Origin of the sequence: Acrocarpospora sp. B8E8 (assembly GCF_039871605.1) — a bacterium.
In the GTDB taxonomy this organism is placed as follows: domain Bacteria; phylum Actinomycetota; class Actinomycetes; order Streptosporangiales; family Streptosporangiaceae; genus Acrocarpospora; species Acrocarpospora macrocephala.
Window position 1 is genome coordinate 1 of record NZ_JBDPLV010000010.1, and the last position, 55199, is coordinate 55199.

General features: G+C 67.9%; 54 protein-coding genes, 2 tRNA genes, 1 pseudogene and 1 riboswitch (1 of these 58 running past the window's edge). Of the genes and pseudogenes, 31 read left to right on the forward strand and 26 right to left on the reverse strand.

Translation table 11 applies throughout. The annotated features are described in order from the left end of the window. Positions 1–614: 614 nt before the first annotated feature. A tRNA-Ser gene (locus tag ABGB08_RS11395) sits at positions 615–703 on the reverse strand. A gap of 110 nt (positions 704–813) precedes the next feature. Further along, positions 814–3378 carry an AAA family ATPase gene (locus ABGB08_RS11400; RefSeq protein WP_347589201.1) on the reverse strand — a complete coding sequence of 855 codons (2565 nt, stop codon included), beginning with the start codon at positions 3376–3378 and terminating at the stop codon, positions 814–816. A 115-nt stretch (positions 3379–3493) separates the two neighbouring features. On the opposite strand from ABGB08_RS11400, the gene ABGB08_RS11405 reads away from it, so the two are divergent. Both ABGB08_RS11405 and ABGB08_RS11410 read left to right on the forward strand, forming a co-directional pair. Then, complete coding sequence (locus tag ABGB08_RS11405) at positions 3494–4441, forward strand: NAD(P)H-quinone oxidoreductase (protein ID WP_347589203.1); 948 nt, start codon at positions 3494–3496, stop codon at positions 4439–4441. 5 nt (positions 4442–4446) lie between these two features. Then, positions 4447–4971, forward strand: a complete 525-nt coding sequence (locus ABGB08_RS11410; protein ID WP_347589205.1) for a bacterial proteasome activator family protein — start codon at positions 4447–4449, stop codon at positions 4969–4971. 38 nt (positions 4972–5009) lie between these two features. Here the strand turns inward: ABGB08_RS11410 and ABGB08_RS11415 are convergent, their stop codons facing one another. Continuing rightward, positions 5010–5840, reverse strand: coding sequence for a Cof-type HAD-IIB family hydrolase (locus ABGB08_RS11415; RefSeq protein WP_347589206.1), 831 nt, complete (start codon positions 5838–5840; stop codon positions 5010–5012). A gap of 241 nt (positions 5841–6081) precedes the next feature. Between ABGB08_RS11415 and ABGB08_RS11420 the strand changes: the two genes are divergently transcribed. Then, complete coding sequence (locus tag ABGB08_RS11420) at positions 6082–6285, forward strand: cold-shock protein (RefSeq protein ID WP_155350042.1); 204 nt, start codon at positions 6082–6084, stop codon at positions 6283–6285. Positions 6286–6449: 164 nt separating this feature from the next. Here ABGB08_RS11420 and serS read toward each other — a convergent pair whose 3' ends face one another. Continuing rightward, positions 6450–7712, reverse strand: coding sequence for a serine--tRNA ligase (gene serS / locus ABGB08_RS11425; RefSeq protein ID WP_347589207.1), 1263 nt, complete (start codon positions 7710–7712; stop codon positions 6450–6452). A 627-nt stretch (positions 7713–8339) separates the two neighbouring features. On the opposite strand from serS, the gene ABGB08_RS11430 reads away from it, so the two are divergent. Then, the gene (locus ABGB08_RS11430) at positions 8340–8801 is read left to right on the forward strand and encodes a hypothetical protein (RefSeq protein WP_347589208.1); all 462 of its coding nucleotides are present in this window, start codon (positions 8340–8342) and stop codon (positions 8799–8801) included. Positions 8802–9009: 208 nt separating this feature from the next. On the opposite strand, the gene pheA is transcribed toward ABGB08_RS11430, so the two are convergent. The 4 genes from pheA to ABGB08_RS11450 all read right to left on the reverse strand — a co-directional run bounded on the left by pheA (position 9010) and on the right by ABGB08_RS11450 (position 12631). Beyond that, positions 9010–9930: a prephenate dehydratase gene (pheA, locus tag ABGB08_RS11435; protein ID WP_155353258.1), complete on the reverse strand. Its 921-nt coding sequence runs from the start codon at positions 9928–9930 to the stop codon at positions 9010–9012. A gap of 42 nt (positions 9931–9972) precedes the next feature. Beyond that, positions 9973–10527 carry a hypothetical protein gene (locus ABGB08_RS11440; RefSeq protein ID WP_347589570.1) on the reverse strand — a complete coding sequence of 185 codons (555 nt, stop codon included), beginning with the start codon at positions 10525–10527 and terminating at the stop codon, positions 9973–9975. A 19-nt stretch (positions 10528–10546) separates the two neighbouring features. Then, positions 10547–10993 (reverse strand): DUF4446 family protein, encoded by a 447-nt coding sequence (locus tag ABGB08_RS11445; protein WP_347589209.1) that lies wholly within the window; start codon positions 10991–10993, stop codon positions 10547–10549. Positions 10994–11371: 378 nt separating this feature from the next. Next, positions 11372–12631, reverse strand: coding sequence for a glycosyltransferase 87 family protein (locus tag ABGB08_RS11450; RefSeq protein WP_347589210.1), 1260 nt, complete (start codon positions 12629–12631; stop codon positions 11372–11374). Between the two features lie 266 nt (positions 12632–12897). On the opposite strand from ABGB08_RS11450, the gene ABGB08_RS11455 reads away from it, so the two are divergent. Further along, the gene (locus ABGB08_RS11455; protein ID WP_347589211.1) at positions 12898–15156 is read left to right on the forward strand and encodes a hypothetical protein; all 2259 of its coding nucleotides are present in this window, start codon (positions 12898–12900) and stop codon (positions 15154–15156) included. A 178-nt stretch (positions 15157–15334) separates the two neighbouring features. Here the strand turns inward: ABGB08_RS11455 and ABGB08_RS11460 are convergent. The 3 genes and pseudogenes from ABGB08_RS11460 to ABGB08_RS11470 form a co-directional block, all read right to left on the reverse strand. Then, positions 15335–16345 (reverse strand): annotated as a pseudogene (locus ABGB08_RS11460) (glycosyltransferase 87 family protein); the annotation flags it as partial. A 71-nt stretch (positions 16346–16416) separates the two neighbouring features. Continuing rightward, entirely contained in the window at positions 16417–17178 is a 762-nt protein-coding gene (locus tag ABGB08_RS11465; RefSeq protein WP_347589212.1) for a glycosyltransferase, read from the reverse strand. Further along, the gene (locus ABGB08_RS11470; protein WP_155350036.1) at positions 17175–17522 is read right to left on the reverse strand and encodes an STAS domain-containing protein; all 348 of its coding nucleotides are present in this window, start codon (positions 17520–17522) and stop codon (positions 17175–17177) included. Before ABGB08_RS11470 ends, ABGB08_RS11465 begins: the two co-directional genes overlap by 4 nt. A gap of 183 nt (positions 17523–17705) precedes the next feature. Between ABGB08_RS11470 and ABGB08_RS11475 the strand changes: the two genes are divergently transcribed. Then, positions 17706–18071: a hypothetical protein gene (locus ABGB08_RS11475; protein ID WP_347589214.1), complete on the forward strand. Its 366-nt coding sequence runs from the start codon at positions 17706–17708 to the stop codon at positions 18069–18071. Between the two features lie 3 nt (positions 18072–18074). On the opposite strand, the gene ABGB08_RS11480 is transcribed toward ABGB08_RS11475, so the two are convergent. Then, entirely contained in the window at positions 18075–19190 is a 1116-nt protein-coding gene (locus ABGB08_RS11480; RefSeq protein WP_347589216.1) for an ATP-binding protein, read from the reverse strand. Then, a complete protein-coding gene (locus tag ABGB08_RS11485) occupies positions 19187–19888 on the reverse strand; it encodes a response regulator transcription factor (protein ID WP_347589218.1) in 702 nt (233 codons plus the stop codon). The genes ABGB08_RS11480 and ABGB08_RS11485 overlap by 4 nt, the downstream gene beginning before the upstream one ends. A gap of 233 nt (positions 19889–20121) precedes the next feature. Between ABGB08_RS11485 and ABGB08_RS11490 the strand changes: the two genes are divergently transcribed. From ABGB08_RS11490 to yidC, 3 genes are read left to right on the forward strand one after another with little or no spacing between them, the layout of a single operon-like run. Beyond that, positions 20122–20289 carry a hypothetical protein gene (locus ABGB08_RS11490; protein WP_170317242.1) on the forward strand — a complete coding sequence of 56 codons (168 nt, stop codon included), beginning with the start codon at positions 20122–20124 and terminating at the stop codon, positions 20287–20289. After that, a complete protein-coding gene (locus ABGB08_RS11495; RefSeq protein ID WP_347589220.1) occupies positions 20286–20519 on the forward strand; it encodes a DUF6412 domain-containing protein in 234 nt (77 codons plus the stop codon). The genes ABGB08_RS11490 and ABGB08_RS11495 overlap by 4 nt, the downstream gene beginning before the upstream one ends. A gap of 49 nt (positions 20520–20568) precedes the next feature. Further along, positions 20569–21228: a membrane protein insertase YidC gene (gene yidC / locus ABGB08_RS11500; RefSeq protein ID WP_347589222.1), complete on the forward strand. Its 660-nt coding sequence runs from the start codon at positions 20569–20571 to the stop codon at positions 21226–21228. On the opposite strand, the gene ABGB08_RS11505 is transcribed toward yidC, so the two are convergent. Both ABGB08_RS11505 and ABGB08_RS11510 read right to left on the reverse strand, forming a co-directional pair. Continuing rightward, the gene (locus ABGB08_RS11505) at positions 21225–21677 is read right to left on the reverse strand and encodes an ATP-binding protein (RefSeq protein ID WP_347589224.1); all 453 of its coding nucleotides are present in this window, start codon (positions 21675–21677) and stop codon (positions 21225–21227) included. The genes yidC and ABGB08_RS11505 overlap by 4 nt on opposite strands. A 136-nt stretch (positions 21678–21813) precedes the next feature. Beyond that, positions 21814–23724 carry a PAS domain S-box protein gene (locus tag ABGB08_RS11510; protein ID WP_347589226.1) on the reverse strand — a complete coding sequence of 637 codons (1911 nt, stop codon included), beginning with the start codon at positions 23722–23724 and terminating at the stop codon, positions 21814–21816. A gap of 88 nt (positions 23725–23812) precedes the next feature. Here ABGB08_RS11510 and ABGB08_RS11515 point away from each other — a divergent pair, with 88 nt between their 5' ends. From ABGB08_RS11515 to ABGB08_RS11525, 3 genes are all read left to right on the forward strand, one after another. Continuing rightward, a complete protein-coding gene (locus ABGB08_RS11515) occupies positions 23813–24388 on the forward strand; it encodes a methylated-DNA--[protein]-cysteine S-methyltransferase (RefSeq protein ID WP_347589228.1) in 576 nt (191 codons plus the stop codon). A gap of 78 nt (positions 24389–24466) precedes the next feature. Beyond that, the gene (locus ABGB08_RS11520; RefSeq protein ID WP_347589230.1) at positions 24467–25234 is read left to right on the forward strand and encodes a hypothetical protein; all 768 of its coding nucleotides are present in this window, start codon (positions 24467–24469) and stop codon (positions 25232–25234) included. Position 25235: 1 nt separating this feature from the next. Continuing rightward, positions 25236–25772 carry a hypothetical protein gene (locus tag ABGB08_RS11525; RefSeq protein WP_347589232.1) on the forward strand — a complete coding sequence of 179 codons (537 nt, stop codon included), beginning with the start codon at positions 25236–25238 and terminating at the stop codon, positions 25770–25772. A gap of 24 nt (positions 25773–25796) precedes the next feature. Here ABGB08_RS11525 and ABGB08_RS11530 read toward each other — a convergent pair whose 3' ends face one another. After that, positions 25797–27122, reverse strand: a complete 1326-nt coding sequence (locus ABGB08_RS11530) for a cytosine permease (RefSeq protein WP_347589234.1) — start codon at positions 27120–27122, stop codon at positions 25797–25799. Beyond that, positions 27115–27226, reverse strand: a riboswitch (TPP riboswitch). Its footprint overlaps the gene before it by 8 nt. Before the next feature lie 382 nt (positions 27227–27608). Between ABGB08_RS11530 and ABGB08_RS11535 the strand changes: the two genes are divergently transcribed. Further along, positions 27609–29096 (forward strand): hypothetical protein, encoded by a 1488-nt coding sequence (locus ABGB08_RS11535; RefSeq protein ID WP_347589236.1) that lies wholly within the window; start codon positions 27609–27611, stop codon positions 29094–29096. 136 nt (positions 29097–29232) lie between these two features. Here ABGB08_RS11535 and ABGB08_RS11540 read toward each other — a convergent pair whose 3' ends face one another. Genes ABGB08_RS11540 through ABGB08_RS11550 form a run of 3 tightly spaced genes read right to left on the reverse strand, consistent with a single transcriptional unit; the run spans position 29233 to position 33089 of the window. Continuing rightward, the gene (locus ABGB08_RS11540; RefSeq protein WP_347589238.1) at positions 29233–31620 is read right to left on the reverse strand and encodes an ABC transporter permease; all 2388 of its coding nucleotides are present in this window, start codon (positions 31618–31620) and stop codon (positions 29233–29235) included. Further along, on the reverse strand, positions 31614–32435 hold the full coding sequence (locus tag ABGB08_RS11545; protein WP_347589240.1) for an ABC transporter ATP-binding protein: 822 nt from the start codon (positions 32433–32435) through the stop codon (positions 31614–31616). Before ABGB08_RS11545 ends, ABGB08_RS11540 begins: the two co-directional genes overlap by 7 nt. Before the next feature lie 51 nt (positions 32436–32486). Next, positions 32487–33089, reverse strand: coding sequence for a class I SAM-dependent methyltransferase (locus ABGB08_RS11550; RefSeq protein ID WP_347589242.1), 603 nt, complete (start codon positions 33087–33089; stop codon positions 32487–32489). Between the two features lie 152 nt (positions 33090–33241). Between ABGB08_RS11550 and ABGB08_RS11555 the strand changes: the two genes are divergently transcribed. After that, positions 33242–33823, forward strand: coding sequence for a TetR/AcrR family transcriptional regulator (locus ABGB08_RS11555; RefSeq protein ID WP_347589244.1), 582 nt, complete (start codon positions 33242–33244; stop codon positions 33821–33823). 359 nt (positions 33824–34182) lie between these two features. Here ABGB08_RS11555 and ABGB08_RS11560 read toward each other — a convergent pair whose 3' ends face one another. Beyond that, positions 34183–34377 carry a hypothetical protein gene (locus ABGB08_RS11560; RefSeq protein ID WP_347589246.1) on the reverse strand — a complete coding sequence of 65 codons (195 nt, stop codon included), beginning with the start codon at positions 34375–34377 and terminating at the stop codon, positions 34183–34185. A 68-nt stretch (positions 34378–34445) separates the two neighbouring features. Between ABGB08_RS11560 and ABGB08_RS11565 the strand changes: the two genes are divergently transcribed. From ABGB08_RS11565 to ABGB08_RS11585, 5 genes are all read left to right on the forward strand, one after another. Next, positions 34446–35063: a hypothetical protein gene (locus ABGB08_RS11565; protein WP_347589248.1), complete on the forward strand. Its 618-nt coding sequence runs from the start codon at positions 34446–34448 to the stop codon at positions 35061–35063. A gap of 118 nt (positions 35064–35181) precedes the next feature. Further along, positions 35182–35352, forward strand: a complete 171-nt coding sequence (locus tag ABGB08_RS11570) for a hypothetical protein (protein WP_347589250.1) — start codon at positions 35182–35184, stop codon at positions 35350–35352. Next, positions 35349–35474 (forward strand): hypothetical protein, encoded by a 126-nt coding sequence (locus ABGB08_RS11575; protein WP_347589252.1) that lies wholly within the window; start codon positions 35349–35351, stop codon positions 35472–35474. The genes ABGB08_RS11570 and ABGB08_RS11575 overlap by 4 nt, the downstream gene beginning before the upstream one ends. Before the next feature lie 219 nt (positions 35475–35693). Then, on the forward strand, positions 35694–36605 hold the full coding sequence (locus ABGB08_RS11580) for a hypothetical protein (RefSeq protein WP_347589254.1): 912 nt from the start codon (positions 35694–35696) through the stop codon (positions 36603–36605). Between the two features lie 56 nt (positions 36606–36661). Then, positions 36662–37216, forward strand: a complete 555-nt coding sequence (locus ABGB08_RS11585) for an alkyl sulfatase C-terminal domain-containing protein (protein ID WP_347589256.1) — start codon at positions 36662–36664, stop codon at positions 37214–37216. Positions 37217–37242: 26 nt separating this feature from the next. On the opposite strand, the gene ABGB08_RS11590 is transcribed toward ABGB08_RS11585, so the two are convergent. After that, positions 37243–37566, reverse strand: coding sequence for a rhodanese-like domain-containing protein (locus ABGB08_RS11590; RefSeq protein WP_155353276.1), 324 nt, complete (start codon positions 37564–37566; stop codon positions 37243–37245). Positions 37567–37675: 109 nt separating this feature from the next. Next, positions 37676–38143 (reverse strand): MarR family winged helix-turn-helix transcriptional regulator, encoded by a 468-nt coding sequence (locus ABGB08_RS11595; protein ID WP_347589258.1) that lies wholly within the window; start codon positions 38141–38143, stop codon positions 37676–37678. Between the two features lie 55 nt (positions 38144–38198). On the opposite strand from ABGB08_RS11595, the gene ABGB08_RS11600 reads away from it, so the two are divergent. After that, a complete protein-coding gene (locus ABGB08_RS11600; RefSeq protein WP_347589260.1) occupies positions 38199–38573 on the forward strand; it encodes a cupin domain-containing protein in 375 nt (124 codons plus the stop codon). A gap of 248 nt (positions 38574–38821) precedes the next feature. On the opposite strand, the gene ABGB08_RS11605 is transcribed toward ABGB08_RS11600, so the two are convergent. Further along, positions 38822–39700 (reverse strand): DNA-formamidopyrimidine glycosylase family protein, encoded by an 879-nt coding sequence (locus ABGB08_RS11605; RefSeq protein WP_347589262.1) that lies wholly within the window; start codon positions 39698–39700, stop codon positions 38822–38824. Between the two features lie 67 nt (positions 39701–39767). Here ABGB08_RS11605 and ABGB08_RS11610 point away from each other — a divergent pair, with 67 nt between their 5' ends. Then, complete coding sequence (locus ABGB08_RS11610) at positions 39768–40370, forward strand: TenA family protein (protein ID WP_347589264.1); 603 nt, start codon at positions 39768–39770, stop codon at positions 40368–40370. Here ABGB08_RS11610 and ABGB08_RS11615 read toward each other — a convergent pair whose 3' ends face one another. Beyond that, on the reverse strand, positions 40371–40928 hold the full coding sequence (locus ABGB08_RS11615; RefSeq protein WP_347589266.1) for a DM13 domain-containing protein: 558 nt from the start codon (positions 40926–40928) through the stop codon (positions 40371–40373). 104 nt (positions 40929–41032) lie between these two features. Here ABGB08_RS11615 and ABGB08_RS11620 point away from each other — a divergent pair, with 104 nt between their 5' ends. Beyond that, positions 41033–41683: a GPP34 family phosphoprotein gene (locus tag ABGB08_RS11620; RefSeq protein WP_347589268.1), complete on the forward strand. Its 651-nt coding sequence runs from the start codon at positions 41033–41035 to the stop codon at positions 41681–41683. Between the two features lie 5 nt (positions 41684–41688). On the opposite strand, the gene ABGB08_RS11625 is transcribed toward ABGB08_RS11620, so the two are convergent. Further along, positions 41689–42783 carry an LCP family protein gene (locus ABGB08_RS11625; protein WP_347589270.1) on the reverse strand — a complete coding sequence of 365 codons (1095 nt, stop codon included), beginning with the start codon at positions 42781–42783 and terminating at the stop codon, positions 41689–41691. A gap of 342 nt (positions 42784–43125) precedes the next feature. Here ABGB08_RS11625 and ABGB08_RS11630 point away from each other — a divergent pair, with 342 nt between their 5' ends. Next, the gene (locus ABGB08_RS11630; protein ID WP_347589272.1) at positions 43126–44541 is read left to right on the forward strand and encodes a hemolysin family protein; all 1416 of its coding nucleotides are present in this window, start codon (positions 43126–43128) and stop codon (positions 44539–44541) included. Positions 44542–44686: 145 nt separating this feature from the next. Beyond that, the gene (locus tag ABGB08_RS11635; protein ID WP_344447750.1) at positions 44687–45685 is read left to right on the forward strand and encodes a hemolysin family protein; all 999 of its coding nucleotides are present in this window, start codon (positions 44687–44689) and stop codon (positions 45683–45685) included. Positions 45686–46973: 1288 nt separating this feature from the next. Here the strand turns inward: ABGB08_RS11635 and ABGB08_RS11640 are convergent. Next, positions 46974–47056, reverse strand: a tRNA-Leu gene (locus ABGB08_RS11640). Positions 47057–47164: 108 nt separating this feature from the next. On the opposite strand from ABGB08_RS11640, the gene ABGB08_RS11645 reads away from it, so the two are divergent. The 7 genes from ABGB08_RS11645 to pknB form a co-directional block, all read left to right on the forward strand. Further along, positions 47165–47905, forward strand: a complete 741-nt coding sequence (locus ABGB08_RS11645; protein ID WP_155340534.1) for a DUF3662 and FHA domain-containing protein — start codon at positions 47165–47167, stop codon at positions 47903–47905. Positions 47906–47922: 17 nt separating this feature from the next. Continuing rightward, the gene (locus ABGB08_RS11650) at positions 47923–48387 is read left to right on the forward strand and encodes an FHA domain-containing protein (RefSeq protein ID WP_155348488.1); all 465 of its coding nucleotides are present in this window, start codon (positions 47923–47925) and stop codon (positions 48385–48387) included. Next, positions 48384–49649, forward strand: coding sequence for a Stp1/IreP family PP2C-type Ser/Thr phosphatase (locus ABGB08_RS11655; RefSeq protein WP_347589276.1), 1266 nt, complete (start codon positions 48384–48386; stop codon positions 49647–49649). The genes ABGB08_RS11650 and ABGB08_RS11655 overlap by 4 nt, the downstream gene beginning before the upstream one ends. A gap of 32 nt (positions 49650–49681) precedes the next feature. After that, positions 49682–51031, forward strand: a complete 1350-nt coding sequence (locus ABGB08_RS11660) for an FtsW/RodA/SpoVE family cell cycle protein (RefSeq protein ID WP_347589559.1) — start codon at positions 49682–49684, stop codon at positions 51029–51031. After that, a complete protein-coding gene (locus tag ABGB08_RS11665; protein WP_347589278.1) occupies positions 51028–52488 on the forward strand; it encodes a penicillin-binding protein 2 in 1461 nt (486 codons plus the stop codon). The genes ABGB08_RS11660 and ABGB08_RS11665 overlap by 4 nt, the downstream gene beginning before the upstream one ends. Continuing rightward, positions 52485–53837: a protein kinase gene (locus tag ABGB08_RS11670; protein ID WP_347589280.1), complete on the forward strand. Its 1353-nt coding sequence runs from the start codon at positions 52485–52487 to the stop codon at positions 53835–53837. The genes ABGB08_RS11665 and ABGB08_RS11670 overlap by 4 nt, the downstream gene beginning before the upstream one ends. Before the next feature lie 64 nt (positions 53838–53901). Then, positions 53902–55199, forward strand: the 5' portion of a protein-coding gene (gene pknB, locus ABGB08_RS11675; RefSeq protein WP_347589282.1) for a Stk1 family PASTA domain-containing Ser/Thr kinase. 541 nt of this gene lie beyond the right edge of the window; the window shows 1298 of its 1839 coding nt (coding positions 1–1298); its start codon is at positions 53902–53904; the stop codon falls past the right edge of the window.

Here is a 55199-nt window from a genome sequence, read left to right on the forward strand (position 1 = left end):
CGTGGCGGCCACCCATGCCCACCGCCGTCCCCTGACACCCGTCGCCGTCCCGGGTCCGCCTCGCACGGCACCCGGCGATAGCGCATGCCCGCCGCCATCACTCACCGTGAGCTACGTGGTTGTTTACAATCACGGTAACGCGCACACTGAGCTGTACCGACCTACAGCAGTTTTCACATGTCAGAGAAATCGGACTGAATTCTTGCTGGCCAGTCCTACCGCTTTACCCCGCGCCGTTGTCAGCCTGTCCCAACTCCATGTCGCCGAACGCGTCGGCTACACCAGCAACGCCCAGTAGAGCCTTCCAAACAAACCTGAGCTCAGGATCCTGTGCTATGCCAGCCTGCCGGCACCAGACGTCCGATGGACCTGGGCGAAGCCCTGGGCCTCCGATCGCCCCTAACCTGAGCGGGACACCAGCCACCGCAAGGCGATCGTAGGGCGATGAGGCTACGGCCTCTGAGCAGCCCAAATAAGCCCAAGATCATTGCGCATATACTGCGCGACCACTGACATGAGCCCGCTCACGCCGACTCACGGCTGCACATCAAGAAAATGATCAACAGGGCCAGGAACGGTATCAGCCCTGCTCAGACCACGTTTCCCAAGCTAGGCGGAGAGCGTGGGATTCGAACCCACGAGGAACGTCACCGCCCCTAGCGGTTTTCAAGACCGCCGCCATCGTCCACTAGGCGAGCTCTCCTGGTTGTGTGTCTGGAGTGCACTTTAGTGGGTTGGTGGGTGGGGGCGCGACTGAGTAGACGATCTCTCCCGCTTCGGAGGGGTTCGGGGGGAAGCGGGAGAGGGGGGCGGCTAGAGCTGGTCGGGGATTTCGGAGTAGCGGCGTTCGGTGAAGGCCTGGGGGCCGGCGAAGCCGTCGCCGACGGAGGCGGCTAGTTTGAGGAAGGCTTGTTGGGTGGGTTCTTGCATGCGGTCGAGGTCGATTTCGGCGCCTTCTTCTAGGTGCGGGTCGTACGGCACGCGGATGACGGCGCGGCAGCGGGCCGCGAAGTGGGCTTCGAGGCGGTTGAGGTCGACTGTGGATTTGGAGCGGGGGCGGACGCTGCACAGGACGACTGAGGCTGCTTTGACCAGGTCCGCGTAGTGGTGGGCTTCGAGCCAGTCGAGGGTGGCTGAGGCGGCTCGGGCGCCGTCTACGGAGGGGGAGCTGACCAGGACGAGTTGGTCGGCCAAGCCGAGGACGCCGGACATGGCGGAGTGGAGGAGACCGGTGCCGCAGTCGGTTATGCAGATGGAGTAGAAGTTTTCCAGGACCTGCGAGACCGCCTGGTAGTCGGCGGCGGAGAACGCTTCGGAGACCGAGGGGTCGCGGTCGGAGCCGAGGATTTCCAGGCGGGACTGGGTCTGGGAGGTGAAGGCGCGGATGTCGACGTAGCGGCGGATCTGAGCGCGTTCGTTGAGAAGGTCGCGGATGGTGGCGGAAGTCTCTAGTTCGACCTTGTCGGAGAGCGTTCCACGATCGGGGTTGGCGTCCACGGCTATGACCCGGTCGCCGCGTACGTGGGCGAGGGTGGCGCCCAGGCCGACGGTGGTGGTGGTCTTGCCGACGCCGCCCTTGAGGCTGAGTACGGCTACCCGGTGGTGGCCGGCGGCGACGGGGGTGCGGGCGCGGGCGATCAGATCGCGGCGGCGGCGTACTTCGGAGGATTCGCCGGGTTTGATGATGCCTGCGGAGGCCTTGTAGATCAGGCGGCGCCAGCCGTTTTCGGGGGCGTTTCTGCGGCCTTTGAGAAGGCTGAGGGGGTCGAGGCTGTCCGCGGAGGGTTTGCCGCCCGAGCGGGAGGACGAGGTTCGGGACGGGGAGCCGAACGCGGCGGCCGGTGCCGGGGTGGCCTGGCGGCGACGAGCCTGGTACGGCTCGCGGTCCTTGTCGGCGGGGTCACGGTCACGATCGAACGCCGAGCGGTCCGCGAGGTCCTCGCGGAGGGAACCGCCGAAGCGGTTCTCGTCTCTTGCCGGAAGGCCGAAGGGACCGCTGTCGTTGCGGGAGTCACGTAAGTCGCGAAATTCCTGTATTTCGCCGGTGTCGCGGCCGTCGCGCAGATCTCCTGATTCGCGATGGTCGCGGCCCTCGCGGAGATCACGCGGATCGGGGAAGTTGCCAGTGTTGCCCGAATCGCGAAGGTCGCGCGGGTCAGGGAAGTTGCCGGTGCTGCTCGAGTCGCGAGAGCCGCGGGTGTCCTCTCGGCCACCGAAGGCGTCATCCCGGGTGCCAAAGCGATCACTGAGGGTGCTGGACGAGCCACCTTTGGACCCGAACGGGCCGCCCTTGGCGCCGAATGAGTCGTCCTTCGCGCCGAAAGCGTCCTCTTGTGTGCTGAACGATCCGTCCTTTGCCCCGAAAGCGGTCTCCGCGGCGCCGAAGGAGTTCTCTCTGGACCCGAATGGAGTGTCCCTGACGCCGAAGGGGTTGTCCTTTGCGCCGAAAGGATCGTCTTTGGTGTCGAATGAGCTGTCCTGCCCGTCCTTCGACCCGAACGCGCCGCTCCTCCCGAACGAGCTCTCCTTGGAGGCAGCCGGACCCTCGGCACCGTCCTGTCCGAAGGAGCCATCCTGACCGAACTTGCCGTCCTTCGTGCCGAATGAACTGTCCTGCCGGAACGAACCGGAAGATGAGCCGTCCTGACCGGTTGAACTGTCCTTCCGGAACGGACCATCCTCCGCTCCGAACGGGTTGTCCTTCGCGAAGGGGCGCTCCGTTCCTCCGAAGCCGCCCTCCTGCGTCCCAAATGAACTGTCCTGGCCGGAGACGCCGTCCCGCGTGCCGTACCCGCCGAAGCGCTCGGTGGTGTGCTCGTCCCGCCCAGCGGCCCCTAAGCGCTCGATCGGGATCGGTCCAGTGAAACGTTCGGCCTCGCCGGGGTCGGAGTCGGCGACCGGGCGTGCCGGTTCCAGCCAGCCGCGGACCGGCTCGTCGGCGGCGTCCTGATCGCCCGCGTGCGAGACCCGGGCGTCCGAACCGCCGAATGCCCCGACGTTGTACGAATCCGTATCAACCGGCGACTCGCCGAACGCGCCTCGACCACCAACGAAGAGGCCTGGCTCTGCGGGTGGGTTGGTTGGGGCGTCGTCGTCCGAAGCGGGAGGAGCGTCGGTGCCGTACCCGGAATCGACCGAAGAGCGGAACAGCTGGCCGGAGGACGGTTCGGACGGAACCGACAGCCATGGGTCTTTGGGGTAGGGCGAAGCCTCCTCCGGGGGCGCCGGCGGGGGGCCTACGGGGGCAGAGGACGCCAAAGAGGACGCGGTGACAGCGCTTACCGCGATGTCCACCTCGTCCGGCATTTCCTTGATCGCGTCTAGCCAGGCCAACTGGTCTTCGAGAGAATGGGGATCCTCACGATCGTGTCTTGCCACCGTGTTTCCCCCTCGGGATGGGCTAAAGGGGCAGCAACCACATTGAAGGTTAGCGCCCCGTAACACAACGAACGTGACCAACCGTCGAGTTCGCCTCTCCGTTACTTTAGGTGACATGCGAGCCATCATGATTTCGGCCCCCGGCGGGCCGGACGTACTCACCTGGCAGGAAGTCCCCGATCCGGTGCCCGGGCCGGGTGAAGTGGTCGTTGACGTGGCCGCTTCCGCGGTGAACCGGGCGGACCTGCTGCAGCGGCAGGGCTTCTACCCGCCGCCGGAGGGCGCCTCCGAAATCCCCGGACTGGAATGTTCCGGCGTCATCTCTGAAATCGGGTCCGGTGTGGACGGACTGCGCGTCGGCGATGAGGTGACTGCTCTGCTGGCGGGCGGTGGGTACGCGGAGCGCGTCGCCGTACCGTGGCAGCAGGTGATGCCCGCGCCGACGGCGCTCGTCGACGCGGCTTCGCTGCCCGAAGTCGCCTGCACGGTCTGGGCCAACGTTTTCATGAGCGCGCGGCTGCGCAAGGGCGAGACGCTGCTGATCCACGGCGGCGCGAGCGGCATCGGCACGATGGCCATCCAGCTCGCGAAGGCGTTCGGCTCGCGGGTGATCGTCACCGCGGGGTCGGCGGAGAAGGTCGCGCGCTGTCTGGAGCTCGGAGCGGATGAAGGAATCAACTACCGAGAGGGGGACTTTTCTACCAGGCGAGCCGACGTGATCCTCGACATCATCGGTGCGAAATACCTCAAACAGAACGTGGATGCACTCAACACTGGCGGGCGGCTTGTGGTGATCGGGTTGCAGGGCGGCGCGGTCGGGGAGCTCGATCTCGGCAAGCTACTCGGCAAGCGGGGGTCGGTCATGGCGGCGGGGTTGCGGAGCCGTCCGGCGGACGAGAAGGGGGTGATCTGCCGGGGTGTGGCGGAGAATGTCTGGCCGCTGGTGAGCGCGGGCGCGATCAAGCCGGTGATCCACGCCCGGATCCCGATGGAGCACGCGGCGGAGGCGCATCGGCTGCTCGAACGCGGGGACCACGTCGGGAAGATCCTGCTAGTAAGTTGAGAGCTATGAACGCTGAGGAAAGCACCCCGCACGTGGTGGTCGTGGGTCCTGAGGGACTTTCGCTCGGTGGGGACAAGGGGGAACCCGAAGAGCGCTCCATCGCCGACCTGGTCGAACAGCCGGCGAAGGTGATGCGTATTGGCAGCATGATCCGCCAGCTGCTGGAAGAGGTTCGCGCGGCGCCGCTGGACGTGCCGAGCCGCAAACGGCTCAAAGAGATCCATTCCAGCTCCATCAAGGAGCTGGAGGACGGTCTCGCGCCAGAGCTCGTGGACGAACTGGAGCGGCTCTCGCTGCCGTTCACCGATGACGAGAAGGGCGAGCCGCCGAGCGAGGCCGAGCTACGGGTCGCGCATGCCCAGCTGGTCGGCTGGCTGGAAGGCCTGTTCCACGGCATCCAGACCACCCTGTTCGCGCAGCAAATGGCCGCTCGCGCTCAACTTGAACAAATGCGGCGTGCCCTGCCCGGTGGCCTCAACCAGGGCCAACCCGACGATCACGGGCATCGCGCATCCGGCCCGTACCTCTAAATCCGCCCAGATCGGCCGCAGTCGCGGCCGTATCTGGTTTAGTTTCGGTACAGGAGTTCCAGCACCTGGGCCACTCCGTCGTCGTTGTTCGTGCTGGTCACGTGGTCCACGGCCGCCAGGACGTCGGGATGGGCGTTGGCGACGGCATAGGAGATTCCGGCCCAGGTCAGCATCGGCAGGTCGTTGGGCATGTCCCCGAATGCCACCACCTCTTCGGCTTTGATCTGGTTGCGTACGGCGAGCCCGGCCAATGCGGAGGCCTTTGTGATGCCGTGGGCACTCATCTCCATCAACGCGCGCCCGCTCGAATGGGTCGCAGTTACCAAATCCCCCACAAGCGCATGAACACGCCGATAAAGCTCGTCGGGTCCCATCGATGGATGGAGTGCGAGCAATTTCGCGCAGGGGCGGGAGATCAGCGTGGGCGCGCGTACGCTCGTGACGCCGATGCGGTCCGCGTCCCAGCTGCCCAATCGAAAGGCTGATTCGTGCGCGAATCCGCCCTCGTACTCCACGGCGAACGTTAATTCGGGTATCTCGAATCGCAGCCGCCGTACCGTTTCGGCGAGGGTCGGCTGGTCGATCAGGTGGGACTCGACGATGGTCTCGGTGTGCAGGTCGTAGACGAGTGCGCCGTTCGCGCAGATGGCCAGGCCACGGTGGTGGAGCACGTCGGCGACGGTGTGCATCCAGCGGGGCGGGCGGCCGGTGACGAAGACGAGGGTGGAACCGGCTTGTTCGACGGCGGCGAAGGCGGCGGCGGTGCGCGGGGAGATGGTTCCGTCGGAGCGCAGGGCGGTGCCGTCCAGGTCTGTCGCGATCAGACGAGGAAGCTGGGATGGGCGGTGATGGAGATGCGGGCTAGCCATAACACGTTCCAGTTTGCACTGTGATGCGTCCGCGCCGTACAAGGGGATGTCAGGAGAAGAATTCTCCCCCGGACATGGAACACCCCGGGTCCGCCATAGTGTTAGATGGCATGGCGTTGTATTAGCTGTTCCCGCAAGCGCGAAACCAGTTCGACTGATATGAGCCACCCGGGGAGCTGTGCGACACACCGGGGTGCGCGAGGTGTGTACCCCAAGATTCACTTCCTTAGGGAGAGCGTTAATGGCTCAGGGAACCGTCAAGTGGTTCAACGCGGAAAAGGGCTTCGGCTTCATCGCCCCGGACGGCGGCGCGCCGGACGTGTTCGTCCACTTCTCCGCGATCTCGGGTAACGGCTACCGGAACCTGGAAGACGGCCAGCGCGTGGAGTTCGAGGTCACCGAGGGCCCCAAGGGCCCGCAGGCGTCGCAGGTACGCGCCCTCTAGAAGCCGATATTTCGTGCATTCCGGGGTTTTATCGGACGCGACCGGGTGACGCTCGGTCGCCACGACCAGGCCGCGGGGTCGCGAAATAGCGATCTAGACCACTGACACACCGAAGGCGGGCCCCCACAAGGAGCCCGCCTTCGGCGTCTAGATCGGGTACGGCCCTACTTGAGCGGTTCCAGCACATCCAGCCCCACATACGGCCGTAGCGCCTTGGGCACGACGACCGAACCGTCCGCCTGCTGGTGGTTCTCCAGGATCGCCACGATCCAGCGTGTGGTCGCCAGCGTGCCGTTCAGCGTCGCCACATGCTGCGGACGGCCGTCATCGTCGCGAAAGCGCACTTTCAGGCGGCGTGCCTGGAACTGCGTGCAGTTGGACGTCGACGTGAGCTCCCGGTACCGCCCCTGGGTCGGAATCCACGCCTCGCAGTCGAACTTCCTGGCCGCCGACATCCCCAGATCACCGGCCGCGGTGTCGATCACCCGGTACGGGAGTTCGACCTTGTCCAGCATCTCCTTCTCCCACGCCAGCAGCCGCCGATGTTCCTCGGACGCCTCCTCGGGACGGCAGAAGGAGAACATCTCCACCTTGTCGAACTGGTGGACGCGGATGATGCCACGGGTGTCCTTGCCGTACGACCCGGCCTCGCGGCGGAAGCAGGACGACCAGCCCGCATAGCGCGACGGAAGGGAGGTCTGGTCCAGGATCTCGTCCGCGTGGTAGGCGGCGAGCGGGACCTCGGAAGTGCCGACCAGGTAGAGATCGTCCTCGGGCAGCCGGTAGATCTCGCTGTCGTGGGCGATCGTGAATCCGGTGCCCTGCATCGACTCCGGCTTGACCAGCACCGGCGTGATCATCGGCGTGAAGCCCACCTCGATGGCCTGCTGCATCGCCATGTTGAGCAGCCCGAGCTGCAGCCGAGCGCCGGCCCCGCGCAGGAAGAAGAAGCGCGATCCAGAGACCTTGGCGCCGCGCTCCATGTCGATGGCGCCCAGCATCTCGCCGAGCTCCAGGTGGTCGCGCGGGGTGAAATCGAACACGCGTGGCGTGCCGACCTCCTCCAGGACCACATAGTCGTCCTCGCCGCCGTGCGGGGCGCCGTCCTCGACGAGGTTGGGCACCTGCATGACCAGTTCGTCGAGCTCGCCACCGAGCTGCTCGGAGGCCACCTCGGCGGCCTTCACCTGCGCCGCCAGCTCCTTGGCCCGATCGAGCAGCGCCTGCCGCTCATCCCCCGACGCCTTGGACACCGACTTGCCGATGCTCTTCTGCTCTGCGCGCAGGGATTCGAACGAGGTCAGCGCGGCACGTCGGCGCTCGTCGAGCGAGAGCAGCGCGTCCACGATCGAGTCATCCTCGCCACGGGCACGCTGCGACGCTCGGAGCCGGTCCGGATCATCACGGAGGGTTCGCAGGTCAATCACAATCAAAGGCTACCGAGATACGACTACCGCTCGCGCGCCATATAGACACCGCAGGCGATCTCCAAACCCGGTCCATGCTGCTCACCGTTATCCGGCGCCGTCTGCCTCGGTTCTCGCCGCGGCTGCGCCAGACCAGCAGCCTTGGTCGTCGCAGCGGCGAACCTTGGGTGGCTATCCGAGTCTGCGGCGCCGTCGGATGGCGGCGACCGGTTCGGCGTCTACGGGGTTGATGAGGTCGGCGTTGGCTTCGAAGGCGTGGAGGAGGAGGTCGACCATGCGGAAGGTGTGGGAGTCGGGCCAGTGAGGGGCGCCAGGCGGGGTCGCAGATCATGGAGTGGTGGCTGGCTTCAATGGAGCGGTGGAAGACGTCGGCCACGATACGGGCGCCGACGCCGTCGAGGAGGCCGTCGTTGAGTTCTGATTCGCGGAAGATGTAGAACCACAGCGGGGTGGCGGAGAGCAGGTTGTCGCGTTCTGTGCTGATGCGCGTGCCGGGGGTGAGCACGACTCAGGTACGCCCCTGGCACGCCCGCATACGCCAGCTGGCCCACCACCCGGTTGTGGAGCCGGATGAACGCCAGATGCAGTTGCCCGACGGCGAGGTTCTCGTCGTTGCGGTGGTCGGGGATGAGCGCGCTGCCCGTCCGGCGCGAAAGGGCGGCGCGGGAGGTCGAAACCGTCACGGCCGTCGAAGCCGGGGACGGGCGCGGTCCTGCCCATCGGGAGGCATACGCCGTCGGGCTCGGAGAAGCGCGGGCCGCGGCCGTACAGGGAGTCGAGGTCGAGGGCCGGGGAGCGGCCCTGGATGAGCTCGGGGAGGGTGATGTCATCGCCGAGGGCGGTCGCGGTGCGGTCCATGGTGAGGTCGTGGTCGACGAACTGGCCGAGGTAGGTGAAACCCGCGCCAATCCGGCCATCCTGCTGTACGGCCTCCGGCGCGGTCATCGCTCTGGCCAGTTTGGCGCACAACGCGGGATCGACGACGGACCCCACCAGGCGAGCCGGGAGAAATGGAAGCGGCGGACCTCCTCGGTGGTGGAGGGCCGCCGCAGGGCGGACTTCTCGTGGATGCCTTCGCCGACGATGTAGAAATCCCGCTTGTGCCTGTGCATCGAAGTCATTCCCCGAATCCGCGCCGATGACCACAGCGACGAATCAGGCAATAGCCCCAAAGACCCGAGAAATCCAAGGAAATCCGGGTAATCGAATACCCACCATCTTTGCCTTACAAGGCGACGATAAGGATGTTCAACGGCATGCCAGGTGAACGCGTGTTCACCGTAATTACAAAACTAATCTAGACTTGTCCGGCGCGCATTCGCGTCAGCCAGTCGGCGGCCTCGGCGAATTCGGCGTCGCCGGTGCCGGTCCTGATCTGTGTGGGGACTTGGTCGGCCCGAGGGTAGCTGCCCAGGAAGCGCAGATCCCCGCAAATCCGATGCAATCCGGAAAGGGCCTCTCCGACTCGTGCGTCCGCGACATGTCCTTCACAGTCGAAATGGAAGAAATAACGGCCGATACCATCACCGGTCGGGCGGGATTCGATCCGGCTCAGGTTGACTCCGCGCACCGCGAACTCGCTCAACATTTCCAACAGCGCTCCGGCGTGGTCATCCTTCAGAAAAGCGACCATCGACGTGCGATCCGCACCGGTCGGCTCAGGCAGTGGCCCACACGGAGAGACCTGCACGAAACGGGTGACCGTATCCGTACGGTCCCCCACCCCCGAGGCGACCTCGGAGAGCCCGTAAAGCTCACCGGCGATGGCCGGGCTGATCGCCGCGTCGTACGGAGATTCGGGGTTGGACACCTCCTGCGCGGCGGCGGCGGTCGACGAGGCGTGGATGACCACCGCTCCCGGCAGCTCGCGCTCGATGAAGTTGCGGCACTGGGTGTGCGCGGCCGGATGGGTGACCAGGCGCTTGATCTGCCGCATCTCCGTGCCCGGCCGGACCAGCAGGGAGAACTCGACCGGCAGAAGCAATTCGGCGATGATCAGCAGCGGTTCGCCCCACGCGAACTCGTCGAGGGTCTGCGTGATGGCGCCCTCCAGCGAGTTCTCCAGCGGCACGACCGCGCCATCGGCCTCCCCCCGGCGGACGGCGTCAAGTGCGGCGCCGACGTTGGCGCACGGCAGGCGCTCGGCGTCGGGCGCCAGGATTCGCAGGGCGGCCTCACAGAAGGTGCCCTCTGGGCCCAGGTACGCGAGCTTCGACATACGACCAGGTTAGCGACTCACGCGAGTGGTGTATGTGAATACTTACCGAGTCCCGCGAAAAGCCTCACCCGTGTCGTGAGCCACCACCGATGCCGATGCCTGACACCCCGCCGCTCCCGCCTCGGCGGACGGTGCCGGAAGGCCGGTCGGTCCGCACGAACCGCATCGCGGCCGTGGTCTGGGGGCCAGCAGCGAATGGCCGCCCGCTACCGCGCGCACCGCACCGCACCGCACCGCACCGCACCGCACCGCACCGCACCGCACCGCACCGACCAGGACCCAACCGTGGATCTGCTTGAGCACGTAACCGGAAACGCCGGCCATGACCCCGTCGAACAGCGGCGACGTCATACGAACCGCGCGCTCCGGCGGACAGGGCCGGGGCCGGGCCACCCAGTTCGGCGTCCAGGTCCCGGCGGCGTCGTGGCCGGCCGCTGTGGCGGCGAGGTGGGCGCGGAGGGTGGCCAGCGCTGGGTGGGGGTTGTCGCGATGCCACAGGAGCGAGTGCGGGTAGACGGGCGTCGGGTCGGTCACCGGGATGCGGCGCAGGCCGTGGCCAGCGGGCCAGACCAGGCGGGTCTGCGCGCCCATGAGCATCCGCAGAGCGTTCGGCGCGTCAGCGACTTCCTGGGCGTAACCAGGACCCTCCGGACGCGAGGCTGGCTTCAATCTCTGGGCCTAAGCCCAGGCGGGCCGCCCGCACGGCCTGTTCCTCTTCGGGGGACAGTTGTTGCTGGCCTTTGCCGCCGCGAACCGGCCGGACATAGGTCCGCGTCTCGGTCCGCCCGTTGATCGAGGTCAGCACGATGCCGTCGCCCAGGCTGTTGATCAGCGCGACCGAAAACGACAGCCGCCCGGTCATCTCCTCCAGAGCGTCATAGCGGTAGACCGCGACATCGCGGATGGCCTTGGTGTCGACGACCCCCTCGACCGCCGACCGCCGGGCCAGCACGTCGAGGCACTCCTCGACCGCACCGCGCGCGTTCCGCAACGCCAGCAGGCCGATCGCCACCCCGGTGACCCCGGCGACGACCCCGACAACGACCAGAACGGTAACCAGCACGCCACTGAGCGTAACGGCACGGTCAAGCCTTCGCCAACTTTCCCGCCTTCCGGTACGCAAGCACCCAGACGAGCGGACATGGTCAGGCCTTCACCGACTTCCCGGGATTCCACTGCGCGAGCACCCAGACGAGCGGGCATGGTCAGTCCTTCGCCGACTTCCCGGATTCCACTGCGCGACGCCCTGACGAGCGGACATGGTCAGGCCTTCACCGACTTCCCGGGATTCCACTGTGCGAGCACCCAGACGAGCGGGCATGGTCAGTCCTTCGCCGACTTCCCGGATTCCGATGCGCGACGCTCTGACGAGCAGGCATGGTCAGGCCCTCGCGGACTTACCCGGACTCCGCTGCGCGAGCAGCCAGACGAGCGGGGACAGTCAAACCTCCGCCGACTTTCCCGATTTCCGCTCCGCGAGCACCCAGACGAGCGCAATCGCCCCCAGACCGAACGCGTTCTGGACGATCTTCCCCAGCGTAGGGCTGAGCACCGGGATCTCCCAGAGCTTGATGTAGGCCCCCCACCAGGGGATCGGGAGTACGTAGTACGCCCATACCCCCGCCGCCAAGAGTGGTCTGCGGATAGCGAGCGCGGCGATGACGACGATGATCCAGGCGAGGTGGTGGATCCAGGCGACCGGGGAGAGCAGCACCGCCATCAGTCCGGTCAGCGCGACCGCTGTCAGGGTGTCGCCGTCGCGGTGGGCGCGGTAGGCGGCGCGGAAGCCGTACCAGCCGATGAGGGCGACGGCGGCGAGCCAGAGGATGGTGGTGAGGGTGTCTGGCCAGTACAGGCGTAGGAGCATGCCGCGGATGGACTGGTTTGTGGTGGCGGTGTTGGCGCCGAGGCGTTCGGAGTCGAGCAGGGCGGAAAACCAGAAGTCGGTGGCGTCCGACGGGATCACGATGAATGGCAGCAAAGTAAGGATGGCCGTGGTGCCTGCCGCCGTGAAGAAGGGCTTGCGCTGCGTGGGGTCGCGCCAGGCGGTGATAGCGAGATAAATCAGGAAAACGCCGGGGGTGAGTTTCACGGCTGTGGCGATGCCGATCAGCATGCCCCGAGGCCACCACGGCCGCCGGACCACGCAGTCGAGCAGGCAGAGCGCCACCAGGAAAAGATCTACCTGGCCGAACCTGATCTGATCCCGGATCGGCATCAGATACAGGCAGGCGACAGTGACGACCCCGAACATGATCGGCACGAAAACGGCGGACATCCAAGGTGATAGAGGCGAGCCACCCCCCGATCGCACCGGAATGCCTGGTACGCGACCGAGCGAGTCCCGAAAGGCGTACCAGACGGTGACCCCGAGCGTGAGGATGATCGCGACAATCCACACCCACTGCACGGTCTCCCAGGAGATCAGCGCCAGCGGCACGGCCAGCATCGCCGCGACCGGCGGATACGTGAACGGCAACAACTGCGGCGCAGGCGTGATCACGTCATAGACCGGAAGCCCCTGCAGCAGCGCCCAGCCCCCGGTCCGATACACATCAAGATCGACCAAACGTTGATCTTCCGGATTGCCCAGCCAGTACGCCACCAGCGGCCACGCGGCGACCACAATGATCAGCAGCGACAACGCCCAACCCCACCAGGGCCGCCGCACGCTCAGCGTTACCGGTTCGCCAGTGCTCACGACCAGGCAGGCTACCGTGGACGCTGTTCATCCGGCCCGCCCCACCAGAAGAGGATCCGGCCCTCGTGCCATCACCCCAGGTCACCCGAGCCCTCACCCGGCTCGCCCTCGTGGTCGCCTTCCTCCTGCTCGGTACGGCCCCCGCCACCGCCTCCACCGAACGAAGCCCAACACCCACCTCGACATCCACGACACCTATCGGTGCCCTCAACAGCGCACATACCTCAGCCTCAACCGGACGAGGTTCGACTCCCACCTCAAGCTCCATGGCACCCATCGGCGCCCTCAGCAGCGCACGTGCCGCAGCCTCCACCGAGCACGCAACCCTCACCCCCACAGGTCAGGCCACGATTTCCACCGGAGAGGCGGGTCTCACCAGCTCGCGGATCGCTGTCGACGGCGGAGTTGATACCACGCCGCTCGCTGGACGAGCAGTTTCCGGCGGAAGGGCCGCTCCCACGGGACGTGTTGTCCTTATCGGAGTTCCCGGGCTGGAGTGGAGCGACCTGGACGAAACGCGAACACCGCGTTTGTGGGACCTGGTCGGACGTGGCGCGTCCGCCTCCCTGTCCACCCGCACGATCTCCCCGGAGGGCCGGGGAATCACCTGCTCCGTCGCCGGATGGCTCACCGTCTCCGCCGGCCAGCGCGCCGGATCGGACAACTGCGGCCTCCCGGAACCACCGACCATCGCACCCGACGGCTCCGCGAAAATCCCCGCCTGGGATGAATACCGAGCATTCCAACAAGCAAGCTCATTCCAAGCGGAGATCGGCCTGCTCGCCCAAACAATCACCGACGCCGGCGGAAAGGTCGCCGCGATCGGCCCAGGAGCCGCCCTAGCCGCCGCCGACAAATCCGGAAATATCCAGAAATATGCGCCAACACCCGCAGACCTTCCCGACCTAACCCCCTACTCCCTCATCACCGCAGAAGCCAACGAACTATCCCGCGCCTGGACCCAATCCCAAACCACCACAACCCCCGAAATATCAGGCGACCTCGACGACAACACCCGCCAAACAGCCGCCACCGAAGCCGACAGAACAATCGGCACCATCCTCGACCGAGTCCCCCCAGACTCCACGGTCCTCATTGTCGGCCTAGCCGACGCCAGCACCACCGCCCACCTCCACGTCGCCCTCGCGCAAGGCCCGAAATTTCGTCACAAATTCCTAACCGCCACCTCCACCCGCCAAAACGCCCTAGTAACGATCACCGACACCACCGCCACCATCCTCAGCGAACTCACCCTCCCCACTCCCAAAATCGGCCGTACCTGGACCAATAACGGCGACACCCCGGACACCATCCCCCAAACCATTGCCCAACTCTCCGACGCCGACCTCGCCAGCCAAGTCCTCCGCGACGTCCGAGAACCCTTCTTCCTCACCCTCGTCGCCCTCCAACTGATCTTCTACGCCCTAGCCGCCATCGCCATCCGCCGCCAATCCACCCCCCACCGCCGCCGCACCCTGATCGCCACCCAAGCCGTCGCCGTCCTCAGCGGCGCTATCCCGATCTCCACCTTCCTGGCCCAGCTCATCCCATGGTGGAGCGCGAGCAACCCCATGCCCGCCCTCATCACCACAATCCTCGCCACCGCCGCCCTGATCACCGCCGCCGCCTTCGCCGGCCCCTGGCGCAGGGACGTGCTCGGCCCCCTCACGATCGTCGCCGCCGTCTCCTCCCTCGCGTTGCTCATCGACGTCATGACCGGCTCCCACCTCCAGGTCAACGCCGTCACCGGCTACGAACCCGTCACCGGCGGCCGCTTCTACGGCTTCGGCAACATGGCCTTCGCCATCTACTCCACCGGCACGATCCTGGCCCTCGCCGGCCTGGCCCACGCCCTGCGCCGCCGCCCACGCCTGGCGATCATCCTCTGCCTCGCCTACGGCCTCCTCGCGATCTTCGCTGACGGCTGGCCCAGCTGGGGCGCCGACTTCGGCGGCGTGCCCTCGTTCGTGCTCGGTTTCGCCATCTTCATGCTGATGCTCTCCGGCCACCGCGTCTCGATCACCAGGCTGGCCGTCATCACCGCCGCCGGAGCCGCCCTGATCGCCGCGATCGCGACCGCCGACTGGCTCCGCCCGCCCAACCAGCGCACCCACCTCGGCGCTTTCGTCCAGCAGGTCATGGACGGCGAAGGCGGCTCGGTCATCGGCCGCAAACTGGGCGCGATGCTGAGCACCCTCGGCAACCTCCCGCTGACCCTGCTCTCCCTGGTCGCGCTGGCGTTCCTCTACCTGGTCCTGGCTCGCCCGTCCAGGGTGGGCGCGGCGGCGCTCAGCCTTGCGTACGGCTATGCCCCGGCCCTGCGCGCGGGCCTGTTCGGCGCGCTCACCGCCGCCCTGGCCGGCTTCCTGATCAACGACTCGGGGATCGCGATTCCGGCGATGGCGCTGACGGTCGCGGTGCCGCTGACCCTGGCGGCGTCGGTACGCGCCCTGCGCCTCGCCACGCCCACACCCCCAGCGCCACCGTCAGCGCCAGCAGCGTCCACGGCACCAGCTGCGCCCTGACGACGTCCACGAGCCAGTCCAGATCGGGCGGTTGGTGCGCTTGCCGGGCCGGCAGGTAGGCGAAGGAGAGCACGGCCAGCCGTACCGCCATGAAGCCATCCAGAGCGGAGGCCGGGATCAGGGCGAGCAGGGCGAAGGCGAGTCCGTCATACCAGGGCAGCGCATAGGGGCTCGCGAACAGCCAGGCCACCACGAAGGCCAGCGAAACCGCCACCGTGTCCTGGCCGAGCCTGCGCACCAAACCCCAAGCCAGAGCTACGAACAGGAGCAAGGATGCGATCTGGATCCAGACGCGGTAAGCACCCGCCCCGAACAGCCCCTGCAGGCCGTATTGGACGAGTTTCCAGGGAGTCGCCCAGGAGATCGACTTGCTGGCGTTGAGGACCTGGTCGAACGCGTGCGGCCCGGCCAGCCAGTACGCGACCCCGACCGTCGCCGTCGCCACCCCGGCGAGGAGGGCAAGCCTGGGCAGGTTCCGGCGAGACTCCCACGCGGGGCCGAGCGCGACCAGTCCCACGGTGACCTTCACCGCGATGCCCAGGCCGAGCAGGATCCCGCGCCGTACGGCGAAACGCGAGCCGACCACCAGAGCGGCGATCATGAAGACGATGGCGAAGGTGTCCACGTGCATTCCGGCCGCCAGCTGGTAGACGACCAGGGGGTTGACCGTCCAGAGCAGGGCGGCGCGGCGTTGCCGTACCGGATCTGAGCGGGTGGCGTGGTGGAGGAGCAGGGCCGTGACGATGAACGCGGCGGCGTTGATCAGGGCCAGGATGAAGACCGTCAGGCGGACGGAGCCGCCGATCCAGCTGGCGAGGGCCTGGGCGGCGGTGGCGAGCGGGCCGTAGACGCTGGGAGTGTTCGTCCATTCTTCGACCCAGGGGAGTGGGATGTCCGAAGGGACGGTTACGTAGGGGTCGAAGCCGTGGGTGGCCAGATATCCGTACGCGGCGTAGTTGAGGTGGTCGGCGGAGCCGAAGGGCGGGAGGAAGGCCAGGATCGCGGCGACCGTACAGCCGGCGATCACGAGCAGGCGGGGATGAGGGCCGTCGGCGCGCAGGCCGGTGAGGAGGCCGATGGCGCCGAGCGCGAGTGCGGCGGCGGCCAGTGCGATGACCAGGTGGCCGTCCGGAACGATCCCCAGCGAGTACGGCGGCTGCCCGGCCGGACCCGGGAGCTCGGGGACCATGGCCGACGGGCCCAGCAAAGCGACGGTGATCGTCAGCAGCAGTGAGCCACCGATGCACCCAAGCGAGACTTTCACTTCGGTTTGAGGGAATCCAGCGCTTTGGTGACCGTGGGTTCCCTGCTGGCGAGGGCGCGGGAGACGTCGCGCAGCTGTTTGGCTCGGTGCAGCTGGGAGCGCCAGTCGGTGCCGGTGGCCCGGTGCGCCATCTCGACTTCGACCTCCACCACCCGGAATCCCCGGCGCAGCAGGTCGATGGTGAGACCGGTCTCGACGCCGAACCCGTGCGCCAGCGGCCGGGCCGCCTCGAACGCGCTGCGGGTCAGGCAGCGCTGCCCGTTGAGCGGTTGGGTGGCGTCCCAGCCGGTCGCGCGTTTGATGCCTTCCTTCGCGAGCTTGACCACGATGCCGTGACCGCCCAGTTTCACCCGGTTCGCGAAGATCGCAATGGTCATGTCGGCTTCGCCCGTGCGGACCGGCGTGATCAGCGGGGCGGCGGCCAGCGCGGTCTCGGCCAGGTCGCCGTCCAGGAACAGCAGGTGCCGGTGCGAGGGCCGCCCTTCCGGATCGGACCGGCCCTCCTCCAGCAGGCGCACGGCCTCCGCGCCGGTCTCCATCGCGGCGGCCTTGCCGCGGTTGCGGCTGTGCCGGACCACGGTGGCGCCCGCCGCCCTGGCCAGCCGCCCGGTCTGGTCGGCCGAGCCGTCGTCGACGACCACCACCAGATCGACTCCGGGCAGCTCGCGGGCGGCGGTCACCGTGGCGGCGATCCGTTCGCCCTCGTCCCGCGCCGAGATGATGACCGCGGTATCCGGACTTGGGACCACCTCGGTCATCCGGTCTTTTCCGCCAGGTCCGCCGGGACACTCTCGTGCACGGTGAAGACCGAGTCCAGGCCGGTCACCTGAAGGATCTTGCGGACCGCCGGGCGGGGCGCGGCGACTTCGAGCACGCCGCCCCGTTCCTTGAGCCGTTTGAGCGCGGAGAGCAGCACGTTCATGCCCGTGGAGTCGCAGAACTCGACTCCGGACATGTCGATGACCACCCGGTCGGGACCGGTCTCCTCCAGCAGCCGGGTGAACTCCGACTGCAGGCGAGGCGCGGTATATAGGTCGATTTCACCAGCGATGGCCATGACGGCGTGGCCGGCGTGGGATCGCGTCGAGACTTTGAGCTCCACAGCGCGCACACTAGCGCCGTCCCCGCCCTGGGTCACGTTTCCTGGGAATTACCGAAGAGTCGTTCGCCCTTTGTCCCCGATTTCGGCCCCGTGTAAACGCGGAGTGCGCGAAGCTTGACGCTACGACACCGGCCTGGCCGGAAGGGGGGAGGGTCCTGGCTGTCACCGGGGCCCACATCACGCATGAACACGGAACTTCCGGAAGACCCGCTGCGCCGCCGCCTGCGGGAACGGCTGGAGCTCATCCAGGTCAGGACCGACAAGGCGACCTCGTGGCGGGAGTCGTCTGCGACGTTGCGCACGCTCGTCAATCGTGAGGGGTATGTGCCGATCAAGGCGAAGCTGGCGGTCGAGGATCTGGATTTCCTGGCCGGAGCGCGGGAGGAAGTGCTCAGCTTCGTCGAGCTCGGGCTGCGCCTGCTCGATCTGCACCAGCCGCGGGACGCGGGCGGCATCACCAGCGATACCGCGCACCCGATCCTGCGCTGCCGCAGCTGCATGTGGCGCTGGCCCTGTCCGACATTTCGCGCTATGTCGGATGCGTTCTGATCGTCAGAGTCGTGCTGTTGGCAGGCGGATCTCGAAGCGGCAGCCCGGGCCTTCGTTCGCCACGGTGACCGTGCCACCATGCGCCTCGACGAGGCCTTTCGTGATCGCCAGACCGAGTCCGCCGCCGTCGGGCCCAGGCGTGCGGGCCAGCTCACCACGAAAGGCCACATCGAAGACCCGCGCCAGATCCTCCGCTGGAATACCCCCGCACGCATCCAGGACCGACAAACTCACCATCTTCCCATCCGTCACCGCACGGATCGATACCGAGCCATCCGATGGGGTATGCCGGATCGCATTGACCAGCAGGTTGCGCAGCGCTCGCCCGATCGCCCCCGGATCGGCGTGCACCGGAAGCACCGGCTCCACCTCCGCCTTCAACCGCACTCCCCGAGCCAGGGGCTCCACCCCCGCCAGCACGTCGGCGACCACATCCCCCAGCCCCACCCGGGCCTTCGCCAGCCGGAGCGAACCCGCATGGATGCGGGACAACTCGAACAGGTCGTCCACCATCCCGGAGAGCCGGTCCACCTCCAGCCTGATCTGTGCGTGATAGCGCCGGATTGTGGCCGGATCGTCGACCACACCGTCCTCCAGCGCCTCGGCCATCGCCCGCATGCCCGCCAGCGGCGTACGCAAATCGTGGCTCACCCACGAGACCAGCTCGCGCCGCGCGCTCTCCAGGGTCCGCTCCCGCTCCCGGCCGTTGCGAATTCGCGCGTACGCCTGGTCGAGCGCCTGGCTGACCTTCTCCAGCTCGGCGGGGAGCGCGATCCGGCCGGGTGCGACGTACTCGCCGGTCTCGGTGATCTCCTCGACAGCGGTGACCAGCGCCTTGCTGGCCGCCACCAGCCGCCGCGCGGTGACCAGCGCGACCCCGACGCCGACGATCGCCCCGATCGCGATGATGGTGAGCACGATGTCCCGCGGCCGCCCGTCGATGACCATCGCCATCGTGATCGCCACGACCCCCGCCAGCGTGGCCAGCACGGTGATCACCGCGACCACGCTCAGCATCACGCCGATCGACCGCCGCCGCAGCAGGCGCAGCACGGCGACCCCGAGCAGCGCGATGATCAGGCCGAACCCGGCGCTGACGGCGAGGGCCTGGATGATCACGACAATGGCTCGTAGCGGTAGCCGACACCCCAGACCGTGACGATCCTCCGCGGATCGGTGGGATCAGCCTCGATCTTCTCCCGCAGCCTGCGCACATGTACGGTCACCGTGGACGAATCCCCGAACGACCAGCCCCAGACCCGATCCAGCAGCGCGGTCCGGCTGAACGCCTGGCGGGGGTTGCGCAGCAGGTAGGCGAGCAGGTCGAACTCGCGCGCGGTGAGGGTGATCTCGGCACCACCGAGCCGGACCTCGTGGGCGCCCACGTCCACCACCAGGTCACCGTCCCTGAGCACGCCGGTGCCGGTCGGGACCAGCGCGCCACGCGCCCGGCGCAGCACCGACTGCACCCGTAACGCCAGCTCGCGCGGGCTGAACGGCTTGGTCACGTAGTCGTCGGCGCCGGTCTCCAGGCCGATCACCCGGTCGATCTCCTCACCCAGCGCGGTCAGCATGATCACCGGAACCGGCCAGCGCTCACGCAGCTTCCGGCACACCTGCAGGCCGTCCATCTTCGGCAACATCAGGTCGAGCACCAGCAGATCGGGCGGGTTGGCCAGCGCCCGCCGCAGCGCCTCAGCGCCATCCCCGACGCATTCCACCTCATGCCCGTCCCGCTCCAGATACCGGGCCACCACCTCGGCCACAGTCGGGTCATCGTCCACAACGAGGATGCGCGCGGCAGGATTGGCAGTCACCTTCCCAGACTAGGACTGTGTTTATGGCCGCGCCTCCGGCACGGCGGGCTTGGCCGCCTTCAGCCTGCGTCTTCCCTCGTCACTCCGGCCGCTCCGCGACCTGCGTTCCTCAGTCCAGACACAGGCGCGGCCAAGCCCCCACACCACCGCGAACCCGTTAGAACGCCGTAATTGATTCACGTGAAACCGCTGATCTTCTCGCGACTGTCGGTGGCAGCGCGTATTTTGAGGTCATGGCCCGAACCGCGCTGACCGTCGTCGGCATCCTTCTCGCAATCTGGCTGGTGGTCAGCTTCCTGATCCCCGCCCTGTTCGCGACGCTGAAATTCCTGCTGATCTTCGCGCTGATCGCGCTCGCCGTCGTCGTGACGATCACCCTGGTGGGCAAGAGCTCACGATGATCCTCCAGGCCCTGCTCGGACTGCTCGCCCTGCCTGTCGGCGTGGGCGTGCTGGCCGCCGTGGGCCTGCTGCTCCTCACCTGGGCGCTCGGCCGGCTGGCCGCCGCGCCCAGGATCGTGTCCGCGCTGCTCGGGGCGGGCGTCGAAGCCGTCGTCGTACGGCTTCGCGACCCGGGCACCGCCGGACGCCCCCGCCCGAGAGCCCCATCGGGATGCCCGGCGCTCGCCTGACCACGAGCGCCTTCGTCATGTTCAAACCCTGACGAAAGGCTTCCCACCCATGTTCGACTTCGTGCTCTCCCCTGCCTACGACCTGCTCACCGCGCTCACCGGCCTGACCGGCGCCACGCTCGCCATCATCCTGTTCACCGTCGGCGTCCGGCTGCTCCTGCTTCCGCTCGGCCTCCGCCAAGCCCGCGCCCAGCGGGCGAAGACCCGGCTCGCCCCGGACGTGGCGAAACTCCGCAAAAGGTTCGCCCGCGATCCGCAACGTTTCCAGCGCGAACTCGGCGCGCTCTACGCCCGCGAGGGCACGTCCATGTTCGCGGGGCTCGGCGCCGGGCTCGCGCAACTTCCGTTCTTCCTGGTGATGTACCGGTTGTTCGTCTCCGCGACGATCGCAGGGCAGCCCAATCTCCTGCTGGCGCAAAGTACGCTTGGGGTACCACTAGGTGAACATTTCGGTGCGGTGGTCGCGCATTCGGGGCTGTTCGGCGCGCCCTCGCTGATCTTCCTCGGGCTGTTCGTGCTGCTGGCGCTGGTCGCCTGGCAGTCGACACGGCTGATTCCCGAAATGCCGGACGTGCCAATGTCGGGGCTGTTTCGACTGTTGCCTTATGGAAGCGTGATCGCCGCCGGATTCCTCCCGCTCGCCGCGGGTATCTATCTCGTGATCAGCACGGCTTGGACGACCGCCGAACGTTCCCTACGGACGGTTTAGACGACCTCGCGCAGCGCGCATATTCCGGTCGTCCGCGTCTGCGTGTTTCGGGCAGGCTGAGGGGCGTGCAGGATCGCCCAGACGGTCGTGGACTCCCCTTCGTGCCGTACGCCCCAGCGCTCGGCCAGGTATTCCACGATGCCGAGCCCGCGGCCCCCGAGGGACGACAGCGTCGGGCGGCCGGCCCGCGGTTCCGTGGCCGCGCCGCCGTCGCTGACGGAGATCTCCACGTGGCCTTCCGCACAGCTCCACGCCACTCTGAGCTGCCCGGATGCGAGCGGGTGCGCATGCCGCAGCGCGTTGCTGAGGAGCTCGCTCAGCACCAGCACGGTGTCGTCGACCGCTCCCGCGTACACCCCGGATTCGAGCAGATCGGCGCTGAGGCGTTGTCGCGCGACGGCGACACTCGCCAGTGCATACGGCAACATGATGACGCTCGACGCACTCACCTCCCCGTATTCCCGTACCGCTGAGGGTCGCTAGGGACCGCGCACCCCAGTACGACCGAAATGCCCGCTTAGCTGAGAGCGGAAACCGATCGACCATTACAGCTTGTGAACATTGGACGATAGGTCACACGTACCGTTACCCGTCCGTTACCGCGCCGGTGAGTCCGCTCCTGTAATGGGGTTCCCCGGCGTCCACCCGGAGCACGAAACGCATCCGGGTGCCGCCGCCGGGGCGGGCCAGCGCGGTCACCTCGCCGCCCTGGGCCCGGGCCAAACTCCGCACGATGTAAAGCCCGAGGCCGACCCCGCCGAACCGGCGGCGGTCGCCGCTGTCGCCCTGGACGAAACGCTCGAACACCCGCTCCCGGTCGGCCGGGCGGATGCCGATGCCCTCGTCGTCCACGACCAGCACCACGCTGTCGTCCTCCGGCCAGGCCTCGACCCGGATCAGGCCGCCGTCCGGGGAGTACTTGAAGGCGTTCTCCAGCAGCTGGCCGAGCAGGATGTCGGTGGCCAGCGCGTCGCCGTGCACGGCCGGCAGATCCTCCGGGATCGTCACCTCGACCCGGTGCCGGTCGGACAGCACGGGCAGGCCGAGGGTGGCCGCATGCACCCGTTCGGCCAGGTCGAAACGTTCCGAGCGGACCGGGGGCTCGGCCGCACCGGCCCGGGCGCCGAGCAGCAGGTGGTCGATGAGCTGGCCGAGGGATTTGGCGCGTTCCGCGATGGTGTGCACGGCGGAGCGCCGCTCGGTGTCGGACATCTTGTCCCAGCGGGCGTCCAGGGTGCTGGCGAACCCGCGCACCACCGTGATCGGGGTGCGCAGCTCGTGGCTGGTGGTGGCCAGGAACAGGTCCTTGGCCTCCTCCAGCTCCTTGGCCCTGGTGATGTCGCGGAAGTCGACCACGATCTCGCCGGTCTCGTCGATCTCGGCGCAGAGCACGTCCAGCCAGCGTCCGGACGGGAGCTGGATGGTCAGCTTCTCGCCGGGCAGCGGGAGCGCGAACGGCGGCGGGCCGCCGATGACCTCGTCCGCGGGGAACCCGGTGAGCTCGGCGGCGGCCGGGTTCCACTGGATCACGCAGCCGGTTCCGTCCAGTACGGCGATGCCGTCCGCGCTGGCGTCGAAGACCGCGCGCTCGTGAGCGCGTTGCCGTACCGCGTCCTGGTAGGCGGTGGCGTTGGCCACCGCGATGCCGGCGTGGCCGGCGAGGAGTTCGAGCAGTTCGAGCTCGAGGTGGCCGGGTTTGCGCTTGGCGAACAGGGCGTAGAGCGCTCCATAGGGGCGGCCGCCGACGGCCGCGATGCCGACCGCGATGGTGTGCAGGCCGTCGAGCTTGGCCCAGATGAGGTCCTGGAGCCCGTCGTGCCCGGTCTCCAGCATGACCGGCTTGCCGGTGCGCAGGAGCTTGCCGACCAGGCTGGATCCCAGGTCGGCGGTGGCGCCGCGGATCGAGTCGGGCAGCTGGTGCGAGCCGACCAGCCTCAGCCGGTCCCCCTCGATCAGGACGAAACCGCCCGCGTCCGCGCCGGTCAGCTCGGTGAGGCTGGCGGCGATCCGGTCCAGCACGACCGGCAGGTCCAGTTCGGCGTTGATGTCGCCGACCACGTCGGTGAGACGGCGGACCAGACGCGCCCGGCGAACCACCCGGCTGCGCGCGGCCTCGTCCTCCTCGGTGAGGTGATAAACGCTCACATATCCGAGTAGCGTGCCGGATTCGGTACGGAGCGCGCTCGTGTCGACCTGGACGTCCAGCAGCTGGCCGTCGCGGCGGAACCGTTTGGTCCTGAGCGAGACCTGGCCGCCGTTGCGCACCCGTTCCAGCACGGCGTTGTGCTCGGCCATCAGCTCGCTCGGCACCAGCGGCGCGCGGCGGCCGAGCAGCTCCGCGGCGGGCCAGCCGAACAGCCGCTCGGCGGCCGGGTTCCAGCTGAGCACGGAGAGGTCGCGGTCCAGGGCGACGATGGCGTTGGCGGCCGCGGCCACCACGGCCTTGGCCAGACCATCATCCTCGGTGTCCCATTCGTCCCTGTGATCGCTCTCCATCCCTCCATCGTGCCTGTTTTCCGGTCGTGATCTTGGTGTTTTTCATGGCTCCGCTACGCTGCTCGGGAGAGCGAGAGGAAGTGGGGCCATGTCTCAAGGGGTGTCCACGGGGGACCTCGAAGCCCTGCTTCGCGTGACCGCGCCCAACTACGTCGGGGAGACCCCGCCGGATGTCGCGTTCGGCACGGCGGAGACGCCCGTCGGGGGCGTGGTCCTGGCGGTGACGTCACGCGGTGTCGTGGCGTGCAGCTTCGAATCAGAGCACACGGTGTTCGCCCGGATTTATCGTGATGTCGGTAGGTTCATCGGGCCTGACCCGCGCCGTCTGGATCCGGTACGGCGCGAGCTCGACGCGTACTTCGCCGGAAAGTTGCGCGCCTTCACCGTGCCGTTCGACCTGCGCTTGGCGACACCTTTCGCGCGTACGGTGCTGCCGATGATGGTGGCCGTCGGATACGGGAGCGTCACCACGTACCAGGAGATCGCCGGGCGGATCGGGCGCCCGCAGGCGCTGCGGGCGGTGGCCAACGCGATCACCGCCAATCCGGTCTGCCTGGTCGTGCCCTGCCATCGGGCGATCGACTCCTCCGGCTCGATCGGGTCGTACGCGGGGGGCACGCCCGCCAAAGAGCATCTTCTTCGTATGGAAGGCGTGCTGAACTAGTCACCTCGGGTTTGCGATCGTCACCTAATGTGATAGCTATGTCACGGCATGCAGTCAGCAAAGTGACGAGGAGTGGCCATGGTGGCCTGCGTTTTCGCGATCGTGACGGCGGTCGGCGTGGTGGCCTTGGCCGCCTTCCTATTCCGCAAGCTCGACCGCGGATCCGACGACCGTGACCCCGGCGGCCCCACCGTCGGCCACGCCGGGGCGATGTTGTCGGCTCTGTTCCTGCTGGTCTTCGCGATCGCGATCATCGTGCCGTGGACGACGGCGGACTCGGCCCGGCAGAACACCTACGCGGAGAGCCAGGCGGCCGTGGAGGCGTACTGGGCGGCCAGCGCGCTGCCGTTCCCGACCGCGGGTCTGGTCCAGACCGAGCTGCGGGACTACGTCGGGTTCGTGATCGACGAGGAGTGGCGGGTGATGGCCAAGGGCAACCTCAGCCCCGAGGGCTCCACCCGGCTGAACACGCTCCGCACCCAGGTGGCGAGCCTGGACACGACCGGGGGCGCCACCGAGGACGCCAAGATGGCGGTGCTGGAGCAGGTGCAGAACCTGACCTCGGCGCGCCGCCAGCGGGCCGCCGACGCGCAGGCCACCCCGCCCACCGGGATCCTGGTGCTGACGGTGGTGACCGGTCTGCTGGTGCTGCTGTTCCCGTTCATGGCGGGGGCCCGGCCGCGGGGGGCCACGCTGGTGCCGTTGCTGGCGATGGCGGCTTTGCTCGGGGTCGGGGTGTGGCTGACCTTCGACATCGTCCGGGTCTTCGATGGCGGCCTCGCGGTGCGGCCGGACGCGTTCTCGGCGGCGCTGCAGGAGTTCCAGCGGATCTCCGGGATGGGCTGAGATGCGGCTTCCTGTGGTGCTGGCGGGGGTGCTCGTCGGGTTGAGCGTCGCGGCGGGGCCCGCGGCTGCTTCCTCGCTGGATGATGGGGATGAGCACGGGCTGATCGAGGTCTGCCTTGACGTGAACCTCGTGGTCAGCCTCCGGGTCGGCATCGGGATCGGGGCCTATCCGTGCCCGCCCGATCCGCATCCGCCGTACCAGCCGCCGCACACGCCGACACCGTTGCCGTCGCCGGAACCGTATCCGACGCCGGCCCCGAATTCTCCCGCGCCGGAGCCGAGCCCCACTCCGACGCGGTCGCCCGCGCCCCGGCCGTCTCCCTCTCGGACGGTCATCCCGCAGGCGGTGATTCCTGTGGTCCAGACGAGTTCGGCGACGCCGAGCCCGTCGCCGTCTCCCTCGCCTCCGAAGGTCAGGAGGCAGCTGGCGGAGCCGCCGCTGAAGCGGCCCAACCCGCTGAAGTCGCCGCTCGTGCTGGTGGTGCTGGCGACCGTGATCGCCTCCGCCGCCGGTGTCGCGTTCGCGTCGATTCGCTGATGGTCTCCCGTCGCCGTACCCCGATCAGGTGCGGCGGCGGCCCACCAGCAGCGTTACCAGCGCCGCGACCAGGAAGGAGCCGAGCGCGGCGCTCATCCACGGCGCGGGGGTGAACCCGAGACCGCTCCTGATGCCCAGCCACAGCGATTCCCACCAGGGCACCTGCGGCAGCGCGCCGAGCAGCCACCAGGCGCAGAACCCGAGAGCCCACGGCAGCACCATCGGCCACCGCGACGGCGCCCGCTCCGAGACGTCCCACCGCGCGGCCCCGCCGAGCAGGAAGTAGTCGACCACCAGCACCGCGAACATCGGCACGAACACCGCGCCGATGATCCCGAGGAACGCCGCGTACGTATCCGCGTTCACGAAGATCGCCAGCAGCGTGACGAACGCCCCGACCACCCCGGAGATGATCCGCCGGTCCACCCGGGGCATCAGGTTCTGCACCGACATCGTGGTCGAATACACGTTCACGAACGACTGATCGGTCTCCCGCAGCACCAGGATCCCGAAGAAGACGGCCCCGAACGAGGCCGCCACGAACGGATCCCAGACCTTCGCCGGATCGTTGCCGACCAGCGCCATCGCCGCGATCCCCAGGGTCAGGCAGGCCACCTGCGCGATCGTGTATCCGCCCACCACCCCGCCGAACGCGGCCCGGCTCGACCGCGAGAACCGCGAGAAGTCCGCAGCCAGCGGCACCCACGACACCGACAGCGCGATCACGTAGTCCACCGAGGGCGCGAACGCCTCCCACGAGCCGCTACCCAACTCGGCCCCGCGCTGCCAGAACACGTAACCGAAGTAGACCATCGAAACGATCACCCCGACCGTCACGTACCGCCGCAACAGCCGGACCGCCCCCAACGGCCGGATCGTCAACGCCGTGGTGATCGCTCCCCCGATGATCACCCACACCGGATCCGGCACGGTGACCCCCATCGTCCCCGCGATGGCCTTCGCCCCCTGCGCGATCACCCACAGCTCGAACGCGCCCCACCCGAGCATCTGCACGATGTTCAGCACGGTCGGCAGATACGAGAGCTTCGCCCCGAACAGCCCCCGCAGCAGGACCATCGCCGGGGCCCCCGTCCGCGTCCCCGGAATCGCCGCGAGCCCCACCATCGCCGTCCCGACCAGACTCCCCACCACCGCCGCCGTCAACGCCGCGACAAAACTCAACGGCCGATCACCCAGCGGATTGACCAGCGCCACAGCCCCCGAGAACCCCAGCAGACTGACCCCGAGATTGGCCCAGAGCGCCCCTTGATCGAGCACCCCCAACGCCTTCGGCGGCGCCTCATCCAGAGTGAGCGGAGCCTCAACCGACTCCACAACGACACGCGCCATTGACACACGCTCCCTACGCCGGCATTACCCGGACAGGTTCATGCGGTCGGCAACGCTGGTTGCCCTCTCAGCCCGGTTACGCCCGAGCTCCCGCGGTCTGAAGTTGAAGACACGCCCGGCATCAGCCCAGCGTGCGGGCTCCATGATGCCTCATAACTGGACAAAGATCTACCACGGGTTTGGGTTCGCAGATTTCGAACAAGCGTCCGCAGACGTCCACGGAAGTACAGCCACGTGCGGGGCGGTAGCTGTACTTTGCAGCTGTACGGGGCGACCCGTCGCACCTGGTCAGAGCATAGGTCGAACTGCTCGGCATCGTACAGCCACGAGGTGCGCTCCGAGGGTCGGCGTTGACCCCATCCGTCTTGGACAGGTGCTTGCCAGCCGCCTCGGGACGGCCAAATGACTGCAACGGCCAAAGACCCACCAGCCGTCCCGACGGCACCCAGCACTCCCCCGAAGACTCACCCGCGTGGACACATCCAGATGCCCGCCAGCCTGCTCCGCTCTCCCGATCACGCAGGCCTCGCCGTGGCGGCGTGGGCGGTCTACGAGACCCTGATGCCACGCAAGCTGGGCGGCGGACGCGCGGCTGCGCACGCTCGCCGCTGCTGGGTCGCCGACGCCCTGGGCGTCAGCGAGAAGACCCTCGATGGGGCGCGGCGCTCCTTGCTGGCCGATGAACCGGACGAGCCGTGGCTGGCCCGATCGGCTCCGCTGGGGGCCAAGCGCGCGGTCCGGCACGCGGCGCTACGACTGCCCCGCGACACCGGCGAAGCCCACGCCGCGGTCCCGGCCTGGACGCTGGAGCTGCTGTCGTCCACCTGCGATCCCAAGCGGCGGATCTCGCCGACCGCGTGGCGGCTGTACGGCTTGATCCTTTTGGACCGCCCGGGCGGCGCCGATCACCCGCTGGAGACCTCGGTGGGCCACCTGGGGGAACTCCTGGGTGCCTCCCCCGACACCGGCCGCCGACACGGCCGCCACGTACGTCAAAAAGGACGCAAAGGCCTCGCCAGCCCCACGCAACCCAGGGCACTCACCCCTCGCAAAAGGGAGCACTCACCCCTGGCAGATCCGGGCACTCCACAGAAGACACCTGAACTTTATCCACCTGAACTGGAGACACCTCAGCCTCCCGCCGTAGGCAACGTGCAGGTGGATAGCCCGCTTGAGGCTGCGGCTGACGCCGGAGGACCTACACCCACCAAGGCACCGAGAGCCACCCGCGAAGCCCGGCTACGCGGTGTGCGGGTCGCGGCGCAGGTCTACCGCACGGCAATCCCACCAGCGCTGGGAAAGCTGCTCCCCGAGCACGGCACCCGCCGAGTGCTCGCCGCCATCACCGCCGAACTCGCCGTCCGCACCCCCGCCGAGCTGGCCAACCGCATCGACGCCCGCTGGCAGCACTGGCGATACCGCACCGAGGACATCACCGACCCGGTCGCCGTCGCGATCGCAATCACCCGCTGCGGCTACCACTGCTCGGACCTGCGCTGCGAGGACCACGTCCGTCTCGACACCGGTCAGCCCTGCCAGGCGTGCGCCGCCATCGGCGCGCAGATCACGCGGGCCCGGCTCACCGCAGTCCAAGCAACCGATCCCGCCCTCTCCGACAGCACCGTCCTCACGAACCGCCCGGCCGACGGGCTGGACCCCGTACAGCCTCCGAGCCGGTTGAGCACGGCCGACCGCACCGTGGCTGAGGCCACCACTCCCGCCTGTCCGCACGGCGACCCCAACCCAGCCCGGTGCGCCCTGTGCCGCCACGGCATCACTCTCAAGGAATCCCAAGACGGCCGTCTACGAGGCGGCCAAGACCGGCCAGGTCGGCCGTCCGAGCGTGTGCACATCCCTACCCCGGCACATACGACTCCCGTATGGCCGACGGCCGGCCACCGAGATGGTGGCCGGCCAGGAAGAGACGGCGATGTTCAGCTGTGCATGGCGATGATGGCTTGGATCAGGAAGTAGATCCCGGTCCCGACTGCGGCGACGGCGGCGAGGCCGCCCACTGTCTTGAGCAGGATGCGCTGGGTCTTGGACATGGTCCGGTCTCCTGTTCGATGAGAGGGAATGCGATGAGTGGGAACGGCAGAATTGGGTGACGTCACTGGTAGGCGAGGGTCTCTCGGACGGTGAGGGCGGCGGCTCGGCGGGCGGGGGTGAGGCTGGCCAGGGCCGACAGGACGATGACGATGGCGAGCCAGACGAAGGGCGCCAGGCCGTTGACGGCGAAGTCGAGCGGAGTCTCCAGAAAGATCTCGCCGATGACCTGGCCGAACACGATGCTGGCGGGGACGGCCAGCACCAGGGCGGCGAGCCAGCTGAGCGCGCCGATGATGCCTCCCTCGGTGACGACGAGGGTGAGGATGGAGACCGTGGTGGCGCCGACGGCCCGCAGGACGCCGATCTCCCGGGTACGTTCGATCACGTTGATGGCCATGGTGGTGGCCAGGCCGAGGCCGCCGATCAGCACGCTGAGCAGGGTCAGCGCCCCGAGGAAAACCACGATCACGATGATGTGGTCGCTGAGCACCTGCTGGGACTCGGCGGTGTCCGAGTTGGAGGCGACGTCGATCCCGGCGGCGGTCAGGGCGTCGTCGACGGCCTTTCGGGTCGCGACGAGGGCGTCCGTGTCGTGGGTGCCGGTCATCACCCGGACGGCGTTGGTGGTCCCGGTGCCCCCCAGCACGCCAGCGAGGGCGTCGTAGGTCGTCCAGGCCGTCGGCGGCGCGGCGACCTGCCGGACGATCCCGACCACGTGCCAGGTGCCGAACCGACCATCTATGCGCAGCTGGACGTCGTCGCCGACCTTCAGCGCCGGGTAGTCCTTCGCGAGGTTGTGGCTGATCACGATGCCGCGGTTCTCGCCCGGTTTCAGCCAACGCCCGGACAGCACGGGCAGGGCCAGCATCGGGGTGTCGGCGGGCACCCCATACAGGGAGGGCGTGTATTCCGTGGTCGGGGTGTCGCCGACGCCGACCTTGGTGCTGAGCCAGGTCTCGGCGGTGGCGACTCCCGGGACGTCCCGGACCAGGGCGGCGACCTGCTCGGCCGGGTAGGGGCGGGTGAGGTTGACCGCGATGCCGTAGCGCAGCGCGTCGCTCTGGCCTTGCATGGTGACGTTGAGCGAGGTGGACAGGTTGAGCGCGGCGATGAACGCGGAGCCGCCGAGGGCGAGCGCGATCATCGTCACGGCCAGGCGGGCCCGGCGGCGGACGACGTTGCGGGCGGCCATCCGGGACAGCCCGGGCAGCCGGAGCCCGGCCGGCCGACGGGGAGTGCGGGCCCGCCGAGTGGGGCGGGTGGCGGGGGCAGTGGCGCCGTGGTCGCGCATGGCGATGGCCGTGGTCGCGCGGGCCGCGCGCAGCACCGGGAACGCCGCCGCGACCAGCGGCACGACAAGCCCGACGGCGAGCTGCCCGACGACCAGCCAGATCGGCAGCCCTCTCTCCTCGACGTCGAAGTTGAGGATGGCGGTAACCGCCGTGATGTAGCCGTCTGTGGCGAGCTGGCCCAGTGGCCAGCCGATGGCCAGGGAGGCCAGGCCGAGCACCATGACCATCGCGGCATAGCCGACGACGATCTGCCCGGCGCGGGCGCCGACGGCCTTCATCGCACCGATCTGTCGGACCTGCCCGGCCAGCAGCGCCGTCATCAGGGTGGCCACCAGCAGGGCACTGAGCAGCAGCGCCAGCACCCCGAAGGACTGCTGCAACCACAGCAGCGAGTCCATCTGGGTCTGGTGGGGGTGCACCGCCGGTTCAGGTGCGAGCACCTGGGTGATCTGGACGCCGCGATCGCGCAGCCGGTCGGCGACGGTGCTCGCGACCGCGTCGATGTGGGCGGGGTCGAGGCGATCGCCGTCCACGACGATGCGCAGCTCGGTTGGCTTCGGGTCGAAGCCCAGCCGGGCCAGGGTGTCGGGGGTGACGTACCCGTACGCCAGGCCGTCCTGCCAGGCCGGGGCCTGCCCGAGGTCGTGTACGGTGCCGGCCACCCGGATGGTCCGGGGCTTACCTCCCGGCACGGTGACCTCGATGGTGTCGCCGATGCGGGTCTGGGCGACCCCCATCGCGGCCCGCTCGATCACGATCTCGCCGGGCGGCGGCGGCCACGTGCCATCCTGCGCTTTCAGCATGGCGATCGTGCTGGCGGCGAAGTCGGTGCGGGAGAACAGCACCAGCGGCTTGTAGTCCGACGGACCGATCTTCACCCGGCTTTGGAGAGTGGTGGCGGTCTCGGCAAGCCCCACCCCCGGCATCGCCCGGACGTCGGCGAGCACCTGCGGGGTGAGGCCGTCGGCGCGCAGGGTGGCCGAGGCCGGGCTGGTGGCCAGAAACTGGGCGCGCAGCTCCCGGGAGAGCACCTCAGAGCTGGAAGTGATCCAGACCACCCCGAACACGCCGAGGGCCATCGCCACCACGACCAGCCCCGCACGTCCGCGTTGCAGCCAGAGATCGCGCAAGGTCTTGCGCCCCCGCATGTTCAGCATGAGATCGCCTCCGTAGCCCCATCCGAGGACCCCTTCGGCGCCGAAGCCGCCGACGCCGACGTGGCAACCACATCAGCGGTCGTCTCGGTGGACGTGATCCGCCCGTCGGCGATGGTGACCGTGCGATCCACCCACGCGGCGAGGTCGCGTTCGTGCGTGACCATGAGCACGCACGTGCCCAGGGCGGCGAGCTCGGCCAGCAGGTCGAGTACGGCGGTGCCGGTCTGGGCGTCCAGGTTGCCGGTGGGTTCGTCGGCGACCAGCACGGGCGGGTCGTTGGCCAGCGCGCGGGCGATCGCGGCACGTTGTTGCTCGCCACCGGACAGGGCGGAGGGCAACTTGCCGGCGAGTCGGCCGATCCCGACCCGCTCCAGCAGCGTGGTGGCGCGGGCGCGGCGTTCCCCGGGCGGCACGGTGCGGCACAGTTCCATGGGCAGCATGACGTTCTCGCCCACGGTCAGGGTGGGCAACAGCTGGAAGAACTGGAACACCACCCCGACCGTCTTCCCTCGCCAGGCCGCGAGCTGGTTCTCGCTCAGCTCGTTGAGGGAGGTCCCGGCCACCTCGATGCTCCCGGAGGTCGGCCGGTCGATCCCGGCGACCAGGTTGAGCAGGGTCGACTTCCCCGACCCCGAACGGCCCACGATGGCGACGAACTCGCCTTCCCGGACGCGGAGATCGACCCCGCGCAGCGCCTCAAACACGGTCGTGCCGTTGCGGAAGGTCTTCACCGCCTGGGTGACCTTGACGACTGCGTGGTCGTGGTCACTCGATGAGGCCGCGGCGGGCGTTCGAGCCGCTTTTGGCTTGGTCATGTTGCTCTCTCCTTCAGGATGAGACGAAAGTTTGAGACGAACGGGCGGTGATCAGTCGTCGAGACGGGTTCCCCGCGCGATGGTCAGCGCGGATATCGGGGACCGCTGGGTTCTGACGTCGGTGAATTCGCCTGCCGACAGCAGGGCGCCCAGGTCGGGCGCGCTCGCCGCGACGCCGCCGTGCAGCATGAGGTGGGCCCGCAGTCGACTGGCGGCGCCGGTGCTGCGGCCGAAGTCCGCGATCACGGCCCGGCCGCCGTGGCGGAGCACCCGGCGAGCCTCCGTGACAGCCTGCGTCGCCTGGTCGGCGGACATGCAGTGGACCACGAGGCTGAGCACCACCGCGTCGAAACAGTCGTCGGGGAATGGCAGCTTCTCAGCACGCCCAGACGTGAAGTCGACGTCGGCCCCGGCCCGGGCGGCGCGGCGGCGGGCCCGGACCAGCATCGGCTCCGAGATGTCCACCCCGACCACTCGTGACGTATTTCCGCCCAGTTCCCGTGCCGCGGCGGTCAGCGCCCCCGTGGCACAGCCGACGTCGAGCAGGTCCTCACCAGGTTGGAGTGCGGCCGCCGCGAGGATGGCGCGCCGCAGCGCGTGCACCCGGCCGGTGGTCAGTACCCACACCAGCGGGTCATATATGGCATCGATCATGAACGATGACCTTTCCCGACAACCCTCTCCTACAAGACATTTGTCTTGTAGCGGAGTATCGTCTTGTGGAATAGGTGCAGGTCAAGTCACAGATCACGGGATACGTCCGCTACGAGACAGAAGCGGGAAACCGTCTAGGAATGGAGGGGGCGATGCGGCAGACCAAAACCGATCGCCGGTCGCTGCGCACCCGGCGAACGCTGATGCGGGCTATGGTCGACCTCATGCGGGTCAAACGCTATGACGTGATCACGGTGCAGGAGATCACCGACCACGCCAATGTCGGCCGCTCGACCTTCTACGCCCACTTCACCGACAAGGACGACCTCCTTGTCGACGGCGTCCACCGGATGATCGAAACCCTCGACACCAGCACCACCGCGAATCCCGATGGGCGCGGCACCTGGCCATATCCCAGCCTCGCCCTACTCCATCACATCGGTGCCCAAGCCGATCTCTACCAGGTCATGGCCAGAGGCCGCGCTCTGGCTCTGTTTCTGGGTGCGCTGCACGACAAGCTGACCAGCAAGTTCGCCGAGCGCCTGGCCGCCCGCGTGCCACCCGGCGCGACTCCCGCCGTCCCGGTGCCCCTGCTGGCCGCGATGACCACCAGCATGCTGATCGCCGCCATCCGATCCTGGATCGAAGACGGACTCGCCGAACCTGCCGAGAGCATCGACCACGCGTTCCACATCGCCGCCGACGCGACCATCCGTGCCGGGCTTCGCTCCTGAGCGAATCCCTGTTGCGGCCGCATTGCGATACTGTCCAGTTCGCAGATGACGCATCGCCCGCCGCCGATCTCCGTAAGCTGCGCGGTGCTGGGCTGGTTGCGACGCTTGGCGTGAACCTTGGAGCCCCCAATCCTTTGAATAACCACGTTGCGAGGCAGGCATGCGGTACACAACCCCAGCGTGGGGCGGTAGAAGGACGGGTTCGTGTCGCGTTGGCAGCCGTCTCGGCAGGATTGATCGGTCGTGCAGCCGCAGGAGATGCACGGGGCGAACTCGGTGATCCTCGACCGACGCCCGGGGCGGGTTATGGAGGTTTGATGAGTCATGCGGGCACCATAGCGAGCGCTACCGATACTCTGTCACTGGCTGGTAACGGAGGGAGATCCCGCGAGGATCTTGATCTCGCCAGCGTCGGCATCGTCTAGGTCTTCGAAGACCGTTACGGCGGCGCCTATCCTGACCTGCGCTGGGAGCCCAAGGCCGCGTTCACCGCGATCGCCGAACACTATGCCGCTGATCGCGTGGTATGTGGTGCCTGTGAAGATGCTGCGCATTTCGTTGATCAGGTTGGTCGTGTGGCGCTAGCGTTCGGTCTCCGATCATGCGGAGGCGGGAGAGAACCATGATTATGGAACTGCTGCTCACGGGTGCGCTGACGGTGTGGGCGCCGGTGGCCCCGCTCACGAAGGCGGAGATGAAGCGGGCCCTGTTGGCCGGTAAGGACCTCGGTAAGGACGTGATGATCCTGGAAGCGCACCTGGATGGAGCGTCTCTGTCCTCGCTCAGGGTGGACGATGCGCGCTGCGTGGATGCGCTGGAGTCGTACGACAGCGTGTTCGGTGGGGTGAGGCCCTCAGCTTTGATCCTCGGCGAGGCCAACGGGGTACATCAGGTGTTCACGGGTAATCCGGCGACGATCAGGCAGCTCAAGACCGCCGCGTCGAAGGTCGCCGTCTCCTGTGACGGGCAGGTGGGCCCCGTGGGGGAGAGCGAGTTCAAGAGGAAGAAGGTCGCCAACCTCGGCGACGCCACGTACGCCTTCGAGGTGGCCTTCGTCGCCCCTCCGTTCGGGAGGTTCGATGCGGACGATTTTGTGTCGGAGTTCGTGGTCGTGGCGTACAAGAGTTCGGTCGTCGTCTATCAGGGCCTGACCGACAGCAAGTCGACGTGGCCGACGACGGTGAAGACCGCCAAGAAGGCCGTCGCCAAAGTCAAGAAGGTGTACGCCAAGCGCGGCTGAGTATGACGCGAACGGCGTACGCCCGAGGGCGCACGCCGTTCCAAAGAGGAGGGTGATGCCGTGGCGGCGCAGGGCGCACCCGGCGAGGTTGGGGTCGCCGTGCGAACAGGCGGTCGAGGTGATCGTGCTCGACAAGCGGCCGCTCACTCGCGTCACCCAAATCTTCGCCGACTATGGCCGGATGCATCTCGGCTTCTGTGCCGCCCCGTGCGAGGTCGCCGCTCTCGTCGATCTGGCCGACTGGGTCGAGATCATCCCGCTTCCAGGGCGGTCACGCCAGCGTCTGTGAGAGCCAGTCGCCAGCCGTTCTCCCGGTCCACGTCGGCGTCGTGGTTCGACGCCGTCCAAGCCCGTGCTGGCCACGGCATCGGCGCGGACAACGTCGTCGCCGCGGCCCTCGATCTGATCTAGCGCCAGCGGCCGATCGCCGCAGTCACACTTTCGGTCCGCGGGCGGCGTAAGGCGGAGTGCTGCGACGTGGCCCGCCTGCCTCTTTCGAATTTATCCAATATCTTGGCGATTATCGGTAAATAAATTTGGTCAGTTATGCTTGGATTTCCAGATGGAACTAATATGAGGTCATCTTGCTCAAAATACCACCTGTGACCTGCGGCAAGGAGCAAACACTAAGTGAGCTGGAGTGCAGATACCTGGGATGACGGGCAAGGACCCGTGGGCGAGATCGTGGAGAGGTTCCTGAGCGGACGGCTCGCGGGGCAGGAAGTGCGTGCTCCGATCCTGCACTCGTGGCAGCGTTGTCAGACCGCCGGGCTCACCCCCGCCACCTTCCAGCCGCGCCTGCTCGAGGATGTGGACTACGACAACATCCTGGTGCGCGCAGCCCGGCCCGTATTCGACCGGCTGCGGACCAGCGTCGCCGGGACCTCGACGAGTGTATTCTTGAGCGAATCGTCCGGAATACACCTTCTGCGTGTCGTGGGCGAGACCTCACTGCACAGAGCCCTGGACAAGGTCTGCGCCGTTCCCGGCTTCAGCTGCGCCGAGTCGGAGATCGGCACCAACGCCGTCGGTTCCACGCTGCTGGAACGGCGAACCTGCCTGATCTCGGGCAACGAGCACTTCTCAGAAAAGCTGCGCGACTTCACCGCTGTGGGCGAACCGGTGCGCCATCCTCTCAGCGGGCGCATGGAAGGGGTCGTGTGCGTCGGCGTCCCGCGCGAGAGGGCGAACGCGGAGATGATGGCGGCCGCCCGGCGAGCGGCGCGCGCCGTCGAGCAAAGGCTGTTCGAACTGAGCACAGAACGCGAGCAGGCCCTGATAAGGAGGTACCTCGGGGCACAGGGGACCAGAGCGGCAATCGCCGCGTCGCGCTCCGCGCTCCGGGACCTGTGCCGCCACGATCGGCTCGCCCTGGAAGACGCCGCCGTGAACATGGTCGCGCAGGGCCGGGCGGCTGTGGCGGAGATACCACTCTCCGATGGCCGCACGGCCATGCTCGTCGCGCAGCCGGTCACCGATCCCGGAGAGCCGGTCGGCATCGCCGTACAGGCATTGCTCCCACGCGCTAAATCAGCCCCCTAAAACGATCAGAAGTTTAATCACACCTGCCTCTTGGGAGTGGATGGTGCCGCCGCTACATGAGCGAGGGAGATCTGCGCTTCGCCGCCACGCTGCTCAACCACGCCGTCTTCGCCGACGAGCACGACTCAGCGGCCCGCAACCTGCTCGCCGAGGTGTACACGGCTCTTGGCCGCGGCACGGAGAACGGCACCTGGCGCAACGTCTACCTGATGGGCGCTCTGGAACTGAACGGCGGCATCGTGCCCGCCGGCATCGGCGTCACCTCACCCGACATGATCGCCGCGCTGACCGTGGAGCAGATCTTCGATTCGCTGGCCATCCGCGTCAACGGGCCCCAGGCGTGGAACGAGCACTTCGCCATCGACTGGCACCTCGTCGATTCCGGCGAGCACTACCGCACCACCATGTCGAACGGAGCGCTCATCCAGCAGCCGAACCCGCCCGCCGCCACCGTGGACCTCACCGTACGGCTCACCAAACCGCAACTGTTCGGCCTGCTCGCGGGCAAGGGCGCCGACATGCTCGATCACGATGGGGACATAAACGTCCTGCGACGCCTCGCTGCCGTCCTGGACGACCCGGCACCGGACTTCGCCATCGTCACCCCTTGAGAGTTGCGCGGTAGCCGGTCCGGCCGCTAGGCCACGTAGGGCGGGTGGCCGGTTTCGCTGATCATGGGTTTGCCGGCGGCGGCCCAGGATTGCATGCCGCCCTCGATGTTGACGGCTTCCCAGCCGACGTGGTTGAGCCAGACGGTGGCCTGGGCCGAGCGGCCGCCGACGCGGCAGATCACGTAGACCGGCTGGCCTTGGGGGACCTCGCCGACGCGGTTCTGCAGCTCCATCAGCGGGATGTGCTGGGCGTCGGGGACATGACCGGCTCGCCACTCGTCGAGTTCGCGCACGTCGAGCAGGTGCGCGTTCTCGGGGACGGCCTGCGCGGCGATCTCTTGGAGCGTCATGCGCCCATCCTAGGGCCGAGTCAACGAGAAACCAGTCGCAAAGAAGGCCACACAGGCGGTGGCCGCCCAAATGACGATTTTTCGTCGAATCCGCTGGTCAAGGTGGAGATCACCAGACTGGGCGGAGGGCGGCTCTGCCGCCGGAGGCGTCCACGTAGGCGCGCATGTCGGCGTGGATCTGGTCGAGGCGGTCGGGGCCGATCACGGCGGCCCAGCGGTCCTCGGCCTGGCCCCAGAGCTCGTCGGCGTGGCGGACGTAGGCGAGGCCCTTGGCGGTGAGAGCGAGGACGCGGGCGCGGCCGTCGGTGGGGTGGGGGCGGCGTTCTAGGTAGTCCCAGGTCTCCAGTTCGGCGGCGATCTTGGAGGCGGCCTGCTTGGTGATGCCCAGGTGGTCGGCGAGGGCGACGGTGGTGATGTCGTCGCGGGCGAGCAGGAGGCGGAAGGTGTAGCCGTGGGCGGGGCGCAGGGGTTCGCGGCCTTCGGCTGCCAGGCGGTCGTGGATCTCGTCGTTCATGGCGCGATAGATCATCGCCAGCAGGAGCGGGATCTCACCACGACGTCTTGACGAACTAGTCAACGCGGTTTACCTTCTTCAATGTAGTCAATCAGGTTGACCATTATAGGAGGACAGCATGACCACAGCCAGCCGGGTCGGCGCGCCGGTGTTCGAGCAGCCGGGGACCACGATCCACTCGCTCGCGGTGCCGTCGCGGGGGTCGAAGGAACTCGCGGTCTGGTCGTTAGAGTTCGCGCCGGGAGCGCGCTCGCCGGAGCATTCGGTCGATCGGGAAGAGGTGTTCGTGGTCCAGGCCGGGCGTCTGGTGGCCACTATCGACGGCGTGGCACACGGGGCCCAGCCGGGCGACGCGCTGATCATTCCGGTGAACACGCTGTTCTGGCTGGCCAACGGCTCCGACACCGAGGCCGTGCGGGCGACCGTGTGCACGTCCGCGGGCATTCAGGGCACGCTCGGGGACACAGTGATCTCCCCGCCGTGGGCGCAATAAGTGCTAAGAGCACCTAACACAGGTCGCCGAGTTGCTCGCCGTTATCCGGCGCCGTCTACGCGGGTGGTGGTTCTCGCCGTACCGGCGCCAAGAGGGGCAACGCAGTTCTGTTAGGTGTTCAAAGGGCCCGCAGAGCAATAGCTCATAGATCCTCAAGCCGCTGACCTCGGCGAACCCTTGGCGAGCACGCAAGTTAGTTCTCTGCGGGCCCTAAAGCACGGTCGGCGGAGCCGTCCTGACCAGCGGCGCTATTTGAGGAGCTTGGACAGGCGACGGTCGGCCAAGGGCTTGCCGCCGGTCTGGCAGGTTGGGCAGTACTGCAGGGATGAGTCCGCGAACGAGACTTCCCTAATCGTGTCGCCGCAGACCTCGCATTTCTCGCCGGTACGGCCATGCACCCGCAACCCCGACTTCTTCTCCGCCTTGAGATCCTTGGCGGCCAGGCCACGCGCCCGCTCGACGGCGTCCCTGAGGGTGGTCACGATGGCCTCGTGCAGGTCAGCCACCTGGGCGTCGGTGAGGGTCGCCGAGATCTTGAACGGGGACATCTTGGCGACGTGCAACACCTCGTCCGAGTAGGCGTTGCCGATGCCCGCGATCACCTTCTGGTCCCGGAGCAGGCCCTTGATCTGGGTACGGCTCGCGCGCAGGATCTCCCCCAGCGCCTCCGGCGTGAAATCCGCAGCCAGTGGGTCAGGCCCCAAGCTGGCAACCCCAGGCACCTCATCCGGATTTTTCACGACATAGACGGCTAGGCGTTTCTGGGTTCCGGCCTCGGTGAGGTCGAAACCGGGGGCCATGCCGGAATCGTCGGGCGCGAGCCGTACCCGGACGGCGAGAGGGCCCTTGCCGGGGCGTACCGGTTTGGCGGCGGAGAGGTCGTCGCGCCAGCGGAGCCAGCCCGCGCGGGCCAGGTGGGTGACGAAGTGCAGGCCGTCGCAGTCCAGGTCGAGGAACTTGCCGTGCCGGGACACTGAGGTCACGGTCAGGCCGCCGAGCGCGCTCGCCGGGGGGTTGAACGTTTTCAGGGCGTGGAAGGCGACGACCTCGACGGCCGCGATCGTACGGCCGACGGCGCGCTCGCGGAGAAACTCGGCGAGTGACTCCACCTCGGGTAGTTCCGGCATAGGACCACAGTACCGATCCTTTATCCACAGGCTGGGGATAACTTGGCCGGGTGGCATGATAAGGATCATGGGGATCTCTGGTGAACTGCATCGGATCGGGCTTCCACTGCTGGAGGCGCAGCTGATCCATCCCACCGTGGCCGGAATCGGGCGTGGCGATCTGCCGGATGAAGTGTTCCGGAGGTGGCTGGAGCAGGACTATCTGTTCCTGCTCGACTACGTACGGGTGTTCTCGCGGCTGGCCTGGCAGGCGCCCGACGAGCATCTCGGCGATCTTGTGGATCTGGCGCATTCCACCTTTCACGATGAGTTGCGCTTGCATCGGTCGTTGTCCGCTGAGTTCGGGGCCGATCTGGCGGGGGCGGAGAAAGGGGCCGCTTGCACGGCGTACACCGCGTTTCTGCTTGATGCGGCGGCGGACTACGCGAGCGGGCTCGCGGCGCTGTATCCGTGTATGTGGGGGTATTCGATGTTGGGACGCCGCCTGGCGGCGAACCCGCCGGACGAGCCGAGATATCGGGCGTGGGTGGAGACCTACGCCGATCCGGGGTTCGCGGCGCTGGCCGAGCGGATCGCGGTCATGATCGACGAGGCGGCGCCGGACCCCGGGCGGGCGGCCGATCTCTTCACCCGGGGCATGGCGCATGAGCTGGCCTTCTGGGACGTCTGATCAGGCCGTCAGGCCGGCCGCGCCGAAGGAGACGGCGAAGCGGCGGCACCAGATCGTGACGCTGGTCAGCGTGTCCAGGTCGGCCGAGGCCGGGATGGCGTAGTTGGCGTTGCCCTGGTTGCCCTTCAGCTCGCCCAGTTCCAGCCATTCGCCGTCGTCGAAGACCCGCCACTCGCCCTCTTTGACCGGCTGGTCACTGAGCCAGACGCGCAGGTCGGGGCCGTCGGAGGTGTTCAGGTTCTCGATCCGGAGCACGCGCTTGCCGTCAGGGAGCTGGAGCACCTTCGCGGTTCCTGATGTTTCGTGCTCATGGGTAATAAAGCTGCCCATGGACAGGACGCGTGGAGATGCCGGAGAAGCCGTCGGGGTCATCGCGTCACCCGTCATCGCATCACCCGTCATCGCCTCCCCTGTCATGGTTTCTCCGATGGACACAGGTGGCGGTTCGTTCACCACCACCGTGGTGAACAGCCGCCAGGGCTGGAACAGGTACAGCGCGACGGCGATGCCGGCGGCGGCCACGATCCACGTGGCCGGATGGCGGAGCACGGTCTTCACGATGGTCCCCTCTCCGTTGCTCGTTCCTGACAGAAGAGCACGTGAAAGGCCTGATAGAAGCCGGGTTCCGCCTTACGACACTCTTACGGCATAAGGTCGGGGCCATGAGCGCTATCGCCGAAGACGTTCTGTTATTGGCCTACCGCGAGGACAAGGGCACGCCGCTGATCAGCGCGGGCGAGCTCGATCTCGCGCTCGCCGGCGCGCTGCTGGCCGAACTGGCGATCGCCGACCGGATCGCGGTGCAGGACAAGACACTTGTTGTGGTGAATCCGGCTCCGGTGGGCGATGCGGAGCTGGACGCCGTACTCGCCCGGATCGTCACCGAGAACCAGAAGAAACCCCGCAAACCTTCCTGGTTCGTGAGCAAGATCAGCTCCGACAAACTGCGCAAACGGCTGCTGGCCGGGCTGGCGGAACGCGGCATCCTGTCCGAGCAGCAGCGCAAGCTGCTCGGGATCTTTCCCACCAAGAGATACCCCGAACTCGACGGGAGCGTCGAACGCGACCTCCGCCAGCGCGTGCAGAGCGTGCTCGCCGGGGCCGATCCGGACGAGCGGATCGGCGTGCTGATCGCACTCATGCACGCCTGCAGGCTGGCCCGCAAGGCCTTCCCCGAGGCCGACAAGGAACGGATCAAGGAAATCTCCGCGGGCGCCTGGGCCGGTGACGCGGTCCGCGCCACCATCGAGGCCGTCAACGCCGCCGTGATGGCCGCGGTGATCGCGGCCGCGGTGGCGGGGGGAGCGGGCTGACCCCGCTACTTCGTGATCACTTCCTTGGGGACCGGCTTGTCGTTCTCGAGCGCCTCGAAGAGCTTGTTGGCCTTGGTGTTGTCCCACTTGACGACGGCCTGACCGTTGATGGTGGGCAGCGAGCCGATCGGGACCGCGGTGGTCACCGGGTTGCCCTTCATGGCCAGACCCAGCGAAAGCAGGTCGAAGACCCCCGTACCCGGAGAGACCGCGACGGACTCGGCGGCGCTGAGGGCCAGCGGGACGGAGGAGAAGGGGTTGATGAGGGTGCCGGGGCTGGCCGCCTTCTTCACGACGGCGGAGAAGAACTGGCGCTGCCGCTCGGTCCGGTCGAAGTCCGGAATCGCACCGGTCTTGCGGGTGCGGACGTAGCCGAGGGCGGTGCCGCCGTCCATGACCTGGCAGCCCTTCTTCAGGTCGATCCCGGCCTTCTCGTCCTTGATGTTCTCCTTGACGCAGATCTCCACGCCGCCGATCGCGTCGACAATGCCGACGAAGCCGCCGAAACCGATCTCCATGTAGTGGTCGACGCGGATGCCGGTGGCCTCTTCGACGGTTCTGGTGAGGAGTTTGGGGCCGCCGAAGGCGTACGCGGCGTTGAGCTTGTCGCTGCCGTGGCCGTTGATCGGGAGGTAGCTGTCGCGCGGCAGGCTGACCAGGGTGGGGCGGCCGTCGCCGGCCGGGACGTGCAGGAGCATCATCGTGTCGGTGCGCTTACCGACGGCCTTGCCGGTGGCGAGCTTCTTGCGCTCGGCGGCCGAGAGCCCGGCGCGGCTGTCGGAGCCGACCAGGAGCCAGTCCGCGCCCGGGGTTTCGGCCGGGCGGCCGTCGTAGTCGGTGAAGGCATCGACGCTGTTCATCTTTGAGCTGATCCAGAAATATCCGGCTACTCCGGCGATGAGTAACAACACCAGGAAGATGGCCAGGCCAATCAGGATCTTCCGGCCGATCCGCCGGGGTTTGCGCGGCGCTTTGGGCTGGCCCGCATCGTACGAGGGAGTGGCGAAGGGCTTGACCGGGCTGCTGCCCGAGCGTTCCTTGCCGTACACCTTAGAACGGCCGCGCGGGGTGGTCGGCGCCGATCTGACCTCATTGTCCATCGGAGGCGGAGGCGGAGGCGGAGGGGCCGGGAAAGCGGGCTGGCCGGCCGCGCGCCGCCTGATCGCGCGAGTCGGGTCGTCATCCTGTGTCACGGTCCAGAACCCCCACTTTGCCAACTGCCGCCACTACCTTGACGGTACGTCGCCACACACCGCGACCGCAGACCTGTCCCCAAGGTTTTCTTATGGAAAAGTACACATCCGAGAAGCAGGAAACACCATCGGCCGCTGAGCGTTACGGTGGAAGACCCTAGTTGAAAGGACCGACGTGTCCGATTCGGACCCTTGCAGTACCTGCCCGTGCCTCGGCACGGGCCCTAACGCGGCCATGGGACCAGCGCGATGAGCATCACCCTCGGCCTGCTAGCTGTTCTCCTGCTCACGCTGGCGACAGGATTCTTCGTCGCCCAGGAATTCGCGTTCGTCGCCGCGGACCGCACGATCCTCCGCGAACGCGCCGAATCCGACCCCGCCGCCGCCCGCGCCCTCGCGGTAACCGGCCGGCTCTCGTTCATGCTCTCCGGCGCCCAGCTGGGCATCACCGTGACCACGCTGCTCGTCGGCTTCCTGGCCCAGCCCGCGATCGCCAACGTGCTCCGCGCCCCGCTGACCGACCTGGGGCTCCCGTCCGCCGCCGTACCCGGCGTGAGCGTCGCGGCCGGCGTGGCCATCGCGACCATCGTCCAGATGATCCTGGGCGAGCTCGCCCCCAAGAACCTCGGCATCGCCCGCCCCGAGCAGGTGGCCATCAGCCTGGCCCGCCCCACGCTGATCTACCTCAAGGTGGCCGGTCCGGTGATCCGCCTCTTCGACTCCGCGGCCACCCGGCTGGTACGGCTGGCTGGCATCGAACCCGTCGAAGAGCTGGAACACGGCGCCACGCCCGAGGAGCTCTCCCGCATCGTGGCCGAATCCAGCGCCGCCGGCGAGCTGCCGCCGCGCCTGGCCGAACTGCTGGAGCGCGCGCTCGAATTCGGCGACCGTACCGCCTGGGACGTCATGGTGCCCCGCCCGCGCGTGGTCTCCCTCCGCGCCGAACGGCCGGTCTCCGACCTGGTCGACGCGGTACGCGAGCACGGCCACTCCCGCTACCCCGTGCTCGGCGACGGCGGCGACGACGTCGTCGGCATCACCGACCTGCTGGAGTACGTCGCCTCCCCCGCGGCCGCGCGCATCGCGGACATCACCCGCGCGCCCCTGCTCGTCCCCGACACGCTTCCGGTCACCGAACTGCTCAAGCGCATGGACGGCGACACCGTCGCCTGCGTCATCGACGAGTACGGCGGTCTGGCCGGCATCATCACCATGGAAGACCTGGCCGAGGAGCTGGTCGGCGAACTCGTCGACGAGAACGACCCCGAGCCGCTGGGCGTGAAGGTCAACGCCGACGGCTCCTGGGACGTGCCCGGCACCCTCCGCATCGACGAGGTCGAACGCGCCACCAGCGTCGAGCTGCCCGAGGGCGAGAGCTACGAGACCATCGGCGGCCTGGTCCTGTCCGGCCTCGGCCGGATGGCCGAACCAGGCGACACCGTCACCGTCGCCACCACCCCCGAACCCGACCTGGAAGACGAATCCCCGCCCGCTCAGGCCCTCCTCACCGTCCTCAAGGTCCACCGCCGCGTCCCCGAATGGGTACGGCTGTCGCTGAGCGTTCCCGCCCCCACCGACTCCCCCGAAAACCCTCCGAGCACAGGTTCCGGCATGGACTACGCCCCCGAACTCTTCTCCGCCCTGTTCCAGGGGAGACCAGCATGAACACGAGTCCTACTCGCGACCCAGAGCACCCGGGTGGACCCGGCGGTGGCCCGCGGGGCACCCGTATGGACAGCGACCATGACGTCGTAGTGAATGGCTCCCGGCCTAACGGTTCCTCCCCGGCCGTCGCCCAGGGAAGGCTGTCATGAACAGCCTGACGGCGATTCTGCTCGGGCTGGTTTTGCTGGTGCTGAACGGGTTCTTCGTCGCGGCGGAGTTCGCGGTGATCTCGGCCAAGCGGCATCGGCTGGAAGAGGCGGCGGGCGGGCGGATGGCCCGGATGGCGGCCCGGGCGGCCGTGCGCGGCAGCCGCCAGCTGTCGTTGATGCTGGCGGGCGCTCAGCTGGGTATCACGCTCTGCTCGCTGGGGCTCGGCATGGTCACCGAACCGGCCATCCACCACCTGCTCGAACCGCTCCTCGGCGCGCTGCCCGAAGGCTTGCAGACGGCGCTGTCCTACATCGTGGCCCTGGCGATCGTGACGTTCCTGCACATGGTGGTCGGCGAGATGGCCCCCAAGTCCTTCGCCCTCACCCACCCCGAACGATCCGCCCTGGCCCTGGCGATCCCGTTCCGCGGCTTCGTCTGGCTGGTCCGGCCCATCCTGGCCACCCTCAACGGCCTCACCAACGGCCTGCTCCGTCTCTGCGGCGTACGCCCCCGCGACGAGCTCGCCACCACCAGAACGCCGCACCAACTCGCCGTCCTGGTCGCCGAATCCGGCCGGATGGGCATGCTCGACCGCAACGAACACGATCTCCTCACCCGGGCTCTACGCGTCCAGAACCAGCCCGTGGAACGCCTGATGATCCCCCTCTCCCAGACCATCACCATCCCCGCCGACGCCCCCGCTCACGTGGTCCACCAGACCGCCACCACCACCGGCCAACTCCGCATGCTGGTCATGGACGACAACTCCATCCTGGGCGTCCTCCACATCCGCGACACCCTGATCCACCCCGACCAACCTCCCTCAGCCCTGGCCACCCCCACCCCCCGAATCCCTCACACCACCCCCACCCCCGACGCGGTAACCACCCTCCAAGACGCCCACGCCCACCTAGGCGTAGTGGTGGACACCCACAACACCCCCGTAGGCACCATCACCCTCAACACCCTCACCGCCCAACTCCTCACGGTCTAAAGGGATATCCCCCACCCACCCGCCCTTTGGGACGCTCGCGCTCGGCCCCATCGGCCTCCGGCCTCGGGAACAGCACAGCCGGCCTCCGGCCTCGGGAACAGCACAGCAAGCCCACATTCCAACGCGACCCACAACCCAAGGGCCGGGGGACGAACCCCACAGCTCAGTCCCCCACCTACCAAGGGCAGACCGAACCCGCTTCTCAGCGCCACCACAACCGAGGGCAAGCCGAACCCCGCCTCTCAGCGCCACCACAACCGAGGGCAAGCCGAACCCCGGAGCTCGGCCCCACAGACGTTGGTCGTAACGCGGTCGCGGAACTCCGCGGCACCGCCGACTCCTCCCCACCCGACCAATCCGGGTTCAGGCGTGCGACGAAGTCCAGATGAAGGGACATTCCATCCCGCAGCTCAAGACCCAAGGCAAAGAAGTACGCGCAAGCGACTGGCTAGTCGTTTGAAAGTGAGATCAACAAAATCACCAGAGGCTCCACCGGCAACACCCGGAAGACCCAGAGGGCTTCAAACCAGCCCACCCACCCACTACCTTGATCGGTACTCCCACCAAAGGAGGGCTCCCGTGCCCCCACCCCGGCCCCTCACCACACCGGCAACACTCCCGGGGTTCCGCACGACCACCGACCTCAGACCCGGCATCGGAGCCACGATCACCAAACCCAGCCACACAACAGCGGCAACCAAAACCAGGGCAACCAACCCTGGGGGGATAGTCACGGCAACCAACTCTGGGGACGTAGTCACGGCGGCCAGCCCCGAGAACGCCCAACAGAATGAGCATGTGGCCGGGTCGCTTACCGTTATCCCGCGCCGCTCACGCAGGTGGGAGTCCTCGTCACACCGGCGCCAACAACCTCAAGCGCAACCCACCACATGCTGCAAGAACGAAGCCGGGACAATCACCCCAGAAAACGAAACCACGGCAACAAACCCTGAACCCAAAACCATGGCAGCCACCCACAACAGCAAAATCGGGGCAACCAACCCCAAGAACGAAACCGCGGAAACCGACCTCGGACCCGAATCCGAGGCAACTACCTGCCGCAACGAAACCAGGGCAACCAACCACGGAAACCGAACCGGGCCAAGCAAGCCTAGGATCGAAACCGGGAAACCCAACTATCGGAATGAAACCGCGGCACCCAAACCTGGGGGCGTGGGGGGCTTCGCCCCCCACAGCGGGGGGTTCGGGGGGTCGCCCCCCCGTGTAACGACGAGACGACCAAGGGGAGGAAGCCATAGGCTTCCGACCATTCAAAACCTTCGTCGAGTGGGCAAGGGGGGAGTTGAACCCCCACGTCCTTTCGGACACACGGACCTGAACCGTGCGCGTCTGCCATTCCGCCACTTGCCCGTTGCGGATGCCCCCGTCTCCAGGTGCTGTGAAAGGTTAGCACGGAACCGCCAGTGCTACTGAACCCGGATACGATCCCTGTAGACGATGGAGGAAGGGAGGTAACCGGTGGGAGTCCTTCAGCGCTTCGAGCGGAGGCTCGAAGGCTTGGTTGAAGGCGCCTTTGCACGCGCGTTCAAGTCCGACCTTCAACCGGTCGAGGTCGCCAGTGCCGTTCAGCGAGAGATGGACGAGCGGGCCGCGATCGTCGCTCAGGGCCGCACGCTCGTGCCGAACGACTTCGTGGTGGAGCTGTCCACGACCGACAGCGAACGGCTGGAGGTGTATGCGGACAGCATCAGTCACGAGCTGGCCAACCTCGCCAGGGAGTATGCCAAGGAGCAGGGGTATTCGTTCGTGGGCCCGGTCCGGGTGCGGTTCGAGACGGCTGACGACCTCGCGGTCGGGCTGTTCCGGATCCGTTCGGGTGTGATCCGGGGCGCGACGGTGGAGCAGGACGAGATCCGCCAGCCGGTGAGCGATGTGCCCGCCGGCCGGTCGAGCGCGTTCGGCGGCCATCCCCGGCTGCTGGTTTCCACCCAGGACGACCCGCAGGGCCAGCGGTCCTACGAGTTGACGACACCGGTCACACTGCTCGGTCGTGGTACCGATTGTGATCTACGGCTGGTGGATCCGGGCGTATCGCGGCATCATGCCGAGCTACGGGTCGAAGGTCAGCTGGTCGTCCTGGTTGATCTTGGCTCCACGAACGGCACCTTCGTCAACGGGCAACCGGTCCGCAGGATCGAGATGCAGGACGGGACGAGGGTGACACTAGGTCGCACGACTCTGGTGTTCAGGCGCGATTAGAGGTAGACAAACGGTCCATGTCCGAGCTCACGCTGCTGCTGATCCGGCTCGCCTTCCTGGCGGTGCTCTGGTTCTTTGTCATTGCCGCGGTCGGTGTGATCCGGACAGACTTGTTCGGTCCACGCACGGCTCCGGCTACGGCACGGAAGCCACCCAAACCGGCTAAACCGGTGTCGAAGCCCAAGAGGGGGGAACCTCGTCAAATGGTCGTCGTCGGCGGCCCCCTGCAAGGGACCATCATCAACCTCACGGAGACGCCAATCACCATCGGCCGGGCGACTGACGCCACGCTCGTCCTCAGCGACGACTACGCTTCGAGCCGGCACGCCCGGCTCTTCCCCCAGGACGGCCAGTGGATCGTGGAAGACCTCGGTTCGACCAACGGCACGTACCTCGACCGTTCCAAAGTGACCCGCCCGATGCCGGTGCCCCTCGGAACTCCGATTCGCATCGGCAAGACCGTCATCGAATTGCGCAAATGACAATCGCACTCCGCTACGCCGCCCGCTCGGACGTCGGCCTCCTCCGCGAAGGGAACGAGGACTCGGCGTACGCTAGCGGCCGCCTGCTTGCCGTCGCCGACGGCATGGGCGGGCATGCTCACGGCGAGGTGGCCAGCTCGGTCGCCATCGCCGCACTGTCGTCCTTGGACAAGGACGCCTACGGGAGTGATCTGCTCGGCACGATCGAGGCAGCGGTCCGTGACGCCAACCATCAGCTGCATTCGATGGTCGCCCGCGATCCGAGCCTCAAGGGCATGGGTACCACGCTCACCGCGATGTTGTGGAACGGCACCAGGTTCGCGCTCGTCCATGTGGGCGACTCGCGGGCCTATCTGTTGCGCAGCGGCGAGCTCTACCAGATCACCCACGACCATACGCTCGTGCAGTCGCTGGTGGATGACGGCCGGATCACCCAGGAAGAGGCCGCCAACCACCCGCAACGCTCGATCCTGCTGCGCGCCCTCGACGGCAGCGGTGAGGTCGACCCCGACCTGCAGGACCGGGAAGCCCAGCTGGGCGACCGTTACCTGCTGTGCTCGGACGGCCTGTCCACCGTCGTGAGCGCCGAGACCCTGCACCACACGCTGTCGACGATCGACGATCCCGACGATGTGGTGCGCCAGCTCATCGACCTCGCGAACCGGGGCGGCGGGCCGGACAACATCACCTGCGTGGTGGCCGACGTCATGGAGATCGATGACGTGCAGCCGCACAACCACGCCGCGGCGGTGGTGGGCGCCGCCGGTTCCGGCCGGGTGCGCTCCGCGCCGCCGGACACCCCGGCCGGTCGCGCCGCGACCGTGACCGCGCCGCAACCGGTGATCATCGACTTGGACGGCGAGCCGGCGCCGGAGGCCCTGGCCTCCGGCCGCCGGACCCGGAAACGACGATCGTGGCCGGTTCTGGTCAGTCTGCTGGTTGTTTTCGCCGCCGCGCTCGGGCTCGGCGGCTATTACGGTTATCAGTGGACTCAACAGCAGTTCTACGTCGGCGCGGAAGGCGACAAGCTGGTCGTCTTCCAGGGTGTCAACGCCGACCTGGGCATCGTGTCGCTCAAGCACATCGTGCACGACCCCAAACTGTCGGTCTCCGCGCTGCCTCCGGTGGAGCAGGCCCGGGTCCGCGGCACCATCCCTGTCGACAGCCTGGAAGCCGGAAAGGAACGGATCTTGACGCTGCAGGGCACCGTCAAGACCCCGGAACCGTCCGCGTCGCCCTCCCCGACGGAGTCGGGTAAGTGACCGCGGCGGCGGTCGAGGTCGCGCCCGTCCCCATGACCGCGAAGCGGCGGGGGGCGCAGCTCGCGATGCTCGCCTTCGCCATTGCCGTCGTGATGGGCGCGTATGCGAGCGTCGGTCTCGGCCTGGACGGGAAGATCCCGGCCGGCATGCTGACCTACGGCCTTGGCCTCGGTGCCTTGATGGTCGCCGCCTACCTGGTGCTGGCCAGGTTCGCCCCGTGGGCCGACCCCCTGCTGCTCCCGCTGGTGACGCTGGTCAACGGGATCGGCCTGGTGATCATCTACCGGATCGAGCAGGCCGGCCAGGCCGGTGCCTCGGCCACCAACCAGCTGTTCTGGACGGCGCTCGGCGTGGTCATGTTCTCCGCGACTCTGATCGTGTTGAAGGACCACCGCGCCTTGCAGCGCCTCACGTACACGATGGGCTTTGTCGGCCTGGGGCTGCTGGTGCTCCCGCTGGTGCCGTTCATCGGCAAGGAGATCAACGGCGCCCGGATCTGGATCGGCGTCGGCGGTTTCACCATCCAGCCCGCCGAGTTCGCCAAGCTCGCGCTGGTGGTGTTCTTCGCCGGTTACCTGGTCGCCAAGCGGGATGTGCTGGCGCTGGCCGGGCGGCGGCTGCTCTTCATCGATCTGCCCCGGGCCCGTGACCTCGGCCCGGTCCTGATCACCTGGGGCTTCAGCCTGGCCGTGCTGATCCTGCAGAAGGACCTGGGCAGCTCGCTGCTGCTGTTCGGCACGTTCATCGTGATGCTCTACATCGCCACCCAGCGCACCTCGTGGGTGCTCATCGGCGTGCTGCTCTTCCTCGGCGGCGCGATCCTGGCCGGGCAGGTCTTCGACCACGTGGCGGCCCGGTTCGAGGTGTTTCTCCAGCCGGAGTCGGCGGAGCTCTACGACCGCGAGTTCGGCGGCAGCTACCAGCTCATGCAGGGCCTGTTCGGCCTCGGCTCCGGCGGCATCCTCGGCACCGGCCTCGGTGAGGGCCACCCCAACCTGATCCCGCTGTCGTTCTCGGACTTCATCTTCGCCGCGGCCGGCGAGGAGCTCGGCCTGACCGGCCTGATGGCGCTGCTGATGGTGTACGCGCTGATCGTCGAGCGGGGCCTGCGCACCGCGATCGCGGCCAGGGACCCGTTCTCCAAGCTGCTGGCGGGCGGCCTGTCCTTCATCCTGGCCTGGCAGGTGTTCATCATCGTCGGCGGTGTCACCAACCTGATCCCGCTGACCGGCCTGGTGACACCGTTCATGTCGGCGGGCGGTTCCGCCCTCCTGGCTAACTGGATCCTTATCGCCCTGCTGGTACGCATGTCAGACGCGGCCCGTAGACCGCCGCCCCAGGCCATCCAGGACGAGGGACTGACACAGGTGTTCCAGCGATGAACGGTACTCTGAAGCGCGCCGCCCTGGCCTGCCTGCTGATGTTCGGCCTGCTGATGCTCAACGTGAACTACCTGGGCGCGGTCAAGGCGGAGGACTACCGCACCGACTCGCGCAACCAGCGCGCCTTCTTCGCCCGCTACAGCGTCGACCGGGGCTGGATCACCGCCGACGACGGCAAGACGACGCTGGCCAAGACGGTGGAAGTGGGCGGCGACTACCGCTTCGAGCGGCAGTACCCGAACGGCAAGATGTATGCCCACATTCTCGGTTTCTTCGCTCCGGAGAGCTCCCGCGGGATCGAACTGGCGGCCGGCAAGTACCTCGACGGCAGCCACCCGGACCTGCTGGTCCGGCGCGCGATCGACTTCATCAGCAACGAACCCCCGAAGGGCGCCAGCGTCGATCTGACGATCGTCCCCAAGGCGCAGGAGGTCGCGTACAACGCGCTGCGGGCCAGTGGCAAGCGGGGCGCGATCGTGGCGATGAACCCGAAGACGGGCGCCGTCCAGGTGATGGTGTCGCTGCCGACCTACGACCCGAACACCATCGTGGTGCCGAACAAGGCGACGGCCGCGAAGGCGTACAACAAGCTGGACGCCGATGAGCAGGACCCGCTGCTGAACCGGGCCACCGAGAAGACCTACCCGCCGGGGTCGACGTTCAAGGTGGTGACCACGGCCGAGATCCTGGAGAACGACCCCAGCGTCACCCCGGAGACGCAGGTGGCCGCGCCGCAGGTGCTGGACCTGCCGCAGACCACGGCCGGCCTGCCCAACTACGGCGGCGCCGCCTGCGGCTCCGGCCAGGTCTCGCTGCGGTACGCGCTGGAGCGCTCGTGCAACACGCCGTTCGCCAAGCTCGGCATGGAGCTGGGCTGGGACAAGATGCGCGAGCAGGCCGCCAAATTCGGCATCGGCGAGCCGATCCCGTTCACGCTGCCGGTGGCCAAGAGCGACATCGGCCCGGAGGAGGAGCTGGCGGCCCTCGCCCAGCTCTCCATCGGCCAGCGCAACAACCAGATGACGCCGCTGCAGATGCTCCTGGTCGCGGCCGGCATCGGCAACGGCGGCCAGGTCATGAAGCCGTACCTGATCGACAAGATCGTCGGCCCGGACGGCGGAGTGCTGAACGAGACCGAGCCTGACCTGATGACGGAGGCGATCAGCTCCGAGGTGGCCGGCAAGCTGAAGGACATGATGGTCTCGGTCGTGCAGGCCGGCACCGCGACCGCCGCGCAGGTCCCGGGCGTGAGCGTGGCCGGGAAGACCGGCACCGCCGAGCACGGGGACAGTCCCTCGCCGCACGCCTGGTTCATCGGCTTCGCCCCGGCCGACAACCCCGAGGTCGCGATCTGCGTCTTCATCGAGTCCGGCAGCGCCGGCACCGACGCCACCGGCGGCCACACGGCCGCGCCGCTGGCGAAGGACGTGATGCAGGCGGTGCTGCAGGCGAAATGAGCCATCCGCTGCTCGGTAATCGTTACCGGCTCACCGCCCGTATCGCCGCCGGGGGGATGGGCGAGGTGTGGCGCGCCACCGACGAGCTGCTGCACCGCGAGGTGGCGGTGAAGCTGCTGCGGGCGCACGTGGCCACCGACCCCGCGTTCCGGGCACGGTTCCGCAGCGAGGCCCGGTTCACCGCGGGCCTGACGGATGCCGCGATCGCCCAGGTCTTCGACTACGGCGAGGAGGACGACACCGCCTACCTGGTGATGGAGCTGGTGCACGGCGAGCCGCTGTCGGCGATCCTGGCCAGGAACGGGCGGCTCAGCGCGGAGGTCACGCTGGACGTGATCGCGCAGGCCGCGCGGGGCCTGAACGTGGCGCACCGGACGGGCATCATCCACCGGGACATCAAGCCGGGCAACATGCTGATCACCGACACCGGCATGGTGAAGATCACTGATTTCGGCATCGCCCGGGCGCTGGAGGCGGCGCCGGTGACCCAGACCGGGACCGTGCTGGGCACCGCGCAGTACGTGAGCCCCGAGCAGGCCTCCGGCACCACGCTCACCCCCGCCACCGACATCTACTCGCTGGGCGTGGTGGCCTACGAGTGCCTGGCCGGCCGGCCGCCGTTCACGGCCGAGACGCAGGTGGCCATCGCGCTGCACCATCTCAACGATCCGCCGCCACCGCTGCCGGACAGCGTGCCGCCGCCGCTGCGCGGCCTGGTGGCCGCGATGCTCGCGAAGGATCCGGCCATGCGGCCGGCCAGCGCCCGGGAGCTCGGCGACCGGGCGCTCGTGCTGCGTGACTCCCTCGCCGGGGGCGGCAGCCAGGCGCTGAGCACGCTCACCGATCCGTCCGGGTTCCCGGTGACCGGCGGCATGACCCGGGTCGGCTCGCCGCCGTCCGGCGGCCCCGGCACCCGTACGGCTCCCGCGCTGCCGCCCAAGCCGCCGCCGCGCCGGAGGTCGCCCCTCCTAGCGTTCACCCTCGCGGGTGTTGCCTTGACCCTTGGTCTGGGCACTGTTGCCATCATGGAATTGCGGGATCCGGGCAGACCGGCGAATGAGGGCAAACCTACGCAGGTCATCCCGGTTTCACAGGTGCCCACGCCCAAGAAATCACCGTCACCGAAGGCGTCGAAGCCCACGCCAACGGTGCCGTCGGCCCGTCCGACACCGCCCCCGTCGGCTACCGTTAGCACGACGGCGACTCCTACGCCAAGTCCGTCGCCGTCTCCGTCCCCGACTCCAACCCCGACCGCGACGCCGAGCGAGACTCTGACGCCAAGTGAGACTCCACCAACCCCCTCAATTACCCCAAGCGCCTCGACCCTCTCCAATGAGGAGACGCCATGACGTACGGGGTCGATGATGGACACCGGCGGCACCCCAAGATGAACGGCAAGGGACAGTGCAGGAAATGACTCAGCCACGACTACTCGGCGGTCGATACGAACTCGACGGCGTCGTCGGGCGTGGCGGCATGGCCGAGGTGTATCGCGCCCGGGACATCCGGCTGGACCGCATCGTCGCGATCAAAACGCTCCGCTCGGATCTGGCCAGGGATCACACCTTTCAGGCGCGGTTCCGGCGTGAGGCGCAGTCGGCCGCGTCCCTGAACCATCCGGCGGTCGTCGCGGTGTATGACACCGGCGAGGACATGACGGACGGGACGCCAGTGCCGTACATCGTGATGGAGTATGTCGACGGGCGGACGCTGCGCGACCTGCTGCGCGCCGACCGGCGGCTGATGCCGGAGCGGGCGGCGGAGCTGGTGGACGGCATCCTGCGGGCCCTGGACTACAGCCACCGCGGCGGGATCGTGCACCGGGACATCAAACCGGCCAACATCATGGTGACCCGCAACGGCGAGGTCAAGGTGATGGACTTCGGCATCGCCCGGGCCATGGCCGACTCGGCCGCCACGATGACCCAGACCGCGCAGGTGATCGGCACCGCGCAGTACCTGTCGCCGGAGCAGGCGCGCGGCGAGCGGGTGGACGCGCGCAGCGACATCTACTCGACCGGGTGCGTGCTGTACGAGCTGCTGACCGGCCAGCCGCCGTTCACCGGGGACTCGCCGGTGGCCATCGCCTACCAGCACGTGCGCGAGGATCCGATCCCGCCGTCCCGGATCGATCCGGACATTCCCCGCTGGTGCGACGCGATCGTGCTGAAGGCGATGGCCAAGGATCCGGTGCAGCGCTACCAGAGCGCGGCCGAGATGCGCGCCGACCTGCAGCGCGCGGTCCAGGGCATGCCGATGGACCCGCAGACGATGGCGCTGGCCAACAATTACGGGCAGTATGCGGGGGCCGACCGCACCCGGTCGATGACCGCCGCGGGCGGCCCGCCCACCCAGGGCACCCGCAGCATCCAGCCGTACGAGTACGGCCCGGAGGAGCGCGGCGGCGGCAGCCGCAGCGACCGGCACCGGGACCGGGGCGGCAACACCGCGCTCAAGACGGCCGCCTGGATCCTCATCCCGCTGCTGATCATCGGCGCGTTCATCGGCGTGGGATACATGTTCCTGAGCTCGCCCAACCAGCCGACGGTGAGCGACCAGGTCGAGATCCCGATCGTGGAGGACCAGACCCAGGCGGAGGCCGAGAAGCTGCTCACCGAGGCGGGCTTCAAGGTCACCCCGGAGCAGGTGTTCAGCGCCGACGTCAAGAAGGGCCGCGCGATCACCACCGATCCTCCCCCCGGCACCAAGCT

Excerpts from the sequence above, each read along its gene's own strand:
- ABGB08_RS11655 (WP_347589276.1), top strand. The coding sequence starts at position 48,384 with ATGACAATCGCACTCCGCTACGCCGCCCGCTCGGACGTCGGCCTCCTC.
- ABGB08_RS11585 (WP_347589256.1), top strand. The coding sequence starts at position 36,662 with ATGAGCGAGGGAGATCTGCGCTTCGCCGCCACGCTGCTCAACCACGCC.
- ABGB08_RS11590 (WP_155353276.1), bottom strand. The coding sequence starts at position 37,566 with ATGACGCTCCAAGAGATCGCCGCGCAGGCCGTCCCCGAGAACGCGCAC.
- ABGB08_RS11620 (WP_347589268.1), top strand. The coding sequence starts at position 41,033 with ATGAGCGCTATCGCCGAAGACGTTCTGTTATTGGCCTACCGCGAGGAC.
- ABGB08_RS11525 (WP_347589232.1), top strand. The coding sequence starts at position 25,236 with ATGCGGCTTCCTGTGGTGCTGGCGGGGGTGCTCGTCGGGTTGAGCGTC.
- ABGB08_RS11600 (WP_347589260.1), top strand. The coding sequence starts at position 38,199 with ATGACCACAGCCAGCCGGGTCGGCGCGCCGGTGTTCGAGCAGCCGGGG.
- ABGB08_RS11545 (WP_347589240.1), bottom strand. The coding sequence starts at position 32,435 with ATGACCAAGCCAAAAGCGGCTCGAACGCCCGCCGCGGCCTCATCGAGT.
- ABGB08_RS11455 (WP_347589211.1), top strand. The coding sequence starts at position 12,898 with ATGGCACCCATCGGCGCCCTCAGCAGCGCACGTGCCGCAGCCTCCACC.
- ABGB08_RS11515 (WP_347589228.1), top strand. The coding sequence starts at position 23,813 with ATGTCTCAAGGGGTGTCCACGGGGGACCTCGAAGCCCTGCTTCGCGTG.
- ABGB08_RS11535 (WP_347589236.1), top strand. The coding sequence starts at position 27,609 with ATGCCCGCCAGCCTGCTCCGCTCTCCCGATCACGCAGGCCTCGCCGTG.
- ABGB08_RS11410 (WP_347589205.1), top strand. The coding sequence starts at position 4,447 with ATGAACGCTGAGGAAAGCACCCCGCACGTGGTGGTCGTGGGTCCTGAG.
- ABGB08_RS11625 (WP_347589270.1), bottom strand. The coding sequence starts at position 42,783 with ATGGACAATGAGGTCAGATCGGCGCCGACCACCCCGCGCGGCCGTTCT.
- ABGB08_RS11405 (WP_347589203.1), top strand. The coding sequence starts at position 3,494 with ATGCGAGCCATCATGATTTCGGCCCCCGGCGGGCCGGACGTACTCACC.
- ABGB08_RS11420 (WP_155350042.1), top strand. The coding sequence starts at position 6,082 with ATGGCTCAGGGAACCGTCAAGTGGTTCAACGCGGAAAAGGGCTTCGGC.
- ABGB08_RS11635 (WP_344447750.1), top strand. The coding sequence starts at position 44,687 with ATGAACAGCCTGACGGCGATTCTGCTCGGGCTGGTTTTGCTGGTGCTG.
- ABGB08_RS11555 (WP_347589244.1), top strand. The coding sequence starts at position 33,242 with ATGCGGCAGACCAAAACCGATCGCCGGTCGCTGCGCACCCGGCGAACG.
- ABGB08_RS11605 (WP_347589262.1), bottom strand. The coding sequence starts at position 39,700 with ATGCCGGAACTACCCGAGGTGGAGTCACTCGCCGAGTTTCTCCGCGAG.
- pheA (WP_155353258.1), bottom strand. The coding sequence starts at position 9,930 with ATGTCGAAGCTCGCGTACCTGGGCCCAGAGGGCACCTTCTGTGAGGCC.
- ABGB08_RS11415 (WP_347589206.1), bottom strand. The coding sequence starts at position 5,840 with ATGGCTAGCCCGCATCTCCATCACCGCCCATCCCAGCTTCCTCGTCTG.
- ABGB08_RS11610 (WP_347589264.1), top strand. The coding sequence starts at position 39,768 with ATGGGGATCTCTGGTGAACTGCATCGGATCGGGCTTCCACTGCTGGAG.
- ABGB08_RS11550 (WP_347589242.1), bottom strand. The coding sequence starts at position 33,089 with ATGATCGATGCCATATATGACCCGCTGGTGTGGGTACTGACCACCGGC.
- ABGB08_RS11440 (WP_347589570.1), bottom strand. The coding sequence starts at position 10,527 with ATGCTCATGGGCGCGCAGACCCGCCTGGTCTGGCCCGCTGGCCACGGC.
- ABGB08_RS11630 (WP_347589272.1), top strand. The coding sequence starts at position 43,126 with ATGAGCATCACCCTCGGCCTGCTAGCTGTTCTCCTGCTCACGCTGGCG.
- ABGB08_RS11650 (WP_155348488.1), top strand. The coding sequence starts at position 47,923 with ATGTCCGAGCTCACGCTGCTGCTGATCCGGCTCGCCTTCCTGGCGGTG.
- ABGB08_RS11475 (WP_347589214.1), top strand. The coding sequence starts at position 17,706 with ATGAACACGGAACTTCCGGAAGACCCGCTGCGCCGCCGCCTGCGGGAA.
- ABGB08_RS11660 (WP_347589559.1), top strand. The coding sequence starts at position 49,682 with ATGACCGCGAAGCGGCGGGGGGCGCAGCTCGCGATGCTCGCCTTCGCC.
- ABGB08_RS11490 (WP_170317242.1), top strand. The coding sequence starts at position 20,122 with ATGGCCCGAACCGCGCTGACCGTCGTCGGCATCCTTCTCGCAATCTGG.
- ABGB08_RS11510 (WP_347589226.1), bottom strand. The coding sequence starts at position 23,724 with ATGGAGAGCGATCACAGGGACGAATGGGACACCGAGGATGATGGTCTG.
- ABGB08_RS11465 (WP_347589212.1), bottom strand. The coding sequence starts at position 17,178 with ATGACCGAGGTGGTCCCAAGTCCGGATACCGCGGTCATCATCTCGGCG.
- ABGB08_RS11520 (WP_347589230.1), top strand. The coding sequence starts at position 24,467 with ATGGTGGCCTGCGTTTTCGCGATCGTGACGGCGGTCGGCGTGGTGGCC.
- ABGB08_RS11560 (WP_347589246.1), bottom strand. The coding sequence starts at position 34,377 with ATGCGCAGCATCTTCACAGGCACCACATACCACGCGATCAGCGGCATA.
- ABGB08_RS11495 (WP_347589220.1), top strand. The coding sequence starts at position 20,286 with ATGATCCTCCAGGCCCTGCTCGGACTGCTCGCCCTGCCTGTCGGCGTG.
- ABGB08_RS11665 (WP_347589278.1), top strand. The coding sequence starts at position 51,028 with ATGAACGGTACTCTGAAGCGCGCCGCCCTGGCCTGCCTGCTGATGTTC.
- ABGB08_RS11430 (WP_347589208.1), top strand. The coding sequence starts at position 8,340 with ATGAGCGCGCTGCCCGTCCGGCGCGAAAGGGCGGCGCGGGAGGTCGAA.
- ABGB08_RS11530 (WP_347589234.1), bottom strand. The coding sequence starts at position 27,122 with ATGGCGCGTGTCGTTGTGGAGTCGGTTGAGGCTCCGCTCACTCTGGAT.
- ABGB08_RS11565 (WP_347589248.1), top strand. The coding sequence starts at position 34,446 with ATGATTATGGAACTGCTGCTCACGGGTGCGCTGACGGTGTGGGCGCCG.
- yidC (WP_347589222.1), top strand. The coding sequence starts at position 20,569 with ATGTTCGACTTCGTGCTCTCCCCTGCCTACGACCTGCTCACCGCGCTC.
- ABGB08_RS11670 (WP_347589280.1), top strand. The coding sequence starts at position 52,485 with ATGAGCCATCCGCTGCTCGGTAATCGTTACCGGCTCACCGCCCGTATC.
- ABGB08_RS11540 (WP_347589238.1), bottom strand. The coding sequence starts at position 31,620 with ATGCTGAACATGCGGGGGCGCAAGACCTTGCGCGATCTCTGGCTGCAA.